The organism is Pseudomonas sp. (assembly GCF_048269965.1).
Taxonomy (GTDB): Bacteria; Pseudomonadota; Gammaproteobacteria; order Pseudomonadales; family Pseudomonadaceae; genus Aquipseudomonas.
The window spans coordinates 395,175-450,158 of record NZ_JBLWTV010000001.1; the positions used below are offsets into that span (position 1 = coordinate 395,175).

Consider the following 54,984-nt stretch of genomic DNA (forward strand, 5'->3'; position numbering starts at 1 on the left):
GTCCAGTATCGCCAAGCAGGACGCCGAGCGTCCCAGGTGCAGGTGCCCACGCAGAGCGTGGGTACCATCACCATTTCTGCCTGATCGCTCCCACGCTCCGCGTGGTAGCACAGTCCAGGACGCTCTGCGTCCGCTGCGGTTCGGGCAGCGTCCAGTATCGCCAAGCAGGACGCCGAGCGTCCCAGGTGCAGGTGCCCACGCAGAGCGTGGGTACCATCAATGAAGGTGATCAGGCGCGCTCGATACTGGCCGGCGTGCGGCGCATCAGTACCTTGCCGTGGCGCACCGACACCAGCGCATGGCCCTGGCTGCGCACCATCTCGTAATCGTCCGGCGCCGAGAGAATCAGCAGGTTAGCCGGACGCCCCACTTCCAGGCCATAACCTTCACCCAGGTTCAGCGCCCGCGCCGAGTTGTCGGTGATCAGGTCCAGGCTGCGCTTGAGGTCTTCGTAGCCGAGCATGTGGCAGATGTGCAGGCCGGCTTCGAGGATGCACAGGATGTTGCCATTGCCCAGCGGATACCAGGGGTCGACGATGGAGTCCTGGCCGAAGCAGACGTTCATCCCGGCGCGGTCGATCTCCGCCACGCGGGTCAGTCCACGGCGTTTCGGGTAGGTGTCGAAGCGGCCCTGCAGGTGGATGCTCTCGGTGGGGCAGGAGATGAAGCTGATGCCGCTCATCTTCAGCAGGCGGAACAGCTTGGAGCAGTAGGCATTGTCATAGGAGCCCATGGCCGTGGTGTGGCTGGCGGTGACCCGCGCGCCCATGCCGCGTACGCGGGCTTCCTCGGCCAGCACCTCGAGAAAGCGCGACTGCGGGTCGTCGGTCTCGTCGCAGTGCACGTCCACCAGGCAGCCGGTGCGTTCGGCCAGGTCCATCAGAAACTTGATCGACGATACGCCCTGGTCGCGGGTGTTCTCGAAGTGCGGGATGCCGCCGACCACGTCGGCGCCCAGCTCGATGGCCTGCTCCATCAGCGCGCGGCCACCCGCGTAGGACTCGATGCCCTCCTGCGGGAAGGCGACGATCTGCAGGTCGATCAGGTGGCGGGTTTCCTCGCGCACTTCGAGCATGGCCTTGAGCGCGGCCAGGGTCGGGTCGGTGACGTCGACGTGGGTGCGCACGTGCTGGATGCCGTGGTCGACCAGCATGTCGATGGTCTTCCTGGCGCGGGTCTTGGTGTCTTCATGAGTGACCAGCGCCTTGCGCTCGGCCCAGCGCTCGATGCCCTCGAACAGCGTGCCGCTCATGTTCCAGGCCGGCTCGCCGGCAGTGAGGGTGGCGTCGAGGTGGATGTGCGGCTCGACGAAGGGCGGCACGACGAGATTGCCGGCAGCGTCCAGATCGCCTTCGGCGATGGAGTGCAGCGTATGTTGGACGTCGATAGCGGCGATGCGCACGCCGTCCAGGGTGATGCGGTGCAGGCCGTCGCGGCCGCGCAGGCGGGCATTGTGGATGATCATCAGGTTTCCTCTCAGGCAGGCGACGACAGGCGCCGGATCAACAGCGCAACGCTGATGTTCAGGCGGTCGTGCGGGTCTTCGAACGAGCAGCCGGTCAGCGCCTCGATGCGCTGTAGACGGTAGCTCAGGGTATTGCGGTGAACGTTCAGGCGCTGTGCGGCCAGGGCCAGGTTGCCGTTCTCGGCGAACCAGGCTTCCAGCGTCGGCATCAGCACGGGTTGGTGGCGCGAATCGTCGCCGATCAGCGGGCCGACCACGCGCTCGACGAAGCGATCGAGCAGGCTGCGGTCGCGGATCGCGCCGAGCAGCTCCAGCACGCCCAGCTCATTGAAACTGCACAGGCCCAGGCGTTCGGGAAAGCGCTGCGCCACGGCCAGGGCCTGGCGCGCCTCCCCCAGGCCCTGGGCGAAACGCGGCGCAGCGCAGCCGGCGCTGCCCAGGCCGAGAAACAGCCGCAGCGGGCCGAGTTGCGGGCGCAGTTCGTCGAGCAGCGCGGTCATGGCCTGGCGGTTGCGGGCTTCGGCCTGGCTATCGGGGCAGGGCAGCAGGGCGATCCAGTGACGGCCCTGGCTGACCAGCGGCAGCGCGTCACCGAGTTCGCCGATGCTCTGTTCCAGGCGCCGTTGCAGCAGTTGCTGGCGGCTCTGCAGCTGGCGCTCGGCGTCTTCATCAGGCAGGTCGCCGAACAGTTGCTCGCTGCCGTCGAGACGCAGCAGCGCTACCTGACGCGGTACGTGCAGCGCCAGGCCGAGGCTGTCGCCGCGTTGCAGCAATACGTCGAGCGATTGGTAATCGCCGTCGAGCACCTGCTCCAACACGTGCTGGCGCGAGCGGCCGAGCTGCTGCGCCTGCACCAGGGCGGTGCCGATGGCCTGGGTGACCACCACCATCTTCAGCGCGTAGGGCTGCTCGATCAGCGGCAGGCCCAGGCGCTCGGCCTCTGCGATGACGTGGGGCGGGATGGCCTGGATGAACTCGGCGCCGGTGAGAATGACCAGGCCGGCGGCCACACGCTCATGACCCTCACGCACCAGGCGCAGCAGGTTGGCCTCGTCGCGCGGGTGGTTGATGCCGGTGACGAAGATCAGCTCGCCGCCCATCACCCAGTCGGCGATGCCTTCGTTCTCGGCCACGTAGGGCCAGCGCACGGCGTTGTCGCGCCCGGCCTGGCCAGCACGCAGATGCATGCTGCCCAAGCCGGGCAGGGCGAGCACATCGGCGACGGTCAGGCTCACGCGCCAGCGACCTGCTGGCGGCCAGCCAGGGCCTTGTTCGCCTCGAACAGCACGACGTAGGCCAGGGCAGCCACGGCGATGCCCACCAGCGGCGCGACCCAGGGCGAGAAATAGGCGCTCAGCGCACCGATCAGGTAGGCACCCAGGCCGACCCAGTTGAATGCGGGCAGGCGCGCATCGGCCAGTTTCGGGTAGCGCGCGCGGTGGCCGTAGAAGAAGTCGGCCATGATCACGCCGCCAATCGGCGGAATGATCGAGCCGAGCAGGATCAGGAAGGGAATCAGCATCTCGTACATGCCACCGATGGCCAGCAGCGTGCCGATGGCCGCGCCGGCCAGGGTGACGGTCTTGCGCTTGCCGGTGCGCAGCAGGTTGCAGCCGGCGGCGGCGAAGTTGTAGATGGTGTTGTCCTGGGTGGTCCACAGGTTGAGGAACAGCATGATCACGGCAGCCATGGACAGGCCCTGCAGCACCAGCACCTCGACCACGTCCGGTTGTTGATAGACGATGGCGCCATAGGCACCGGCGACGATCATCAGGCCATTGCCGATGAAGAAGCCGAACAGGCTGGCCAGCACCGCGACGCGCCCGCTCTTGGCGAAGCGCGTCCAGTTGGTGGCCTGGGTGGCGCCACTGACGAAGGTGCCGAACACCAGGGTAATGGCCACGCTCAGGCTCATGCTCTCGGATGGTTCCACCGCGAGCAGGCCGGCGAGGCCGCCGATATCACGGGTGGCGATCCACAGCGAAGCCACCAGCAGCACCAGCATGGCCGGCACGGCGACGCGCGAGAGCAGATCCAGGCCCTTGTAGCCGACGAAGGCGGTGAGGCAGAAACCGAAGCCGAACAGCACCATCAGTGGGATGGTCAGGCTTTCGGGCAGGCCGAGGATTTTCACCAGGACGATGGCGATGGTCGCCGTGCCCCAGGCGTACCAGCCGATCTGGGTGAAGCCGAGAAGCATGTCGGACAGCTTGCTGCCCACCTCGCCGAAGCAGAAACGGCCCATCAGCACCGAATTCAGCCCGCTGCGGCAGGCGATCAGGCCCAGCACGGCGGCATACAGGCCGAGCAGCAGGTTACCGATCACCGCAGCCCAGAGCAGGGTGGTGAAGTCGAAGGCCATACCGATCTTGCCGCCGGCGAACATGGTGGCGGTGAAGAAGGTGAAACCGAACAACAGGATGGCGGTGGAGAACAGCCCTTTGCGCGCGCCATTGGGCACCTCGCTCAGGGGGTAATCGCTATCGGGGGGGACGTTGCTCATGGACCTGGCTCCGGTATGGATGGTGAAGCCTTGGTGAAAGCAGGGGACGTGCCAGAAATCAGCGCAGCAGGCCGCTTGGCAAGGTGGTCAAAGGTTTTTGTGCGAAATGCACAAAGAAACGCACTAATAAAGCGAAGGATCGCTCAAGATTTGTGAGTGTAGAACAGAAGTGGTGCGCGACGCTGCTGTCGCGCACCAGCTTGCAGCGGTTTTTTTGCGGCTATAGGCGCTGGCCTGGCGTGAAGACTGTGCCGGTCTAGCCTTTTGGCTACCTATCAGCCACTCAATCCCCAGAGAAGCCTACTGCAGGCGATCCAATGTCACCTCCGATTCCGGTTCTTCCGGCGCATGCAGGTCGGCGTAGATGTTCTCTGCCAGCGCAATATCTTCATCCGTCAGGTGCTGGAACACGCTCGTCCGCTTACGCTTGGAGACACGCCCGCTGTTCTCGTAAATCACCGCGATAAGCAGCTCAAGGTCCCGGTTCGACAGGTCCAGCTCGCGATTCATCTGCTCTTTGAATCTATCGCGGCGGACGAGATGGTTGACCTCATCACGCATGAGTCCATCCAGAACTCGTGCAGCGCTTTTATTGACCTCGCCCTGCAGATCAGTGAAGTCCAGGTGGGCGAACAGATGGGCATGCGCCTCATCCAGTTCAGGGTCGCTGGCCAAGTCCTTCCGACGGTACTGCGTAGCGCTAAGTAGCCGCCGTGACAGTGCGTCGAGCGTGCCGATGTAACTGTCCAGGTTGACCAGAAGACCGGCAGAGATGGGCAGGATGATGCCCTGCAGCTTGAGGCCTTCATTGGCCAGGATGTCCTGCATGATGAAGCGGGACAACCGGCCGTTGCCGTCCATGAAAGGATGGATGTAGATAAAGCTGTGCGCGATCGCGTTTAGCTTCACTAGCGCTGGGGCATCACTGCGCATGACGCGCTCACGCATGACGAACCACTCTTCCATCATCTCAGGCACGGTTTCCGGCGCCGGCGGGATCAGGTGGATCAGATCGCCGCGGCCGAGCCAGTTCTGCAGATGCCTGTATGCGCCAATGGACGGATCGGGGCGCCCCGTGCCTAGGGCTATCCGGTGGATGTCGAAGAGAAACTCCTCATCCAGCGGGCGCTGGCCCGCCTGTTCCAGCACACGGACAAAGCGCAAGACTCGATCAGGTGTTGGACGCTCATGCTCGATTTCATATGAGCTGCGAGTCTCGGTGGTCAGTAGGTACTGCGCCGCTCTGGCAATCTCGGTGACCGAGAAATCAACCATCTGGTCATGCATGCGCTCGACTATTTGTGCATTCAAAAGGCTGTCGTCTGCCCAGCCCCGGCGGCTAATCAGCGCTGAAAGCCGAGGTGTTCCCAGGAGATTCATCCGTACGCGATGCCTGCGCGACATCTCCTCTGGGCCGGTGAAATATTTCTCCGGTGGCAGCAGGTGCTCATAGGGAATGTTCTGGGCGGCGTCGGGCAGAGGCAACGGGTGGCCTGCAATGTTCTCGCAGATATACCAGAGCCGGCGCAGATAGCCGCTGGCTGGCTTCCCAGCGATTGCAGCAACCAGGTCATCGCGGACAGCTGGAATCTGCAAGGCGCGCTCCAGGACGCCCAGATTTACCCCTTCGTACGAGAGTGCAAAGAGCATCTGGTCGATGGGGCGTTGCTCTCTGGCGTAACCCTTGGTGAAGACCTCTACGTTGACACCACCAGCGGACTGAGAGAGCGCCTGGCGCGAGCCTATGACGCACTCACGATCAAGCGGCACACAGCGAAGATCGAGGGCGTTGATCAGCCAGCTGTATCCGGCTCGCTCAATGGGATTTCGCATGGCGAATTTCCTATAGGAAACGCGAGAAAACTATAATTCATACGGTCTTCTTGTAAAAACTTATAGTCAACTGCCCAGGCCATGAGCACCAAAGAGCTTACGAGGGAGGCGAGACAGACTACCGGTACTGCCTAAAGGCTCTCCAATATCGCGCCGCAGGTTGGTCTGATCGACGCGGATGCTGTCAATCACCTCACATCTTTAACACTCCACCACTGAAACGGCTCGTACCTCACTTCGGCTTGAGGACAGTGCTGCTTCGTTTTCAGGTCGAAGGCGGCGTTCATGTTCATGGCAGCCGCTTCAATTTGTGGTGCCAGGGAGACCTGGCCCAGCCGTTCGTAGGCGTTACGTAACAACAGTCACCTGCGGCATCGGCGGCATGCTCACGGTCTGCTCGCTCGCCGGGGCGAGCACTTCGGCTTCGCCGTCCACTACCTGCTTGCCGTCCTGGTTGTACACGCGGGTGGCGATGCGTACGCGGTTCTTCGGCAGTTTTTCCAGCACTTCCAGCTTCACGGTCAGGGTGTCGCCGAGCTTCACCGGACGGGTGAACTTGAGCTGCTGGCCGAGGTAGATGGTGCCCGGGCCGGGCAGGCGGCAGGCGATGGCAGCGCTGATCAGCGCGCCGGTGAACATGCCATGGGCGATGCGCTCCTTGAACATCGTCTCGGCGGCGAAGGCGGCGTCCAGATGTACCGGGTTGTTGTCGCCGGAGACGGCGGCGAACAGTTGCACGTCGCGCTCTTCCACGGTTTTCTCGAAGGCCGCTTGCTGGCCGACGCTGAGGGCTTCGTAAGGGATATTGGTGACCTGAGTCATGGACACTCCTTGATTGGGCTTCGACCCTGGCTCAGCGCCTGCTGCAGCCAGTCGATCAGGTGGGCGGTGACCTCGTCGCGATTACTCTCGTTGAGCAGCTCATGACGGGCCTCGGGATAAATCTTCAGTTGCACGTCGCGCACGCCGGCCTCGCGCAGGGCGCCAGCCAGATCACCCAGGCGCTTGCCGTCGCTGACCGGGTCGCGCGAGCCGCCAATGACCAGCAGCGGCAGGTCGGCATCGATCTGCGCCAGGTTGCTGGTCGGGGTGATGCGCTGCAGGCCATCGAGCAGGTCGCACCACAACTGCGTGGTGCAGACGAAGCCGCACAGCGGATCGGTCACGTATTTGTCTACTTCCGCCGGGTCGCGGCTGAGCCAGTCGAAGGCCGTGCGGTTGGGCTTGAAAGCCTTGTTGAATGAGCCGAAGGAGAGAAAATCGATGACCTTGCTGCGCCCCTTGGGGCCCAGGCGCCAGCGCTCGAAGCCGGCGATCAGTCTGGCGGCCTTGTACAGCGCCACGGGTTGGTAATTGGAGCCGCAGAGCACGGCGCCCTGCAGGCTGCAGCTATGGCCCAGCAGATAGGCCATGCCGATGTAGCTGCCCATGCTGTGGCCGAAGAGGAAGATCGGCGCATGCGGGTGCTGCTGGCGAATGTGGTGGTTGAGGGTGGACAGGTCGCCGACCACCTTGCTCCAGCCGTCTTCATCAGCGAAGTGGCCAAGGGTGCCGCGTTCAGCGGTGGCTCCATGGCCGCGCTGGTCCAGCGCGTAGAGCGCGAAGCCTGCTGCGACCAGGGCTTCGGCCAGGCGTGCGTAGCGCAGGCTGTGCTCGGCCATGCCATGGGCCAGCATGACCGCCGCGCGTGGCGGCTCGTCGCCATACCAGTGATTGACCTGCAATGGCGTGCCATCGCTGGCGTTGATAACGAAGGCGTCGTGGCGCATGGCGAATCCTTGTGCCGGGAGTTGGCGGCATTGTGCACCCTGGCCGTCATCACGCAAAGCACCGTCGAATTTCCATCGAGCCGCAAAGATCGGTTACGAATCACTACATTTATTGCGAAATTCAGCCCATCAATGACGCCTTCGAGCTATTTGCGGCGCCGCTCTGAACTGCTACTTTCCGGGCAGTCCCGCACCGCGGGCCAGATCACTTCAGGGGAAGAGGACAAGAACAATGCAACCTGATTTCTGGAACGACAAGCGCGCGCCCGGCGTGCCCAACGATATCGACCTGTCCAGCTACAAGTCGGTGATCGAAGTATTCGAGCGCTCATGCAAACGTTTCGCCGACCGTCCGGCCTTCAGCAACCTGGGCGTCACGCTGACCTATGCCGAGCTGGATCGTCTCTCCGCGACCTTCGCCGCTTACCTGCAGAAGCACACCGACCTCAAGCCGGGCGATCGTATCGCGGTACAGATGCCCAACGTGTTGCAGTATCCGATTGCCGTGTTCGGCGCCATGCGCGCCGGGCTGATCGTGGTCAACACCAACCCGCTGTACACCGCGCGTGAGATGCGCCACCAGTTCAAGGATGCCGGGGTGCGTGCGCTGGTGTACCTGAACATGTTCGGCAAGTTGGTGCAGGAAGTGCTGCCCGATACCGAGGTCGAGTACCTGATCGAAGCCAGGATGGGCGACATGTTGCCGAGCCTCAAGGGCTGGCTGGTCAACACCGTGGTGAAGAAGGTCAAGAAGATGGTGCCCGACTACCATCTGCCCCAGGCCATTGCCTTCAAGCAGGTGCTCAAGCAGGGCCACGGTCAGACGCTGACACCGGTCAAGGCCGGTCACGACGACATCGCCGTGCTGCAGTACACCGGCGGCACCACCGGCGTGGCCAAGGGCGCCATGCTCACCCACGGCAACCTGGTGGCCAACATGCTGCAGGTGGATGCCTGCCTGGCGCAGCTCGGTGAAGATGGCACGCCGCTGATGAAGCAGGGCCAGGAGATCATGATCGCGCCGCTGCCGCTGTACCACATCTATGCCTTCACCGCGAATTGCATGTGCATGATGGTCAACGGCAACCAGAATGTGTTGATCACCAATCCGCGCGACATCCCCGGCTTCGTCAAGGAGCTGGGCAAGTGGAAGTTCTCCTCGCTGCTGGGGCTGAACACCCTGTTCGTCGCGCTGATGGATCACCCCGAGTTCAAGAACCTCGACTTCTCCAACCTCAAGGTCACCAACTCCGGTGGTACCGCGCTGGTCAAGGCGACTGCCGAGCGCTGGCAGCAGATGACCGGTTGCACCGTGGTCGAAGGCTACGGCCTGACCGAAACCTCGCCAGTGGCCAGTACCAACCCCTACGGCGACAAGGCGCGCCTGGGCACGGTCGGCATTCCGGTGCCGGGCACGGCGTTCAAGGTGATCGACGACGACGGCAACGAGATGCCACTGGGCGAGCGCGGCGAGCTGTGCATCAAGGGGCCGCAGGTGATGAAGGGCTACTGGCAGCGTGAGGAAGCGACCGCCGAAGTGCTCGACGCCGAAGGCTGGTTCAAGACCGGCGACATCGCCGTGATCGACGCCGACGGCTTCGTGCGTATCGTCGACCGCAAGAAGGACATGATCATCGTCTCGGGTTTCAACGTGTACCCCAACGAGATCGAGGATGTGGTCATGGCCCACCCGAAAGTCGCCAGCTGCGCGGCCATCGGCGTGCCGGACGACAAGTCCGGGGAGGTGGTCAAGCTGTTCGTGGTGCCGCGTGACGGCGGCGTTACCGTCGAGGAGCTCAAGGCCTACTGCAAGGAAAACTTCACCGGCTACAAGGTGCCCAAGCACATCGTGTTCAAGGACTCGCTGCCGATGACCCCGGTCGGCAAGATCCTGCGTCGCGAGCTGCGCGACATCGCCTGACCCAAAGCCCCTCCCCGGTGTTGGGGGAGGGGCTTTCCCGCCTCGGCTGCCATCGCGCCGTGCAATTGTTGTGATTTAGTAACGACCTTCGCGTGTTTCATGCAGCCCAGTGCTGCATCACCGGCAGAGACGAGCTAGGCTCTACGCGCTGCAAGATGCGAGCTAGAGGCTTTTCGCGGGTTCACGAAGATAAGGATCGTATGTGACTGCGAGGCCTCTTTCGGTCACTTTTGCGACTCTTGAGCCCATGTTTGGTGCTGGTCGGCCTCTGGCAAAGCTGCTACTCTCGGCGCGCTTCCGGGCCCCTGTGCCAGCGGGAAAGCGAGCTATACACACAACAAACAACCGCCCTCGCGCGGTGAAGATCAGCTGTTGCTTAGGAGTGGGCTTCCATGACCGAAAACTTCTGGAAGGACAAGTATCCCGTTGGGGTTGCTGCCGAAATCAATCCCGATCAGTACCCGAGCATCCTCGCGGTACTGAAAGAGTCCTGCCAACGCTTCGCCGACAAGCCTGCTTTCAGCAACCTGGGCAAGACGCTCACCTATGGCGAGATCTACACGCTGTCCGGTGACTTCGCGGCCTATCTGCAGAAACACACCGATCTCAAGCCCGGCGACCGCATCGCCGTGCAACTGCCCAACGTGCTGCAGTACCCGGTCGTGGTATTCGGTGCCATGCGCGCCGGCCTGGTGGTGGTCAACACCAACCCGCTGTACACCGCGCGGGAGCTGGAACACCAGTTCAACGACTCCGGCGCCAAGGCGCTGATCTGCCTCGCCAACATGGCCCACCTGGCCGAGCAGGTGGTGCCCAAGACCGGCGTCAAGACGGTGATCGTCACCGAAGTCGGCGACATGTTGCCGACCTTCAAGCGTCTGCTGGTCAATGCCGTGATCAAGCACGTGAAGAAGATGGTGCCGGCCTACAACCTGCCCAAGGCGGTCAAGCTCAACGATGCCCTGGCCAAGGGCCGTGGCCAGAGCTTCAGCGAAGCCAATCCGAACAATGGCGATGTCGCCGTGCTGCAGTACACCGGTGGCACCACCGGCGTGGCCAAGGGCGCGATGCTCACCCATCGCAACCTGGTGGCCAACATGCTGCAGGTCAAGGCGCTGATGGGCGCCAACCTCGATGAAGGCTGCGAGGTGCTGATCGCGCCGCTGCCGCTGTACCACATCTACGCCTTCACCTTTCACTGCATGGCGATGATGCTGATCGGTGGCCACAACATCCTGCTGACCAACCCGCGCGACCTGCCGGCGGTGGTCAAGGACCTGGCCAAGTACCGCTTCACCGGTTTCGTCGGCCTCAACACCCTGTTCGTGGCCCTGTGCAACAACGAGGATTTCCGCAAGCTGGACTTCTCCAGCCTGAAGCTCACCGTCTCCGGCGGTATGGCCCTGCAGCTGGCAACCGCGGAGCGTTGGAAGGACGTCACCGGCTGCGCCATCTGCGAGGGCTTCGGCATGACCGAGACCAGCCCGGTGGCCACGGTCAACCCGTTCAGCGCCATCCAGCTCGGCACCATTGGTATTCCGGTGCCCTCGACCCTGTGCAAGATCATCAACGACGATGGTCAGGAACTGGCCATCGGCGAGATCGGCGAGCTGTGCGTGAAGGGCCCGCAGGTGATGAAGGGCTACTGGCTGCGCCAGGACGCCACCGACGAAATCCTCGATGCCGAAGGCTGGTTGAAGACCGGCGACATCGGTCTGATCCAGGAAGATGGCTACCTGCGCATCGTCGACCGCAAGAAGGACATGATTCTGGTGTCCGGCTTCAACGTCTACCCGAACGAACTGGAAGACGTGCTGGCGACCCTGCCCGGTGTGCTGCAGTGCGCTGCCATCGGTATTCCGGACGAAAAATCCGGCGAAGCGATCAAGGTGTTCGTGGTGGTCAAGCCGGGCGAGAGCGTGACCAAGGAGCAGGTGATGGAGCACATGCGCGCCAACCTCACCGGCTACAAGGTGCCCAAGGCCGTGGAATTCCGCGACGTGCTGCCGACCACCAACGTCGGCAAGATCCTGCGCCGCGAGCTGCGCGACGAAGAGTTGAAGAAGCTGGGCAAGAAGTGATTCGAGCCCGCTGATGAAAACGCCACCTTCGGGTGGCGTTTTTCATTGCATCAGCTTCGTAGGGGGCGCCTCTGCCCCGCGCCAGGCCACCAGCAGTGCGCCACCAGGGTTTTGCGGGCTACAGGCTAAGGATAGGGCGGGTTTGGAACCGCCCACTGCCAGGGGCGAAGCGCGCCGCCATGGCCATCAACACGAGCGTGGCGACGGCCATGGTCAGCCAGCTCAGGCGCAGGTCGTCGGTGTACTGACGGAGCAGGCCGGCCAGGAATGGAGCCGTGGCGGCGATCAGGTAGCCGCCGCCCTGCACGAAGGCCAGCAGGTCGCCGGTCTGGCGCGGATCATCCAGATGATCCTGGGCCACCACCAACGACAGTGGGAACAGCGCGCCGATGCCGATGCCCAGCAACATGCAGATCGGCACCACCAGTTGCAGCGGTGCCAGCATCAGGCCGAGCAGCCCGGCCAGCAGCGCCAGCAAGACCACCGCCAGCAGAACGCGTCGATCCGGGTAGCGTGGCAGCAGGCTCGATGCCATCAGGCCGGCGACTACTTCGCAGAGCGTCAGCGCAGCCAGCAGCAGGCCGCTGGCCTGTGCGCTCCAGCCCAGCGAGGTGTAGTAGGGCGGCAGCCATGCCAGCACCAGCGTATAACCGGCGGTGCCGATGCCGAAGAAGCTCATCAACAGCCAGGCCCTCGGCGAGCGCCAGACATCCAGGCGTGGCAGCTCGCTCGAGGTTGCGACTGCCTGCGCAGGTGCCGCGCGGCGCCACAACGCAGCGGCGAGCAGAGCGGGCAGTGCCCAGCTCGCCAGCGCCCACGACCAGCCTATCGACTGCGCCAGCCAGGGCGTCAGCGCCGCACCGAAGGCCGCGCCGCCCATGATCGCGCAACTGTAGAAACCGATCAGGCGGCCGCTGTCGGCGGCGAAGCGCGACTTGATCAAGCCCGGCAGCAGTGCCTGGACGAAGGCGATCCCGGCGCCAGCCAGCAAGGCGGTGGCGATCAAGGTGCTGGAATCCGGCAGCACGCCGCGCAGCAGACAAGCGAGGGCGATCAGCAGTACGCCGAAGAGAATCCCGTTGCGCTCGCCGAGGCGCTGGCGCAGCAGGCCAGCGGCGAGGGCGCCGAGACCCATGATCACCACCGGGAGGCTGGTCAGCAGGCTGGCGCCGATGTGATCCAGGCCGCTATCGAGCTGGATGCGGTCGAGCAACGGGCCGATGGCCGCCAGCACCGGGCGCAGATTCAGGCCGAGCAGGACGATGGCGATGAGCAGCAAGGTCTGGCGCTTCATGCTTGTGCCTCCTTCGCCCCGCGCCAGGCCACCAGTAGCACACCGCCGACGATGCACAGCGCTGCCAGCAGCATCGATAAGCTGCCCTGTTCGCCGAGCAGACCGATGGCGATGGCCGCGCCAGTGATCGCTGCCACCGAGCCGATCTGGCTGAGAAACACCGTGCCGGCCAGGTTCTGCAGGACGAAGAACAGCGCATAGACCGCCGCGAACAACAGCATCTGCACGATCAGCAGGGCGACTGCCGCAGGGCTTTGCATTCGCGGTGCGAGGTCGACGCCGAACAGGCCCAGCGGCACCAGCAGCAGTGCGCCGCCGAGCAGCATGCCGGGGGCCAGGGACAGCGGGCTGGCACCCGCTGGCCAGTAGCGGGCGCGGTAGATGTTGCCGAGCGCCAGGAACAGCGGCACACAGAGCGCCGCCAGCACCCACAGCAGGGGACTGTCACCGGCGTTGAGCTTGCCCAGGGCCAGCAACAGGCTGCCGACCAGGCCGATGCAGATGCCCAGCAGGCGAATACGGCTCAGTCCTTCCATGCGCAAGGCCAGGGCGAGCAGGTAGGTGATCAGGGGCGGGAAGGCCAGGCACATCGAGGCGAAGCCGGCGCCGACATGGCCAATCGAGCTGAACAGCAAACCGTTAGGCACGGCGATGCTGAGCAGTCCCGAGGCCAGGTAATAGCCCAGCAGTCCGGGGCGGGTGCCGGGACGCTCGCCGCGTATCCAGGTGAACAGCAACAGCAGCAGACCGCCGCCCAGCAGGCTCCAGAGCAGGTAAGCCATGGCCGGCCAGCCGACGTTGCCGGCCAGTTTCACCAGGTTGCTGGTCAGCCCCATCAAGGCGCCTATGGCCAGCAACAAGGACAAGGCGAGAACAGGACGAAAATGGGAGCCGGACATGCAGCTGTCTCCTGAGAGTGAATGCGTTAGGATGCAAACATTCTTTTTGAAAAGTATCTTGATGGCAAGATAAATCGAGGGTGATATGCAAGACCGTGCACAATTGGCTGCCGAACAGTGGCTTCGACAGCGGCCGGATCTGGATGGTTTTTCCATGGCGGTGATCGGCCGCCTGGGCGAGCTCAGCCAGGTGATCACGCGCGATCACCTGCTGCCGTTCTTCACCGCGCACGGCCTGCAGGCCGGCGAGTTCGACCTGCTCGCGACCTTGCGCCGCTCGGGCGAGCCCTATGCGCTGATGCCCACGGCGTTGTACGAGAGCGCGATGATTTCCTCGGGCGGCATGACCAGTCGCATCGACCGTCTGGAAAAGGCCGGGCTCATCGAGCGACGCAAGCATCCCAGCGACCGCCGTGGCGTGCTGGTGGCGCTGACCCCGGCCGGCTTCGAGCTGATCGACGGCATCCTGGCGGCCCACGTGGCCAACCTGCAGCGCGTGCTTGCAGGGTTGACCGCCGAGGAGCAGCGCGCGTTGCATGAATTGAATGGCAAGGTGTTGGCAGGGTTGGCTGAGCGAGACGGGGAGTAGTTGTGTTGATGGCTCCCACGCTCCGGCGTGGTAGCAAGCTCGTGACGCTCTGCGTCACAACACAGCACGCAACCTCCCATGGTGGACGCTGGAGCGTCGAGGGCTGCATTCCCACGCAGAGCGTGGGAACGATCAACGCAAGCATCCCAGCGACCGTCGATGGCTCCCACGCTCCGGCGTGGTAGCAAGCCCGTGACGCTCTGCGTCACAGCACAGCGCGCAACTGCCCGTGGTGGACGCTGGAGCGTCGAGGGCTGCATTCCCACGCAGAGCGTGGGAACGATCAAAGGCAGGGGTGATGTCGATGGCTCCCACGCTCCGGCGTGGGAGCAAGCCAGTGACGCTCTGCGTCACAGCACAGCGCGCAACCGCCCGTGGTGGACGCTGGAGCGTCGAGGGCTGCATTCCCACGCAGAGCGTGGGAACGATCAAATACCGATGCCACTCATCGGCATGCTCGTCGCGTGGTTGACGTTGATCTACGCCAGCTTTGGCTATCGCGCGCCGAACAACCCGATGGTAATTGGCATGTTCACCTTGTCTGCACTGCTGATTGCCGCCTCCGTGTACCTGGTTCTGGACATGGATATTCCCTTCCATGGGCCGATACAGATATCAGACGCACCATTGCGCAGAGCCCTGGCGGAAATGCAGATGTAGCGCGGTTTTTTCCCTGGGTAGCGGTCTTCCGTGAGGGCGGGGCAGAGCGCAACCGTCCAGCGCCAGCCACTTGCTCGGCTCACATCCGATGATGTTCCAGCAGGAAATCCACGAACACCCGCACCCGCGCTGGCATCGCCGAACCGCCCACGAACACCGCATGAATCGGCTCCCGATCACCGGGGTTGAAGGTTTGCAGCAGCGGCACCAGATCACCACGCTGCAGGTCCTCGGTCACGCTGAACTCGCCGATGCGTGCGATGCCGGCGCCGACCCGGGCGAACTGCGCCAGCGCCTCGCCGCTGCTGCATTCGATGTTGCCGCAAACCTTCAGGGAGAACGCCTGGCCGTCGCGGGTAAAAGGCCAGTTGGGTTCGGCGCGGCGGAAGTTGAAGCGCAGGCAGTTGTGTTGCAGCAGGTCTTCCGGCTGCTGCGGCGTGCCATGGCGTTGCAGGTAGTCGGGGGAGGCCACCACCACCTGGCCGGTTTCGCCGACCTTGCGGGCGGTCAATGGGCTGTCCGGCAGGTGGCCGAAGCGCACGGCGACGTCAGCCTGGCCGCCGAGGATGTCGACCACTTCGTCGCCCAGGCTTAGGTCGACGGTGATGTTCGGGTAGCGCGCGCTGAAGGCGGCCACCAGCGGCACGATGGCCAGCCGGCCGTGACCGAGCGCGGCACTCACACGCAAGCGACCCCGTGGCACGCCCTGGTCGGCGATGGCTTCCTCGACTTCCGCCATGTCGGCGAGGATGCGCCGGGCGCCGCGCAGATACGCCTCGCCCTCGGCGGTGAAGGTGATCGAGCGGGTGGTGCGCAGCAGCAGGCGGGTGCCAAGGCGCTGCTCGGTGCGCGCGATGATCCGGCTGACGGCCGAGGGTGTCAGTCCTAACGCTCTCGCCGCAGCGGACAGGCTGCCTTCCTCCGCCACGGTGGCGAACACCACCATCTCACCTGACCTGCCGTTGAAGTCCATTTGTGCTCCGTAAGCAAAGGTGTTTGCCAGAAATACCATCTACCGCCGCCAAGGTTTGGATCCTAGCATTCGCGGCATAGATGAGGAGCCTTTCCATGCGTATCAATCCACCCCTAGTTGCACTCGCCATCGGTGCCTTCGGCATCGGCGTTACCGAGTTCGCCCCCATGGGCATGTTGCCGGGTATCGCCAGCGATCTCGGTGTCTCCATTCCGGCTGCCGGCCTGCTGGTCAGCGCCTACGCGCTGGGCGTACTGCTTGGCGCGCCACTGATGACCCTGACCACCGGCAAGATTCCCCGGCGCTACCTGCTGATCGGGCTGATGGCCATCTTCACCCTGGGCAACCTGATGTCCGCCCTGGCGACCGATTACACCAGTCTGCTGATCGCCCGCGTGGTGACTTCGCTGAACCACGGCGCCTTCTTCGGCGTCGGCTCCATCGTCGCCGCCAGCGTGGTCGCGCCAGACAAACGCGCAGGGGCGGTGGCAGCGATGTTCATGGGCCTGACCCTGGCGACCATCGGCGGTGTGCCACTGGCGGCCTGGTTCGGTGAAGTGCTCGGCTGGCGCACCGCGTTCTGGGGCATCACTGGCCTGGGCGTATTGGCCATGCTCGCGCTGTGGTTCGCGCTGCCCAACGTGCCGCTGCCGAAGAGCGACGGCGTGCTGGCGGAAATCCGCGTGCTCGGCCGTGGCCCGGTGCTGGCAGCCCTGGCCCTGACCGTGATCGGTTCCAGCGCGATGTTCACCGTGTTCACCTATATCGCGCCGATCCTCAGCAGCGAGACCCAGGCGTCCACCGCCTTCATCACCGCGATGCTGGTGCTGTACGGCATCGGCCTGACGCTGGGCAACGTATGGGGCGGCAAGGCGGCGGATCGCTCCGTCGACCGCACCCTGATCGTCTCGCTGAGCGCGCTGATCCTGGTCTTGCTGGCCTTCACCGTGCTGATGCGCTGGCCGCTGCCGGCGGCCGTGGCCATCCTGATCTGGGGCATCGCCAGCTTCGCCATCGTGCCGCCGCTGCAGATGCGTGTGATGGAAGCCGCTCAGGAAGCACCCAACCTGGCCTCGGCAGTGAATATCGGCGCTTTCAACCTGGGCAATGCGATTGGTGCGGCGCTGGGCGGCGCGGTGATCAAGGCGGGGTTGGGCTACCCGGCGATCTCCCTGGCCGGTGCGGCGATGGCGGGCTTGGGGCTGCTGATGGTGCTTGGATTTGCCTGGCGTTCCCGGGCGGCAACTGCTGCGGTGGCGTAAGGATTGGAGCGGTAATGAAAAGGGGGCGGATTAAATAAATCTGCCCCCCTTTTTCTGAGCGCGAAGGGCAGGGCGTACCGAATGTTTGTTGATGGCTCCCACGCTCCGGCGTGGTAGCAAGCCCGTGACGCTCCGCGTCACAGCACAGCGCGCAACCGCCCGTGGTGGACGCTGGAGCGTCGAGGGCTGCATTCCCACGCAGAGCGTGGGAACGATCAACGCAGAGGAACGATGGCTCCCACGCTCCGGCGTGGGAGCAAGCCCGTGACGCTCTGCGTCACAGCACGGCGCGCAACTACCCGTGGTGGACGCTGGAGCGTCGAGGGCTGCATTCCCACGCAGAGCGTGGGAACGATCAAGGCGAAGGCATGCACTCGCCTGTATCGTTGCAGCCGCAACTCCGTGCACAGAGCCTGATGCCCGCCGCCTTGCGGTGAGCGCAGGCGCTGGTGGATGGTGTCGTCCGATTATTGGCGCTGCCCAACGAGCACCAGCAACCTCACCCGGTAATATGCGGTCGTGCCGCCATTTCAATGCCCAGCGCCTTCATCACAGCTAGCATGGTTTTCAGTGTCGGGTTGCCGTGTTCGCTGAAGGAGCGATAAAGCTGCTCGCGGGACAGTCCGGTTTCTCTGGCCAGTTCGGTCATGCCTTTGGCGCGTGCCACCACGCCCAGGGCTTTGGCGATATAGCCGGCGTCGCCGGTTTCCAGGGCGTCGCTCATGAACTCGGCAATGGCTGCGGGGCTGGTGAGGTATTCGGCGGGGTCGAAGTCGCTAAAGGTTTCAGTCATTTCGTTTTTCTCCACATCTGCAGGATCTGCTGGGCGGCCTCTATGTCACGGCGTTGGCTGCCCTTGTCGCCTGCACAGAGCAGGACCACCAGCGTGTCGCCTTGCTGGTGGAAATACACTCGGTAGCCGGGGCCATAATGAATCCGCAGTTCGCTGACGCCGTGGCCGACCGGCGCCACGTCGCCCGGCAGGCCTTCCATCAGCCGGTTTATCCGGGCCACGATGCGCGCCTTGCCGGTTTCATCCTTGAGCTTCTTCAGCCAGTTTCTGAAGGTGGCGGATTCGATTTTCTGCATGAGCTGAATGTAGTTTATAAAGCACGAATTACGCAAGGTGGAGGCTCTACCTGCCGTAATCTGCGACAATCGCGCCTTTGCCCTGATTGCTCCGATCCAGATGACTGACCTCGCCACGCTGCAGCACAACCTCGACCACGTCATGATCGCCGAGCGCCATCGCTTGCGCCGGCAGTTGCATGAGCTGCAGAAGCAGCCCGATGAGGCCAAGCTGGCGCAGTGGCTGGCGCGTTTTCAGGCGTCCAGCGACAAGGTGGCGGCGCGCCGTGACAGCATCCCCGCGATGCGTTACGACGATGCGCTGCCGATTGCGGCCAAGCGCGAGGAGATCAAGGCCGCGCTGGAGAAGAGCCAGGTGGTGGTGATCGCCGGTGAGACGGGGTCGGGCAAGACCACGCAGTTGCCGAAGATCTGCCTGGAGATTGGCCGTGGCGTGCATGGGCTGATCGGTCATACCCAGCCGCGCCGCTTGGCGGCGCGCAGTGTGGCGACTCGGGTGGCGGAAGAGATCGGTACGCCGCTGGGCGAGCTGGTCGGTTATCAGGTGCGCTTCGAGGATCAGAGCAAGGACGGCACGCTGATCAAGCTGATGACCGACGGCATCCTGCTCGCCGAGACCCAGCACGACCGTTTTCTGGAAAAGTACGACACGATCATCGTCGACGAGGCGCACGAACGCAGCCTCAACATCGACTTCCTGCTCGGCTACCTGAAGACCCTGCTGCCGCGTCGCCCGGACCTGAAGCTGATCATCACCTCGGCGACCATCGATCTGGAGCGGTTCAGCAAACACTTCAGCGGGGCCGGCCTTCCGGATGCGCCGATCATCGAGGTATCTGGCCGCACCTACCCGGTGGAAACCTGGTACCGCCCGCTGGCGGCCGAGGTGGACGAGGAGGGCGAGCGCCTGCTCGATGACCTGTCCATCGACCAGGGCATTCTCGCCGCGCTGGACGAGATCACCGAGCACGAGCGCAGCGTGGGCCAGCGCCCCGGCGACGTGCTGGTGTTCCTGCCCGGCGAGCGCGAGATTCGCGAGGCGGCGGAGGTGCTGCGCAAGGCCAACCTGCGCTTTACCGAGGTGCTGCCGCTGTATGCACGGCTGACGCCGGCCGAGCAGCAGAAGATTTTTGCGCCCATGCCGGGGCGCAAGATCGTGCTGGCCACCAACGTCGCCGAAACCTCGCTGACGGTGCCGGGCATCCGCTATGTGATCGACTCTGGCACCGCGCGCATCAGCCGTTACAGCTACCGCGCCAAGGTGCAGCGCCTGCCCATCGAGCCGGTGTCGCAGGCCAGCGCCAACCAGCGCAAGGGCCGTTGCGGCCGGGTCGAGCCGGGCATCTGCATTCGCTTGTACAGCGAGGAAGATTTTCTCGGTCGGCCGACGTTCACCGACCCGGAGATTCTGCGCACCAATCTCGCGGCAGTGATCCTGCAGATGCTGCACCTGCGCCTGGGCAGTATCGAGGACTTCCCCTTCATCGAGCCGCCAGATGGCAAGGCCATCAGCGACGGCTTCAACCTGTTGCAGGAGCTGTCGGCGGTCAACCGCGAAAGCCAGCTCACGCCTCTTGGCCGCCAGCTGGCACGCCTGCCCATCGACCCGCGCCTGGGGCGCATGGTGCTCGAAGGTGCCAAGCAGGGCAGCCTGGAGGAGATCCTTATCGTTGCCGCCGCGCTGTCGGTGCAAGACCCGCGTGAGCGACCGATGGATCGCCAGCAGGCCGCCGACCAGGCGCACGCGCAGTGGAAGGATGTGGATTCGGACTTCGCGGCGCTGATCAACCTGTGGCGCGGCTTCGAGGAAAAGCGCCAGGAGCTGGGCAGCAATCCGCTGCGTACCTGGTGCAAGAAGAACTTCCTCAACTATATGCGCCTGCGCGAATGGCGCGATGCGCATCGGCAACTGGTGCTGATTGCCCGTGATCTGCAACTGATGGGTAAGGGCAGCCAGAACCGCTCAGACGCGCAGGGCGAGCAAACAGCGAACACGCCGCAGCCGACCAAGGACACTCGCGTCAACGCCATCGCCCGTCAGCAGGCCGAGGCCAGCGAGGCCGCGGTGCGGGCGAAGAATTACGCCGCCGTGCACAAGGCGATTCTCGCCGGCCTGCTCAGCCAGATCGGCCAGAAGACCGAGGAGGGCGACTACCTCGGCGCGCGCCAGCGGCGCTTCTGGATTCACCCCTCCAGCGTGATCGGACGCAAGAAGCCCAACTGGGTGATGGCCGCCGAGCTGGTGGAAACCACCAAGCTGTTCGCGCGCATGGTGGCGAAGATCGAGCCGGACTGGATCGAGCCGCTGGCGGCGCATCTGGTGAAGAAGAACCATCTGGAACCGCACTGGGAGAAGAAGCGCGGCCAGGTCGTGGCGTTCGAGCAGATCACCCTGTACGGCATGATCATCGTCGGTCGGCGCCCGGTGCATTACGGCCCCATCGACCCGCCGGTTTCGCGCGAGATGTTCATTCGCGAGGGCCTGGTGCGCGGCGAGATCAACAGCCGTGTGCGCTGCCTGACCGCCAACCGCCAGTTGCTCGAACGCCTCGATGAGCTGGAGGCCAAGTCGCGCCGCCGCGACATTCTCGCCGACGAGGAAACCCTGTTCGGCTACTACGAGGCGCGCATCCCGCAGGACATCTACCAGGCTGCGAGTTTCGAGAGCTGGTACAAGAAGGGCAGCGCCGCCGACGCGCAGCTTCTGATCATGCGCGAGGAAGACGCCCTGGCCCGCTCGGCCTCCGAAATCACCGCCGCGCAGTACCCGGACACCTTGCACATCGGTGAGCTGCAACTGCCGCTGTCCTACCACTTCGAGCCCAACCATCCGCGTGACGGCGTGACCCTGCGCGTGCCGGCGCCGCTGCTGCCGCAACTGCAGCCCGAGCGCCTCGAATGGCTTGTGCCGGGTCTGCTGGAAGCCAAGTGCATTGCCCTGGTGCGCGGCCTGCCCAAGGCGCTGCGCAAGAACTTCGTGCCGGTGCCGGATTTCGTCGGCGCAGCGCTGGACAAGCTGGTGTTCGGCCAGGGCTCGCTGCCGCAGGCGCTGGGGCATGAGCTACTGCGCATGACCGGCGCACGGGTGTCCGACGAGGCCTGGGCGGAGGCGGCTGAAAGCATCGAAAGCCACCTGAAGATGAACATCGAGGTGGTGGATGCGCGGGGCAAGTTCCTTGGCGAAGGCCGTAATCTGGCCGAGTTGACCGCGCGTTTCGCCGAAGCCAGCCAGGCTGCGTTGGCGATTCCGCAGCAGAGCGACAAGCCGAAAACGGTGGAGGCCAAGGCCTTCGCCGAGGTGGCGGAAAAGGCCCAGCAGAAGATCGCCGGCCTTTCCATGACGGTCTATCCGGCGCTGGTGGAGGAGGCTGGGGTGGTCAAGGAAGGGCGCTTCCCGACCCAGGCCGAAGCCGACTTCCAGCACCGCCGCGCCCTGCAACGCCTGCTGCTGCAGCAACTGGCCGAGCAGGCGAAATTCCTCCGTGGCAAGCTGCCGGGACTGACCGAGCTGGGCTTGCTGTATCGCGACATCGGCCGCGTCGAGGCGCTGGTCGAGGACATTTTGCTGGCCAGCCTGGATGCCTGCATCCTCGACGGCGAAGCCACGCTGCCGCGTGACGGTGCGGCCCTGGCGCAACTGGCCGAGCGCAAGCGCGGCGACTGGACGGCGCATGCCGAGCGCATCGCCCGCCTGGTGTTGGAGCTTCTCAAGCTCAACCACGGCCTGCAGAAGCGCTTCAAGGGCAAGATCGACCTGGCCCAGGCCATGGCGCTCAACGACATCAAGCAGCAGTTGGCCAATCTGGTCTATGCCGGCTTCGTGCGTGAAACGCCGGGCGAGTGGCTCAAGGAAATCCCGCGTTACCTCAAGGCCATCGAGCAGCGCCTGGACAAGGTGGGCGCGCAGGTGCAGCGCGACCGTGTATGGACGGGCGAACTGAGCGGCTATTGGGAGCAGTACCAGGCGCGCACCGGCAAGCATGCCCAGGAGGGCAAGCGCGACCCGCAGCTCACGCTGTATCGCTGGATGCTGGAGGAGTACCGCGTGTCGCTGTTCGCCCAGCAACTGGGCACGAAGATGGCGGTTTCGGACAAGCGCCTGAGCAAGCAGTGGACGCTGGTTGATGCGTGATCGGCGTGGCCTGGGCTGCACTGCCCGGGCCGGCGCGGCAGGGTAGGGCGCCTGGCGCCCGATTCGAAGTGGGTTCCACTGTAAGGTTGACGTGATACATGAGTGCAAAAGATGAAAACGCCGGGCTGAGCCGCAGTGGCTGTCTGGGGTTGTTTGTGGTGGGGCTGCTGTTTGTCATTTCGTTGGTTGCCGGTTTTATCTACTTTGTCACCTGTCCGCAGGGTGGCGAGATTGAAGCGGGTGAGCGCGCGGCCATCGCCGCCTGCTGGGAGCGTGCCAAGGGCGCAGACAGTGAGCGCGCCTTCACCGTGGAAAGTTGCCAGGAAATGGAAAAGCAGTTCCTGCGTAAGTTCGGCGAAAAACCATGAGTGTGTTCAGCCGCCTGACGCTCAAGCACGTTGTGCTGGGCTTCTTTGCCGTGGTGTTGGCGGCAATCGTGCTGATCTGGTGGCTTAGTGGCGCGGCCTATCTGCGGCCCTATGCCGAGCAGACGGTGATCTTCGGTCAGGGTGAGTTGCAGCTGCCGGCTGAACTGGCCGGCCCCGGCCCGATCCGGGTGGTGCACTTCTGGGACCCGGACTGCCCCTGCAATGCGGAAACCGATGCGCACCTGCGCTACCTGATCGGCCTGCACCGCAATGCCGATGTCGCGTTCTACAGCGTGCAGAAGCCGGGCAGCACGGGCGAGATCGCGCCGTTCCTGCGTGGGCGGATGACGCCCTTGCCGGGCATCGAGGGCATGGAGTCGCTACCGGCCAGCCCGGCCCTGGCGATCTGGGATCGCGACGGCAAGCTGGCCTATGCCGGCCCATACAGCGAGGGGCTGGTGTGCAACTCCAGCAACAGCTTCGTCGAGCCGGTGCTCGATGCACTGACCCAGGGGCGCCATGTGGCGTTGGCCAGTGGTCTGGCGGTGGGCTGTTATTGCGCGTGGAAGTAGCGTGGTAGGCCGGTTGTGGCGCTGGATAGAGCCATCGCGGCTGAAGCCGTTCCTACGGACGGGTACACCTGTAGGAGCGGCTTCAGCCGCGATGCTTTTGGGGCGGCGCCGATGTGCAGAGGCTGCCCGTAGGCGCTGCGATGTATGTCGCGGCTAAAGCGCAATGCCGCCCAGCCCATCTCACAAAAGCCGTTGTCGGCTGCAATTGCGTAGCCCGGATGCAATCCGGGGCACATCGAATCGTTCCGGGTTGTATGTGGGTTAGGTGAAGCTATCGCGGCTGAAGCCGCTCCTACGAGATAGGTGAATGCCTGTAGGAGCGGCGGGGAGGCTTCCGCTTCAGCCGCGATGCTTGTCGCGGCTAAAGCCCCTCCCACAAAAGCCCCCCTGTCGGCTGCAGTTGCGTAGCTCGGATGTAATTCGGGGCCGGTATGGGATCGTCCTAGTTTGCACGTGGGCGAAGCAGGCAGAGCTATCGCGGCTGAAGCATGGCGTCTGCAGGCGTTCAGCAGTCCCGTGGGAGCGGCTTCAGCCGCGATGTTTTTGGCCGCTCTCAATCGCCCCGGATTGCATCCGGGCTACAACACCAGCCGTCCTCTGCTTCTACTTGACCCCGCTCTGCGCTCAGCCTTTCGCTGGGCCCAGGCGCCTCTCGCTCGCATTCTAGAATATTGAAATGTCCTCAATGTCAAGCCCGATTACGCTGTCAGCGGGTGGCATCTTTCATGTCATTGATTCCTGTCAATTCGCTGACAAATAGCTCTAAAACGGGCCTGTGATCATTTGTCGCACCCCTTCGATTCTTTGCCGACTTCTTGCTGCAAAGTGTTTCAAATCTTTGCGTAAATGTTGCGAAATATGTCGCAGAGAGGCCGTCAGTTTGCTCATAAGTAGGCTGCTAATGAATTGTGCGAGGCCTCGATAGCCTGCAACATCGGCGCTTCCCACGGTTTTACCGCTTCGCTTGCACGGATGCTCAAGCTCTGAGTTTTCGCTGCCGGCCTTTTGCTCGATGGGCCGCACGGCAACCGAAGCCGACTGTGGGCATCACTCAGTTGAAGGTCGTGACATGAAAGAAGAGAAATACCATCGTTGTGCGCGCTGGTTGCTGATGGCGATTGCCTTCTCAGCGCTCGGTGGATGTGACTGGGCACTGTTCAACTCGAAAGGGCAGATCGGTGTCGAGCAGGGCAATCTGATCCTGATCTCCATCGGACTCATGCTGATCGTGGTCATCCCCGTGATCATCATGACCTTCTGGTTTGGCTGGCGTTACCGTGAGTCGAACGAGAAGGCCACCTACATGCCCGACTGGGCACATTCGCACAAGATCGAACTGGTCGTCTGGGGTGTCCCGCTGATCATCGTCGCGGTGCTGGCGGTCATCATCTGGGAAACCTCGCATTCGCTCGACCCCTATCGCCCGATCGAATCGGACAAGCCGGCGCTGAACATCGAAGTCGTCTCGCTCGACTGGAAGTGGCTGTTCATCTACCCGGATCAGGGCGTGGCCGTGGTCAATGAACTGGTGATTCCAGAGAAGACTCCGGTGACCTTCCACATCACCTCCGACACGGTGATGAACGCGCTGTCGATCCCGCAACTCGGCGGGATGATCTACGCCATGGGCGGCCAGCGCACCCAGCTCAACCTGATCGCCAACGAGCAGGGCGAGTTCTTCGGCCAGTCCGGCAACTTCAGCGGCGAAGGCTTCTCGGCCATGCGCTTCAGCACTCACTCGGTCAGCGACGACGCGTTCGCGCAGTGGCTCGACAAGGTCAAGCAGTCGCCCGAGGTCATGGACTTCGCCACCTTCAAAGAGGTGGGCGAGCCTGGCGAGATGGTCAACCACCGCTATCCGATCTACCCGGTCCGCTACTTCGGCCAGGTCGAACCGAACCTGTTCAACACGGTGATCGGGCAGTACGTGACCCTGAAAGATTCCCACAGCACGGCCATGCACGAAGCAGCGCAGGTGCAGGAGTGAATATGTTTGGAAAACTGACTCTGGACGCGATTCCGTACCACGAGCCCATCATCATGATCACCCTCGCCATGGTGGCGCTGGGTGGTCTGGGGCTGTTCGCGGCGGTGACCTACTTCAAGAAGTGGGGCTACCTGTGGAGCGAGTGGCTCACCTCGGTGGACCACAAGAAAATCGGCGTGATGTACATCCTCGTCGCGCTGGTCATGCTGGTGCGTGGCTTCGCCGACGCCATCATGATGCGCACCCACCTGGCGATGGCCCACGGTGACGGGCAGGGCTACCTGCCGCCGGAACACTACGACCAGATCTTCACCGCGCACGGCATCATCATGCTGATCTTCGTGGCCATGCCACTGGTCACCGGCCTGATGAACATCGTCGTGCCGCTGCAGATCGGCGCACGTGACGTGGCCTTCCCCTACCTGAACTCGCTGAGCTTCTGGCTGTTCGTCGGCGGCGCGCTGCTGATCAACCTGTCGCTGGGCCTGGGCGAGTTCGCCAAGACCGGCTGGGTGGCTTATCCGCCGTTGTCAGGCATCCAGTACAGTCCGGGCGTGGGGATGGACTACTACATCTGGAGCATGCAGCTGTCGGGCTTGGGCACGACGCTGACGGGGGTCAACTTCATCGCCACCATCCTCAAGATGCGTGCCCCGGGCATGAGTCTGATGAAGATGCCGATCTTTACCTGGACCATCCTGGTGACCTGCGTGCTGATCTGCGGCGCCTTCCCTCCGCTGACCGCGACCCTGGCGATGCTGTCGCTGGACCGCTACCTGGATTTCCACTTCTTCACCAATGAACTGGGCGGCAACCCGATGATGTACGCCAACCTGTTCTGGATCTGGGGGCACCCGGAGGTGTACATCCTGATCCTGCCGGCGTTCGGCGTGTTTTCCGAAGTGGTGGCGACCTTCTCGCGCAAGACCCTGTTCGGTTATGCCTCGATGGTCTGGGCGACCGCGGCCATCGGCGTGCTGTCGTTCGTGGTGTGGCTGCACCACTTCTTCACCATGGGCTCGGGGGCCAGCGTCAACGCCTTCTTCGGCATCATGACCTCGATCATCGCCATCCCCACCGGGGTGAAGATCTTCACCTGGCTGTTCACCATCTTCCGTGGCCGTCTGCAACTCAACGCCATGACCTGGATGACCCTGGGCTTTCTGGTGACCTTCTCCATCGGCGGCATGACCGGCGTGCTGATGGCGGTACCTGCGGCGGACTTCGTGCTGCACAACAGCCTGTTTTTGATCGCCCACTTCCACAACGTGATCATCGGCGGTGCGGTGTTCGGCTACCTGGCCGGCATCATCTACTGGTTCCCGAAAGCCTTCGGCTTCAAGTTGCTCGACCGCTTCGGCCGTTACTCGTTCTGGTGCTGGCTGATCGGCTTCTACTTCGCCTTCATGCCGCTGTACGTGCTGGGCTTCATGGGCATGACTCGTCGCCTCAACCACTTCGACAACCCGGCCTGGGTACCGTGGGTGCAGGTGGCCGTGGTCGGCGCCGTGCTGATCGGTATCGGCATCGTCTTTACCGTGGTGCAGTTCGTCACCAGCTACATCAAGCGCAAGGACAACCTCGACGTCACCGGCGACCCCTGGGATGGCCGCACCCTGGAGTGGGCGACGTCCTCGCCGCCACCGTTCTACAACTTCGCGGTCATCCCGACGGCGGACAAGATCGACGCCTTCCATGAGGCGAAGAAGAACGGTGTCGAGCTGATGCCCGCGCCGGAGCACTACGAGCCGATCCACATGCCGAAGAACACCGGTAACGGCCTGATCGTGTCGGCGTTCGTCATCGCCTTTGGCTTCGCCATGATCTGGCACATCTGGTGGCTCGCCATCGTGGGGCTGGTCGGCGCCGTGGTCAGCTTCATCGTGCGTTCCTACGACGAGGACATCGACTACTACGTGCAGCCCGAAGAGATCGCGCGGATCGAGCAGGCGCACCACCAAACCAAAGCCAACGCAGTCGTACAGGCCTGATCATGACCGCTTACGAACCCCACTATCCAAACGACGCTCATGGCCACGGCCATGAGCACCACCACGACAGCAGTGGCATCAAGCTGTTCGGCTTCTGGGTTTACCTGATGACCGACCTGCTGATCTTCGCCACGGTGTTCGCCACCTTCGCGGTACTGAGCAATTCCTTCGCCGGTGGCCCCACCGCCAAGGAAATGCTCAGGCCGGGCCTGCACCTGGTGCTGGTGGAAACCTTCGCCCTGCTGTTCTCCAGTATCACTTACGGCATGGCCATGCTCGCCACCTACCGTGGCGACAAGGGCGCGGTGCTGCGCTGGCTGGGTATCACCTTCCTGTTCGGTGTGGCCTTCATCAGCATCGAGCTGTACGAGTTCCGTCATCTGATCCATGAAGGTGCCGGGCCACAGGTCAGCGCCTACTGGTCGGCGTTCTTCACCCTGGTCGGCACCCACGGCCTGCACGTCAGTGCCGGTTTGCTGTGGATGCTGGTGCTGATGTTCCAGGTTGGCAGCCGTGGCCTGACCGACACCAACAAGACCCGCGTGGGGCTGCTCAGCCTGTTCTGGCACTTCCTCGACGTGGTGTGGATCTGCGTGTTTACCGTCGTCTACCTGATGGGGGTGCTGTAAATGGCTCACCAAGACAATCACGCCGCCCACGCCGTGGGCTTCAAGGATTACCTGAGCGGTTTCATCCTGTCGGTGATCCTCACCGTGATCCCCTTCATGCTGGTCATGCACCCTGACGTGCTGGGCCTGAGCCGTGGCGCGACGCTGATCACCGTGGTGCTCTTCGGCCTGGCGCAGGTGCTCGTCCACCTCGTGTACTTCCTGCACATGAAGACCGATGAGGAGGGGCGCTGGAACGTCGTTTCGATGATCTTCACCGTGCTGATCATCGCGTTCGTGGTCGGCCTGTCGGTCTGGATCATGTGGAGCATGCACTATCACATGATGATCAACTGATGCTGGCGCTCCTGAAGCAGTACCTCAACCTCGCCAAGCCGGGCATCGTCTTCGGGAATCTGATTTCCGTCACGGGCGGTTTCTTCCTGGCTTCGCGCGGCGATGCCGACCTGGCGCTGTTTTTTGCGACAGCGCTGGGGGTTGCGCTGGTGATCGCCTCAGGCTGCGTGTTCAACAACTACATCGATCGGGACATCGACCAGAAGATGGAGCGCACCCGTAACCGGGTGCTGGCGCAGGGGCTGGTATCGCCTGCGCACGCCATCGTCTATGCCTGCGTGCTCGGAGTGGCGGGGGTGGCCTTGCTGTACGCCGCCACCAACACCCTGGCCGTGATGCTGGTGCTGATGGGCTTCGTGGTCTACGTCGGCCTCTACAGCCTGTGGCTCAAGCGCGGCTCGGTGTACGGCACCCTGGTCGGCAGCCTGTCCGGGGCGGCACCGCCCGTGGTCGGCTACTGCGCGGTGAGCAACGAGTTCGATGCTGGCGCCGCCATCTTGTTGTTGATCTTCAGCCTGTGGCAGATGCCGCATTCCTATGCCATCGCCATCTTCCGTTTCAATGACTACCAGGCCGCGAACATCCCGGTGCTGCCGGTCATCAAGGGGATCTCGGCGGCCAAGCGGCAGATCGTGCTGTACATCGCCGCCTTCGTGGTCGCGACCCTGATGCTGACGCTCAGCGGCTACGCCGGCTACAGCTACTTCGTGGTCGCCGCGCTGAGCGGTGCCTACTGGCTGTGGATGGGCGTGTCGGGCTACAAGGCGGTCGATGATCGGGTGTGGGCGCGCAAGCTGTTCACTTTCTCCATCGTCACCATCACCATGCTCAGCCTGATGATGTCGGTGGATTTCATCTCCTCGCCCGAGCAGGTGCTGGTGACCTCCATCAATCACCTGTGCAGCCAGTTCGCGGGCAGCGCGCCGGGCTTCTGCGCGGTGGTCGCCGGCATCTGACCGGTGTTGTGGGAGGGGCGGGTGGATGTCGCTCTTTGCATCCACCACATGGTGGATCGATGAAGCGTGATCCACCCTACGGCAGCGCCTTCGACTTCGGCCAGTGCGTAGGGTGGATGTCGCTCTTTGCATCCACCACATGGTGGATCGATGAAGCGCGATCCACCCTGCGGCAGCGCCTTCGACTTCGGCCAGTGCGTAGGGTGGATGTCGCTCTTTACATCCACCACATGGTGGATCGATGAAGCGTGATCCACCCTACGGCAGCCACCAGACGGTGATCTGGCGCATCTGGGCGGCTTCCAGATAACGCGGCGTGTCGATCGCACGGCACCAATACCGACTCGGATGGTCTTAAGCGCTTGGCGACTCGGGAGCGCTCGTTTGTGGCCTGTTTCATGGCAAAGCAGGCCGCTTTGATTCATGCTTTGCAGCTGATCCACCTATACATAGGGAACATGTAATGGAAATGAAGATCCTGGCCAGCGGCGTCGGCGCGGCCATCCCCAAGACCAGCATTGGTTTCAATCTGTTCAGTGGCGTCTACATACAACTCAGACGCTCGAGTGCCGAGAAGCCGCAGGTGTTCGGTATCGCTACCGGGCCTGAGATCGGCGGTAACAGCGGCACGCTGATCGCCGGTCATATCGAAACTGCCTGGATGAAAATCGACGTCAGCAAGCATGCCTGGTTGTGCAGTCGTTCATCGCTGGTCGGCAAGTTGGGGGAAATCGAGCTCAAGGGTACGTTGCTGTTCAGTGGCAGCGTGGACGTCGCCTTCACCATTTACGACGCCAATAACGAGGCCCATTTTTCCCTCAGCCGGGTGCAGGTCGAGTCGAACGGCGGACAGTTGGCCGATACCAAGGTACGCGGCGTGATCAAGGACATGATGGGGCAGACCCGGAGCGGGAGCATGCTCTGTGGCTAATCGCGATCCGGGTCGTTTCCCGCGTTTGAAGACCCTGGGCAATCTGCTTCTACTGCTGTTGCAACTGATCACCCTGGCTGCGTACTGGGGCATGGTCAGCGCCAGGCCAAGCTATATGGCGATCAGCCAGGAGCTCTACCCGGGCAGCGAGCGACTGATGAACAGCTGGCTTGCCCACACCTTGGTTTCCATGCCGGCAATGCTGGTGGTCGGGGCCGTCTTCGTGTTGAGTGTTGCCAAGGAGTTTGCCGGCCTTGGCAAGGTCCGGCGGATTCAACTCAACGCACTGACGCTGGTCGTTCTGCTGGCCATGCTGTACTTGGCCGCCTCGCCGCTCTACGTTACGGCGGGCTGATCAGGCTGCCGCTCCACTGCGTGGGAGCGGCTTTCGCTCGCTCTACCTCCTGCATCCAGGCAGTCGCGGCCGCGATTTTCGCCGCGCAAGCGCCTACATCGCTTCAGATGTCGTGCTGGTTGGCTCGCTGCACAAAAGCAATCCCAGTGGTGGCCAGCAGCAGCTTTGCACTAAAGTCCCTGAGCCGGTCGCCGGGACGGATTTTCTCGGCCAGATATTTCGAGGGAGGCGCTTGATGCGTTTACCGCGCATGCGCAACGTGATGGCCTGGACGCTGGTGGTGCTGTTGTTGATCGTGGTGGTCTTGCTCGGCATTCGTATCGCCGGGCTGTCGGCTTTGCCCGAGCTGGAACCCTGGCATCGCCTGGTGCCACAGGAGCTTGAGGTCGACGAGCTGGATGCGGGCGACTGGCAGGCCTACCTGGCTGCCGAGGCGGCCCTGTTCGAGCACCTGCAGCGTGAACTGATCGAGCCGGTCACGGCCGCCGGCAGCGCCGCATACAGCCGCTATTCCAGCGATAGTCCGGTCTACCCTGGCAATCTGCCGCGCGACTGGAACCGCTCCTTCATCCTGCAGCCGTCAGGCCCGGCGCGTGGCGTGGTGGTGTTGCTGCATGGTCTGACCGACTCGCCCTACAGCCTGCGCCATATCGCCCGGCACCTCAGTGAGCAGGGCCTGCTCGCCGTGGTGCCGCGCATGCCTGGCCACGGCACGGTGCCGGCGGCGCTCACCGCTGCGCACTGGGAGCAATGGCTGGCTGCCACGCGCTTGGCCGTTCGCGAAGCGCGGCGCCAGGTGCCTGATGGGCCGCTGTATCTGCTCGGCTATTCCAATGGCGGGGCGCTGGCGTTGCGCTACAGCCTGGCTGCGCTGGAGGACCAGAGCCTGGCCATGCCACAGCGCCTGGTGCTGATCTCGCCGATGATCGGCGTCACCAGCTACGCCCGTTACGCCGGGCTGGCGGCCCTGCCGGCGTTGCTGCCCGCGTTCGCCAAGTCGGCCTGGATGAACGTGCTGCCGGAGTTCAACCCGTTCAAGTACAACTCCTTTCCGGTGCATGCGGCGCGGCAGACCTATGAGCTGACCAGCGAGGTGCAAGACGCCTTCGAGGCTGCCGAGGCCGATGGCCGCCTGTCACGATTGCCGCCGGTGCTGGCCTTCCAGTCGTTGGCCGACAGCACGGTGAGCACGCCGGCCGTGGTGCATGACCTGTTCGAGCGTCTGCCGGCCAACGGCAGCGAGCTGGTGATCTTCGACATCAACCGCGCGCAGGCCATCGGCTCGTTGCTGCGACCGGACATGAGTGGCCTGCTGGAGCAACTGCTGCCGCCGGCCGAGCGTGATTACGACCTGACCGTGGTCGGCGTTGCGCAGAGCAGCGGTCGTCAGGTCGAGGCGCGGCGAATCGCAGCCGGCGAGCGTGAGGCGGTGGTGACGCCATTGAACGTCGAATACCCGAGCCAGCTGTTCTCGCTGTCGCACGTCGCATTGCCGTTCCCGCCTGACGATCCGCTGTATGGCAGCGCACCGACCGCCGAGGAGTTCTACGGCGTGGCCCTTGGCACGCTGGCACCGCGCGGTGAGCACGGCGTGTTGGTGGTGGGGCTCGATAGTTTGCAGCGTATGACGTCCAACCCCTTCTACGCCTATTTGCGCGAGCGCATCGACGAAGACTTGTAGGTGGCCCGGTGCGCACGGCGTCCGACCGTAGGGTGCGCACCGTGCGCTCCGAGTGGATTGAGGGGTTACAACCGGAAACGTCCGACCAGGCCATCGAGCTGGGTCGACAGCGCCTGCAAATCGCTGCTGGCCTGGTTGAGCTGATCGGCGATATGGGTGGTGCCCACGGTCAGCTCGTTGATGTCGACGATATTGCGGTTGATCTCTTCCACCACGCTGGACTGTTCCTCGGTAGCGGTGGCGACCTGGATGTTCTGGTCGCTGATCTGGCCGATATGGCTGTTGATCTGTTCCAGCGCCACCGACGCCTTGCTCGCGTACTCCACCACCAGCGCGCTCTGCCGTTGCCCCTTGGCCATGGCCTCGACGGCCGAGCGTGATTCGTTCTGCAGGCGGTCGATGACTTGCTGGATTTCCTCGGTGGAGGCGCCGGAACGGCTGGCCAGGGTGCGTACCTCGTCGGCCACCACGGCAAAGCCACGACCCTGTTCGCCGGCGCGCGCCGCTTCGATGGCGGCGTTGAGGGCGAGCAGGTTGGTCTGCTCGGAAATGCTGCGAATGGTGTTGAGCGTGGTGCTGATGGCGTTGGTCTGCGCGGCCAGTGCCTCGATCACCTTGGCGGCCTGCTCCAGTTCGCCGTTGAGAGCGTCGACCTGACGATGCGCCTGACTGACCACCGCGCTGCCGTCGCTGGCATGCTGGGTGGCTTCGCGGGCGACCTCTGCGGCGTTCTCGGCGTTGCGCGCGATCTCGTTGACGGTCGAGCCCAGCTCGTTGATGGCGGTGGCCACCTGCACCGTGCGATCGCTTTGTGCGGTGCAGTTGCCTTGCGTCAGGCGTGCGCGTTCGGCCACATCGCGGGCCATGCCCGAGAGCTGACGCGAGTTGTCGGCGAGCTGGCGCATGGCGCCGTGCACCTTGTCGATGAACTGGTTGAAGCTACGGGCGATCTCGCTCAGCTCGTCCTGGCCGTGCAATTCGATGCGGGTGTCCAGGGCCAGGTTGTCGGCGGCCTGGCCCAGGCTGCTCTGCAACACCGCCACACGGCGACGTAGCTGCACCACGATCAGCCAGGACATGATGATCGACACCAGCAGGCCGGTGGCGATGATGGCGATCTGGCGGGTCAGGCCATCGTCATAGCTCTGCGCACTGTGCAGGTTCTGCTGCTCGGCCTGCTCGAGCAGGGCGTCGAGCAGGTCGTTGGCGCCCTGGCGCATCACCCCGTAGGTCTTGGCGTACTGATCGCGGTAAATCTGCTGCGCCTTGGCCATGTCGCCAGCGTCGAAGGCGGCAAGCATCGGGTTCAGTTCGTTGCTGACCATGGCTTCGAACTGATCGAGCAATTGCTGCGCCTGGGCCTTGCGCTCCGGGTTGACCTGGGCGGCCACGGCCTGACGCATCGCCTCGCGCATGCCGGGCACGTCCTCGTTGCGGGCGTCCTGTACGCGGGATTTCACACCGCGCTCGTCGCGCAGCGGGGTTTCCTGCAGCAGCATCATGTCGAGCCCAACGCGCATGCGCGGGATGCGTGAGGCGACCTCGGCCATGGCGCGCATGGGCGCAGCCGTATTGAGATAGAGCACCTCCGTGTCCCGATGCATGCTCGACATGCTGCTCAGGCTGGTCAGCGCCACCAGCAGCAGGGCGATGCAGGGAATCGCCACCGCGATGATCAGGCGGGTTTTCAAAGAGAGGGCGTCGAGACGCATGGGAATACTCCATTTCGAGATAGGGCGCAGGGCGACGCTCAGCCTATCGGGCCGATGTTGCCGCTCCTGTATCGGCAGCGATGGCCAGGTGCATGAGGGCAAAGACGAGCGCTTTGACGAAAAGGAGTAGGCCGGCACAGCTGCCGGCGCAGAAGGGGTGATGGCCGCCGGCGAGGTCGGCCATCAGGGTCAGGCCTGCAGCAACGCATCCAGTTCGCCGCCACGTTCCAGTGCGGCGAGGTCATCGAAGCCACCGACATGATGCTCGCCAATGAATATCTGCGGCACGCTGCGGCGGTTGCTGCGTTGCAGCATTTCCGCCAGCCGCTGCGGCGAACTGCCCACGTCGATTTCCTCGTAGGTCACGCCCTTGCGCCTCAGCAGGGTCTTGGCATTGACGCAGTAGGGGCAGTGTCCGGTGGTGTAAAGAGTGACGGCTTGCATGGCGCACCTCCTGTCTTGTCAGACGGCTGCGGGTGGAAAGTCGACAGCGGTTTCGGCCAGGTTGTTGAGGTAGTTGGTCAGCGTCATCAGGGCGACGTTGGCCACTACTTCGACGATGGAGGCGTCACTCAGCCCGGCATCGCGCGCGGCTTGCAGTTGCGCATCGCTGAGGCGGCCGCGGCTGTCGATGATCTGCCGGGTCAGGCGCGCCACGGCATCGAACTCGCCATCACGGGCGCTGCGGATATCCGCTGCGCTCAGGCCGGCCTTGCCGGCGAACAGGCTGTGCGCAGCCAGGCAGTATTCGCAGCCGTTGACCTGCGAGCTGGCCAGTGCCACCACTTCGCGCGCCTTGGCGTTCAGCGTGCCCTTGCCCAGCGCCTGAGACAGTGCCAGGTAGCCGCTCAGCGCGGCCGGGGCGTGGGCCAGGGTGGCGAAGGTGTTGGGGATGAAACCGAGTCCCTTGCGGATGCCTTCCAGTTGCGCCTGGGCGCTGGCAGCGGTGTGTTCGAAGGGCAGTGCGGTGATACGCGTCATGGTGATTCTCCAGTCTTGGGTGAGGGCCTGTTGTTCAAGCCTGGAGCCATGCTAGTGAGTAGAACTGGCTTTTCGGATTCAGATCGTCGATGTTATGCGACAGATCGTCCAGAGTGCGAGATGACCATGGATCGCCTGTCCAACCTGCTGCATCACTTCAACCTGCACGCCAGCACCTTTCACCGGGGCGGCTTCTGCGGCACCAGCAGCCATGGCGAGCAGGAGCCACATGGCTACATTCACCTGCTGCGCGCCGGGCGCATCAACTTTCGCGAGGGCAATGGCCGCGAGCTGCGCCTGGAAGAGCCGAGCCTGATGCTGGTGGCCAGGCCGCGTCTGCACCAGATGAGCGCCAGCGAGGCCGATGGTGCCGAACTGGTCTGCGCCACCCTGGCCTTCGATGGCGGCATCGACAATCCGCTGTCGCGGTCGCTGCCGGGCGCCATCGTCAAACCGCTGCGCGAGTTGCCGAGTCTGAGCGGCTGCCTGGACTGGCTGTTCGCCGAGGCGGCGGGGGAGGATTGTGGGCGTGAGCTGGTGCTCAACCGCCTGTTCGAGTTGATGGTGATCCAGCTGCTTCGGCACTTGATGAACAGCCGCGAGCTGGCCTCGGGGATGATGGCGGGCCTGGCCGAGCCACGTCTGGCGCGAGCGCTCAATCAACTGCACGAGAGGCCGCAGCATGGCTGGTCGGTGGCCGAGCTGGCGGCGCTGGCCGGCATGTCGCGCGCCAGTTTCGCTGCGCATTTCCACGACGTGGTCGGTGCTACGCCGGCCGATTACCTGGTGGGCTGGCGCGTCAGCCTGGCGCAGAAGCGCCTGCGCGAGGGCCGGCCCATGGCGCTGATCGCCGACGAGGTCGGCTATGAAAGCCCCTCGGCCCTGGCCCGCGCATTTCGCCGCAAGGTGGGGGCGAGTCCCAGCGAGTGGCTGAAGCAGGCGGGTTGAGGGTTGAATCCTGTCGCCACCGGGCTCGACCGACGTGTCGCGATGGTGCATGGTGGCGCCCCATGTCGTCAGCTCCGAGAGTGCGCTCCATGTTCGAAATCCAAACCATCGACCCGGCCTATTACCGTCAGCAGACTCGCCGCAGCACCGTGGTGATCGCGCTCATCTTCTTGGCGCTGGCCATGCTCTGCGCCACGCTGAGCACGCAGGCGTTCGGCACGCCCGGTGGCGACAACTTCAAGTGGAACATGCTCGGTGTGCTGGCGGGGCTCGGCCTGACCCTTGCCCTGGTGCGTCAGCGACTCTGGTCGCGGCCGTTCATGGCGCCGGCCGTCTACGGCTGGCGACTCAAGCGCAGCCTGATGCGTGTCACCAACGTCATGCATCACGTCAAGGCGGGCGTGGCGCAGGGCGATGACAGCGCGATGAAGCTGCTGCGCTTCTACCACCTGGGGGTGAGTCAGATGCATCAACTCGATGGCAACTCCAGCGAGCTGAGCCAGATGGTGGGCGAGATCGACAGCCATCGCGAGGCGATGGAGCAGCAGGGGCTGGACATCGAGCAGACGCGGCTCGACGTGGCGTGGCTGGAGCGGGTCAAAACGTTTAGCTGAACACTTCCTGTCGATCCTGGGTTGGGGTCACAATGACTTTAAAGCTGTCATTGTGACTCGATTTCCTTGTTGTCATTAGTACCTGTTTTTTCTTATCTATCTGTTTTTGATAGAGAAAATACATGGCACAGAATCTGACTCTCTCCGGGTGCAATGCCCATTACAGGAGAAATCAGATGAAATCCATTGCCTTGCTTGCCCTTTCCCTCGGCCTTGCGGCTGCCAATGTTCTGCAGGCTGCCGAAGTGGTGGCCGAACGTGAAGAAAACTCGGTGGGTGCCGGTTTCGGAGGTTTTTCCGGCCTGATGCTGGGCGCCGCCGCGGGTGGCCCTGTCGGTGCGCTGGTCGGTGGTGCAGCCGGGCTCTGGACCGGTGCGCAGGTTCAGGCTGCCACTGGCAATAGTGGAACCGCCTATGTGGTGCGCCACGAAGGCGGTCGTGAGCAGTGGGTGCGCTCGCCCAGGGAGCGCTTCGCGCTGGGTCAGCAGGTGGAGATGAATGGCATCCGCCTGCAGGCGCAGTAAGCCGATTTCAGCGCGGCTCGAGCGAGTCGCGGCACTCACTCTCTTTTCACTTCGAGGAACGTCATGAGTACGAATGTTCAGGGTCGTCTGGCCGTCGTCACCGGGGCCAGTTCGGGTATCGGCCTGGCGGTGTGTGATCTGTTGCTGCAGCGCGGCGCGCGCGTGCTGGCTTTCTCACGGCGTCTGGGTGCGCTGGAAGCGCTGCAGGCGTTGTACCCCGATCAGCTGCATTGGTGCGCGGGCGATGTCACCGATATCGATGCGCTGCATGTGCTGGCCGAGCGGGCGGGGCGGCTCGGTGCCGTCGACTATCTGGTGCCCAATGCCGGGATCGCACGCTTGGCATCGGGCTGCGACATGCAGGCGTTCGAGCAGCAGTGGCGGGTCAACGGCGCCGGTGCAATCAATACCTTTCAGGTGCTCAAACCGCATCTGGCACGGCCTGCATCGGTGGTGTTCATCAGTACCTTCCTGCGTCAACTCGGTTTCGCCGGGCTTGGCGGTTACATCGCCAGCAAGGCAGCACTCTCGGCGCTGGTGCGCAGTCTGGCGCTCGAGCATGCCGCTGAAGGCTTGCGGCTCAATCTGGTTTCGCCAGGGCCGACGGCGACACCGATCTGGAACAGCCTGGGCCTGGCCGACGATGCCTTGGCGGGCGTTGCCAGTGAGGTCAGCAGGCGCCTGGTCGACGGCGAGTTTCTCGATCCGCAGGCGATTGCCGAGGTGGTGCTGTTTCAGCTGAGCAATGGTGCGCGCGGCGTCCATGGCCAGGATTGGTTGGTGGACAAGGGCTACACCCTGCAATGAGCCAAGCCGGGGCGGCAGGGCCGCCGCCCCGACTCGACATATCCGCTGACATTCCGCGTGGCACATCTCCAGCGCTGAAAGGCTCTTGAAAGGTTCGCCTCTTAGCCTCCGTACACGCTTTTCGCGTGCCTATAAGAAAAAGAGGGGATAGCGCTGTGTTGACCTTGATTGGTCTGCTGACCATCTTCAGCCTGGTTGTGCTGCTGCTCATCGGGCGCATGTCGCCTGTTCTGCCATTGATCGTGGTGCCCTTGCTGGGTGCTCTGGCCGCGGGCTTTGGCCCGGAGGCGATTTCCGGCTTCTTCACCGCTGGCATCGGCCGCGTGACGGCGATTGCCACCATGTTCGTGTTTGCCATCACCTTTTTCGGCGTGCTGCAGGACACAGGTCTGTTCAGGCCCCTGATCAATGGCATGGTGCGCCTGACCCGCGGCAACGTGATCGCGGTGACCGTCGCCACGGCGGTGATCGGCATGCTGGCGCACCTCGACGGCGCTGGTGCCACCACCTTCCTGCTCACCGTTCCCGCCTTGCTGCCGCTGTACAAGCAGTTGCGCATGAGCCCGTACCTGATGCTCCTGCTGTTGGCCATTGGTGCCGGCATCTTCAACATGCTGCCCTGGGCCGGGCCGCTGGGGCGCGCCTCGGCAGTGACCGGCATCGAAGTCACCGAGCTGTGGCGTCCGTTGATCGCGGTGCAGGGTATTGGCGTCGTGCTGTTGGTTGCCCTGGCGGCGCTGCTGGGCTGGCGTGAGCAGCGACGTATCGCGGCCGGCACGACCGGGGACGAAGGCGTACTGGTGGAAACCAGCACCGACCTGCATGAGCCGAGCGCCGAGGAGCGCGACTTGGAGCGCCCGCGTCTGCTCTGGGCCAACTCTGTGCTGTTCCTGGTGGTGCTGGTCTCGCTGTTCTCTGGCGTGCTGCCGTCCGGCTATATCTTCATGATCGGCCTGTGCCTGGCGCTGCTGATCAACTATCCGGGCGGCAAGGCGCAGATGCAGCGCATTTCCGCCCATGCCCCGGCAGCCTTGAGCATGGGCATGATCATCCTGGCGGCGGGCTCGATGCTGGGCATCTTCACCGGTACCGGCATGCTCACCTCCATCGCCCAGGACCTGGCGCAGGTATTGCCGGCGCCGCTGGTGGGGCAGATGCACATCGTGCTCGGTCTGTTCGGCCTGCCGATGGAGCTGATGCTGAGCACCGACGCCTATTACTTCGGCCTGCTGCCCGTGACGCTGGAAGTGGTCGGCGCCCAGGGCGTCGAGCCGGCCAGCGTGGTCTACGCGCTGACCATCGGCAACATCATCGGCACCTTCATCAGCCCGTTCTCGCCGGCGCTGTGGCTGGCACTGGGTCTGGCCGGGCTGGATCTGGGCCGGCACATTCGCTACTCGCTGTGGTGGATGTGGGGTTTCTCGCTGCTGCTGTTCGGTGCGGCCTGGGCGCTCGGGTTGTTCTAGACCGGGGACGCTCTGCAGTGCCTCTCACGCCCGGGCTTGCCCCGGGCGTTTTGCATCTGGAGGTCGGCGTTAGCTGATTTCCACCTGGTAACGGAAGTTCTCCGCTGCAGCGCGTGACAGGCGATATTCCAGCGGCGTGCGGTCGTAGCCCAGTGCGGTGCGTTCGATCACCACGCTCGGGCTGGCCTCGGCTACATCCAGGGCGGCAGCGAGCTCGGCATCGGCTGCAGAGACGGTGAGGGTCTCCTGGGCCGAGGCAATGCGCTGGCCGCAGTGCTGCTCGTAGAAGGGATAGAGCAGTTGCGGGAACTCGTCGGCGGCGATGTCCAGCAAAGCGCCGAAGCGCGACGCCGGCAGCCAGATACGTTCGTGGAACAGCGGCCGGCCGTCGATCAGGCGCAGGCGCTGGAGGAATATGCAGGGGTCGCCTTCGCTCAGTTTCAGCGCCTGGCTGGCGGCCGCGTCGGCAGGCACCTGGCGGCAGTCGAGAATACGGCTCTGTGGCACCTGAGACTGGCCGCTGGCGTTGACCTGACGGAAGAAGCGGAACAGCGAACCGTCGAAATTCGGCCGCCGCACGAAGGTGCCACGACCCTGGGCGCGCAGCAGCAGGCCTTCTGCGACCAGTGTCTCCACCGCCTTGCGTACCGTACCCACGGCCACGCCGTAGTGGCGTGTCAATTCCGCCTCGGTCGGGATGGCCTCGCCGGGCAGCCATTCGCCAGCGGCGATCTTGCCCAGCATCTCGTCGCGTAACCGCTGATACAGCGGCAGGCGTTCGTCCTGTCCCAGAGCCGTGGTGCTCATAAACCTCCAATCCAAAAGTCGACCGGCCGTCACTCTACCACTGCCTCGGCGATTGACAGCATCCGATCTCTGTAGATACAGTCATCTAATCATATATATGTTTAGATGTTTCATAAGAAGGAGTCGCTCGTACCGGCCGGCTCGAACAAGAATCGACAGAGGTATCGCTTCGTGACGCCCATGCCTTATGCCGCAATCACCGGCATCGACACCCATGCGCACATCTTTCGCCAGGACCTGCCCATGGTTCCCGGCCGCCGCTACAGCCCCAGTTATGACGCCACCGTGGAACAGTACCTGGCGCAACTGGACGCTTGCGGGCTGTCCCACGGTGTACTGATCCAGCCCAGCTTTCTCGGCACCGACAACCATTACATGCTCGCGGCGTTGCAGCGTTTCCCGGAGCGTTTGCGTGGCGTTGCGGTGGTCGACGCGCAGGTCAGCGATGCCGAGCTGGACGAATTGGCCGCCGCGGGTGTGGTGGGCATACGCCTGAACCTGATCGGCAAGGTGCTGGAGGACTACACGGGGCCGGCCTGGAACGGCCTGTTCCGCCGCCTGGCGCGACGCGGCTGGCAGGTGGAGATCCAGCGTGGTTTCGACGATCTGGCGCTGATCGTGCCGGCGATTCTCGAGTCCGGCGTCACCCTGGTGATCGATCATTTCGGCCTGCCGGCACCGAGCGTGCAACTGGACGCTGCGCAGCATCACGCCTTCTTCGATCTGCTCGGCCAGGCGCCAGTGTGGATCAAGCTGTCGGCGGCCTATCGCAGCCAGTCCGATCTGGCCCGCGCCCAGGCCATCGAAGCGCGCCTGCGTGAGGCCTGCGGTGGAGCAGGGCGCTTCCTCTGGGGCAGCGATTGGCCTAACACCCAGTTCGAGTCGCAGACCCGCTACGATCAGCAATTCGCGCTGCTCGAGGCCCTGCTGCCCAACCCCGAGGAGCGCCGACGCGTTCTGGTGGATAACCCCGCAACCCTGTTCGGTTTCGCCTCGGCGTAACCGTCGCTCACATCAGAACAACAAAAGGAGTCAAACCATGATGAGCCTGCTCGTCGTTGCCGCGATCGTCCTCGCCGTCGCGCTGGGGTACACCACCAAGATCAATATCGGCCTGTTCGCCATTGCCTTCGCCTACCTGCTGGGCTGCTTCGGCATGGGCATGAGCCCGGGCGACATCATCAACATGTGGCCGCTGAAGATCTTCTTCGTGATCTTTTCGGTCTGCCTGTTCTATAGCTTCGCCACCGTCAACGGCACCCTGGAAAAACTCGCCGGGCATCTGCTGTATCGCTGCCGTGGCGTGCCGCACTTGTTGCCGTACGCGATCTTCGTGACCGGTAGCGTGATTTCCGGCATGGGCGCCGGTTATTACACGGTGCTGGCCTTCATGGCGCCGCTGACCCTGCTGCTGTGCCAGCGCACCGGCATGAGCCTGATTCTCGGCGGTATGGCGGTGAACTACGGCGCGCTGGCCGGGGCCAATTTCGTTTCCAGCCAGAGCGGCATCATCTTCCGCGGGCTGATGACCAGCGCCGGGATGCCCGAGAGCGAGGCCTTCGTCAATGCCCTGGCAATCTTCGCCAGCACGGCGATCATCCCGGTGCTGGTGATTTCCGCCTTCGTCTTCCTCGGCGGCCATGGACGCAACCTGAAGAATGCCGTGATCAATGCCGACCTGCCGCAAGCCTTCAATCGCGAACAGAAACTGACCCTGCTGCTGACCGTGCTGATGATGGTAGTGGTGCTTGCCGCGCCCCTGGCGCTGCTGGCCTTCCCGGACAACGCCACGGTCAGGTTCATCAACAGCAAGGTGGACATCGGCCTGATCGCCAGCGTGTTCTCGGTGATCGCCTTGCTGCTCAAGCTGGGGGACGAGCGCAAGGCCATCGCTTCCGTGCCCTGGGCCACGCTGATCATGATCTGCGGCGTCGGCATGCTGATTACCGTAGCGATCAAGGCCGGCACCATCGACGCCCTGGCGTCCTGGATCAGCGGCAACATCCCGCCGCTGATGATTCCGCTGGCATTCGGTGTGGTGGCGGCGCTGATGTCGATCTTCGCCAGCACGCTCGGTGTGGTGACGCCGGCACTGTTCCCCATGGTGCTGCCGTTGGCAGCGTCGATGTCGATCGATCCGATGATCATCTTCATCGCCATCGTCGTAGGCGCCCAGGCCACCTCGATTTCGCCGTTCTCCTCCGGCGGCAGCCTGTTGCTCGGCTCCTGCACGGACGACAAGGTACGCTCGGGCTTGTTCTCGCAACTGCTGCTGCGCGCCGCGCCCATCGGTTTCGTCGCGGCGATGCTGTTCAACCTGGCGCTGACCTTCCTGTTCTGATGAAAAAAGCCCCGGCATCGAGAGGTGCCGGGGCTTGATGTTGCGTGTCGCCTTATTTGGAGCAGTTGCCTTTTCGGGCCAGTTCCAGTTCCGCGATGTCCTCTTTGCCTTCCTTCTCGTCGACCAGTTCCAGGTTGGCGCCGCCCACGAATACGCCCATCTTGATGTACTGCTTGATGAAGTAGTTCTTGCCGCTTTCGGTCTTGACCAGCAGGTCGTTGGGCGAGAACTCGGATTCGGTGGAGATCTTGTGCTCCATGTCGCCCTTGACCTGCTCGTAGAAGAAGACATTCGGTGCGGATTCACCGATGCATGTGTCGTCGACCCAGATGTCTTTCTTCAGTGCAGTGCCTGCGCCCGAGTTGCGGTAAATGTACAGACCGGCATTGCCGGGAGCAGGGGCCGCAAAGCGCTTGGCTTCTGCAGAGGCGTTCTTGTCTTCCATTGGGACTGAGGCACAGCCGACGAGCAGCGATGAGGCAAAGGCGGCCAGGACCAGTTTCTTCAGCATGATGACTCCAAATAACGATGGATGATGTGCACGGCAAAGTGGCAGCACGGATCTGGATGTTCAGCCGTGGCGAGCTATCGGGAAGGGAGTAGGAGTTGCACGAGGGAGTGGGCTTTGCCTGTACGCATCATGCGCATGCTCGAATTCCATTTCCTTGATGGCCTGTTGCCATGCCGGTGGCAAAGATATCCCGCTGTCCGGGTGCGAGCAAGCGCCTTTCGCTATTTCAGTCGATAGCGTCGCAAATCATCCTGGCTCAGCAGGCGCAAGCGCCCCAATGGGGCCTGGTAGATCGCTTCGGCCAGGCTGATGTCGACGCCCATGTCGCGAAAGTACCTGGCCGGGCTGAACGGCTGGCTGCTATGGGCGGCCTGTGCCAGCGCCGAGTCACCAGCGGGGAAGGGTGGTCGGCGCAGGGCAACGTGGCCGTTGACGGTGCGCTTGCTGCCGGCAGCGAGCAGATAGATGCAACTGCCCTGGCACAGTCCGCCGGAAGGCACCAGCGCCTCGAAGCCGGTTTCGCGCAGCAGGCGACCCATGCGGATGGCCTCCGGCGCGCTGCCGCCGATGCTGTCGAGCAGCACGATCTTGCGCGTGTGCTTGCCCGGATTGGCGCGCAAACCCTGCAGCAGTTTCTCGTAGTCGCCGGGCACGATCTCTTCGGAAATCTTCGCCGCCAGCAGGCCGGCATTGGCCTCTACCTCCACCTGAGCGTGGGCGGTCAGGGCGGTGAACAGAGCTGTGCCGATCAGGGCGAATCGTAAACGCTGGGCAATCATCGGGCGGGTTACGCGATAGTGGCTCGGGACGTAGACGATACCTGCCGGCGCACGCTCTCGCACCTCTCAGATTGCTGCGTTCTGGCGCTGCACCTGCCACGCCCAGGCGAACAGCAGCAGGCCGCCGATGGCGGTGGCTGCGCCGATGTAGCCGGTCACCGTCCAGCCCATGCCGGCGCTGATGGCCAGGCCGCCGAGCCAGGGGCCGAGCGCGTTGGCGACGTTGAACGCGGCATGGTTGGACGCGGCAGCGAGTGTCTGTGCGCCGGTAGCGACGTCCATCAGGTGGGTCTGCAGGGCCGGGCCGAGGGCGATCATGGTGCCCAGGGCGAAGATCGCCGGCAGGAGGGTCCACAGGCTGTGCGCGGCGAACGGGAAGGCCAGCAGCACCAGCGTGCTCCAGGCCAGAATCCAGGCCACGGCGCGCAGGCGCAGACGGTCGAACAGCCAGCCGCCGGCACTGTTGCCGACGATGCAGCCGGCGCCGAACACGCCCATGGCCAGGGGAATCCAGCCGGGCCCGACCTGAGTGACGTGAAGCAGGGTCGGCGCCATGTAGCTGAACACGCAGAACATCCCGGCAAAACCGATGGAGCCGATGCCCAGGGCCAGCCAGATCGGCGCGCGGTTGAAGGCGCGCAGTTCGCCCGACGGGCTGCTGCGCTGCTCGTGCGGGTCGGCCGGGAGAAAGATCGCCACCATGGCGATGGTGGTGATGGCGATGATGCCGACCAGGGCAAAGGCGTAGCGCCAGCTCATGAACTGGCCGAGCCAGGTAGCCAGCGGGTTGCCGATCAGGATGGCCACGGTGAGGCCGGCCAGCACCCGGCTCACGGCCTTGGCGCGCTTATGTGGCGGCGCCATCGAGGCGGCCACCAGCATGGCGATGCCGAAGTAGGCACCGTGCGGCAGGCCGGCGATGAAGCGGAACATCAGCAGCGGCTCGTAGCTCGGTGCCAGGGCGCTGGCGAAGTTGCCGAGGGCGAAGCAGCCCATCAGCAGCAGAAGCAGGATGCGCCGTGGCAGGCGCGCGCCGAGCAAGGCCAGCACCGGTGCGCCGACCACCACGCCCAGGGCATAGGCACTGATCACGTGGCCGACCTGCGGCTCGCTGACGCCGAGATCGGCCGCGACGTTGGGCATCAGGCCCATGATGGCGAACTCGCCGGTGCCGATGGCGAAGCCGCCGAGCGCGAGGGCAAGTTGAATGAGAAGGATCGCGCCCGGCGACAGACTCGTCGCGGCGTCGGATGCAGAACTGTTCATGAGTGACCTGGAAGGGGGGAGAAGCAAGCGCGCGATTATAATCTCCCAGCGCCTTGCTTGGGTATTGGCGGCCGCTCTATTTCGGGCCTGGAGACGAGTGGTCGGAGGCGTTGAGGGTCTTCACGTAGTCAACGAAGGCGCGCAGAGGCGCCGGTACGTGACGCCTGCTGTGGTAGTACAGGTAGGGGCCGTCGAAATGCTGCCACCAGTCATGCAGGAAGGGTTGCAACTGGCCGCTGGCGAGGTGCGCCGCGATGTATTCCTCGAAGGTGTAGAGGATGCCGTGGCCGGCGCAGGCCGCTGCGATCAGCAGGTCCTGCGACGAGCTCACCAGCCGGCCTTCGGGAGCGATGCGCAGGGTGCGTCCATCCTGCTCGAACTCCCATACGCCGAGCTTGCCGCTGGCGAATCGGTAGCCGAGCAGGCGATGTTCGCTCAGTTCGCTGGGGTGTTGCGGCGTGCCATGGCGCTGCAGGTAGCCGGGCGCAGCGACCGCCATGAAACACTGGCGACGCGGCCCGATGGGGATGGCGATCATGTCCTTGGCCAGGCTTTCCTCGTAGCGAATGCCAGCGTCGTAACCAGCGCCGATCACGTCGATGAAGGTGTTGTCCATGTTCACCTCCAGCGCGATGCCGGGGTAGCGCGCGAGAAAGCCGTCCAGCAGTTGCGGCAGGATGTGCCGCGCGATCACGCCGGGCACATGCAGGCGCAGCGAACCGACCGGATGTTGCGGATCTTCCTGCAGATCGTTGAGTGCCGCGTTGATCTCGTCCAGCGCAGGGCGCAGACGTTCAAGCAGGCGTGCGCCGATTTCCGTCGGCGTCAGGCCGCGTGTGGTGCGGTTGAGCAGGCGCACGCCCAACTCCTTTTCCAGGCGGCGCACGCAATCGCTCAGCGACGAGGCCGACATGCCACGGCGCTGCGCCGCGACGCGAAAACCACCGGCCTCAACCACGGCAGCGAACAGGGCGATATCGGACAAGTTGGGTTGGCGCATGGGCGTCGGCTGTGTGATGACGAAGGGATTGATAATGCGGCGCAGCGGCCGCTTTGCCAATCCTGAGGAGCGTCTGCAGGGATGTAGCCCGGATGAAATCCGGGAATGCACACCAGCGGCCCCGGATTGCATCCGGGCTACGCTTCGCGCCCGCGAAACATCGGGTAACTGTCCGCCTGACCGTATGCGCTGTTCGGCTTTGGACGGCTTATCGTACGCGCCGTCTGCCCGCACCCTATGTCCTGTAACTGCGCCTGCTCTGGCGCATCGAGTCAACGGACACGAGGAATCAGTCGATGGACAAGAAGCATGCTGTGGGGCGAGGCCATTCGCGTCGTGATGCCCTGAAACTGTTCGGCATGGTAGGCGGCAGCCTGGCCTTGCACGGGGTGTTGGGCGGTGTACCGACATTCGCCTGGGCCAATACCTCACCGGGATGGCAGGCAAGCGACATGCCGGCGCTGACTGGCAAGCGCATGCTGGTCACCGGCGGCACCAGCGGCATGGGCTTCGAGGATGCCCTGGCCCTGAGCGGGGCCGGCGCGCAGGTGATCATCGCCGCGCGCAATGGACAGCGCGGCGCCGAAAGCATCGCGCGTATTCGTGCCCAGGTGCCGGATGCACGCGTGCGTTTCGAGCAGTTGGATCTGGCCGACCTGGCTTCGGTGCGCAGCCTGGCCCAGCGTCTGAATGCCGAGGGCGAGGGGCTGGACGTGCTGATCAACAACGCCGCGATCATGGCGCCGCCTCAGCGCGGCGTATCACGCGATGGCTTCGAGATGCAGCTGGCGACCAACTTCCTTGGCCATTTCGCGCTCACCGGCCTGCTCCTGCCATCGCTGCGCCAGTCGCCCGATCCGCGCGTGGTGATGCTGGCGAGCATTGCCGTGAATCGCGGCCGCATCAATTTCGATGACTTGCAGTCCGAGCGCGACTACAACCCTTACGCCGCCTACGCCCAGTCGAAGCTGGCCTGCCTGATGATGGCCTTCGAGCTGCAGCGGCGCAGCCTGGCCAATGACTGGGGTATTCGCAGCGTCGCCGCGCACCCTGGCGTGGCTGTGACCGAGCTGGTCGAGCGGGGGCCAGGGCTTGAAAGCGAGTTCGCTCAGCAGTGGGCCAAGGATCGCGATGTCTATCACTCGGCGGCGCAGGGCGCGCTGTCGTCGCTGTTCGCGGCGACGGCTGCCGAGGCCGAGGGCGGTCGCTACTACGGACCGACCGGCGCAGAGGAAAAACGCGGCCCACTGGGCCTGGCCAAGGTGCCGGAGGCTGCGGCGGACGCCGATGATGCGGCTCGCCTGTGGTCGGTAGCCGAGCGTCTGACGGGCGTCAGGTACGGCTGAGTCATGCCGGCGCGCTGTACCGGCGCGCCCTTTCGAGGAATTTCGCATGTCATCGTCAACGATGGCGCAGCGTGTGGCCGTGGCCATCAACGCGCAGCGCAACGAGCTGTGGCCGGCGCTGGCCGGTTTCACGCTGTTTTTCTGCCTGTTCTCGGGCTACTTCATGCTGCGGCCGATCCGCGAGGCGATGGGCATCGTCTCGGGGGTGGAGAACCTGCAATGGCTGTTCACCGCCACCTTCGTGGTGATGCTGATCGCGGTGCCGTTGTTCGCCTGGCTGAGTTCGCGGGTGCCGCGCATTCACTTCATCGACTGGGTGTATGGCTTCTTCACCCTGAACCTGGCGTTGTTCGCCCTGTTGTTCTTCAGTGCCGAGGAGAGCGTGTGGTTGGCGCGCAGCTTCTACGTGTGGATTTCGGTCTATAACCTGTTCGTCGTATCGGTGGCCTGGAGCCTGATGGCTGACGTGTTCGACAGCGAACAGGCCAAGCGACTGTTCGCCTTCATCGCCGCCGGTGCCAGTGTTGGCGGCCTGGTCGGCCCGGCACTGAGTGCCTTGCTGGTGAGCACGCTGGGGCAGAGTGGGTTGATTCTGCTGGCCGCTGTGCTGCTGGCCGTGGCGCTGTCGCTCAAGCAGGTGCTGATGCGCTGGCGCGAGCTGGGTGGCGCAGGGCGTGCCGGTGCCGTGCGGGCGGAAAGCCCGCGGCGCCCGGTGCCGGGCAACCCGTTCAGCGGCCTGATGCGCGTGCTGTCTTCGCCCTACCTGTTCGGCATCGCCGGTTTCGTGATCCTGCTCGCCACGGCCAGTACCTTTCTCTACTTCGAGCAGGCCCGCCTGGTGGCCGAGCTGTTCCCGCAGCGCGCCGATCAGGTGCGGGTGTTCGGGGCCATCGATTTCGTGGTGCAGGCCGGGGCGCTGTTTGCCCAGCTGTTCATCACCGGGCGCATCGCGCGGCGCCTGGGCGTGCGGGTGTTGCTGGCCTGCGTGCCGCTGCTGGTGTGCGTCGGCTTCATCGGCCTGGCCTTGATGCCGACCTTCGCCATGCTGGCGGCGCTGATGATCGTCCGGCGTATCGGTGAATACGCCTTCGTGCGGCCAGGGCGGGAAATGCTCTTCGCGCCGCTGGATGCCGAGAGCAAGTACAAGGCGAAGAACTTCATCGACACCGTGGTCTATCGCGCGGGCGATGCCATGAGTGGCTGGCTCAAGAGCCTGCTCGACATGCTGGCCCAGGGCGCCTGGCTGGTGGCGTTGGTGGGCGCTGCCTGTGCGGCGCTGTGGGGATTGCTCGGCTGGTACCTGGGCGGCCAGGCCGATCAGCGCAGTGTCGAGCAGCAATTGGTGGCGACCCGTTAGCTCAGCGCAACGCTGCCGTTGCAGCGATGCGGGAGTCGATGGCCGACTCCCGCAACCGCATCAGCCGCGTGCGGGAATGTTCAGGCCGCGCTGAACGGCCGGGCGGGCGAGGAAGGCATCGAGCACGCGGCGCACGTTGGCGAAGCGTTCGAACTGCACCAGATCGCCGGCCTTGTAGAAGTCCACCAGGCAGCGCACCCAGGGCAGCACGGCGATATCGGCAATGCTGTACTCGCCCATGATCCAGTCGCGGCCTTGCAGGCGCTGATCGAGAACGCCGAGCAGGCGCGCGGATTCTGCGACGTAGCGATCACGCGGGCGTTTGTCCTCGTACTCGGCACCCGCGAATTTGTGGAAGAAACCGAGCTGGCCGAACATCGGGCCCAGGCCGCCCATCTGCCACATCAGCCATTGAATCGTCTCGTAGCGGGCAGCGGCGTCCTGCGGCAGCAGCTTGCCGGTCTTCTCCGCGAGGTAGATCAGAATCGCCCCGGACTCGAACAGCGGCAGCGGATGGCCATTGGGGCCGTTGGGGTCGAGGATGGCGGGAATCTTGTTGTTCGGCGCCAGCGAGAGAAACTCGGGGCTGAACTGGTCGTTGCTATCGAAGCTGACCAGGTGCGGCTCGTAGGGCAGGCCGATCTCTTCCAGCATGATCGAGGCCTTGACCCCGTTGGGCGTGGGCAGCGAGTACAGCTGCAGGCGCTCGGGATGCTGGGCGGGCCATTTACGGGTGATGTGGAAGGGGCTGAGGTCGGTCATGTGGGGTTCCATGTCGAATGGGCCTAAGAGCCTGTTCATGGTCTGCTGCGCGTCGGCGCTACTGCGTTAAAAACAAGCTCGGAATGCTCATTTACCATTCGTAAACTGCGCTTCCTCGCTTGTTTTTGCCTTGTATCGCTCTAGCTCGCGAGATCCTGAACAGCCTCTACGAAAGAGGCGATCAGAACACGAGTGGCCAGAGCGAAGGAAATCGATCCAGCTGCTAGTAGTCATCGACTCGAGCAATCCTGCCTGGTTCCCTGCACGCGAGCGAGGCGGTATGGTGGGTTTTTCATCCACCCGGCACGGAGCCCATCGGCATGAGCCTGCACGGTACTTACGACTCCCAGAACATCTTCGCCTTGATCATTCGTGGCGACTTGCCCTGCTACAAACTCTACGAGGACGACGATGTACTGGCCTTCCTCGATCTGTTTCCGCAATCCAGGGGCCACAGCCTGGTGATCCCCAAGCGCGCTGAGGCGCGCAATATCCTGGAAATCGACGACGCCAGCCTGGCCAAGGTCATGGCCGTGGTGAAGAAGGTCACCCAGGCGGTCGTCGACGAACTGCAACCGGCTGGTGTGCAGGTCGCGCAGTTCAACGGCGCGCCTGCCGGGCAGACGGTGTTCCATATCCACATGCACGTGATCCCGCGCTTCGAGGGCGAGGGGCTGGGTATTCACGCGGCCACCAAGGCCGACCCGGCCGAGCTGGAAGCGTTGCAGGCTCGTCTGGTCAAACGCCTGCAGGGCTGAAGCGGTATTGCCCCGGACGCGTGAATCGGCCGGGGCATCAGGCAACCTGTGGGTTAGCCGTTCTGGTTGCTCAGCCCGCCCCACTCCACGAACCGCACGGCGTGCACGTCGCCCTGGCTGTCGCGGTAGACCAGGACGCTGGGCACTACACCGCTCTTGCGGCTGTTGTCGGTGCGCTGCAGAACCTGGTCGATGTCCAGCTGCATGCCGTACTGGTATTCCTGTACCTCCACTTTGGTGCTGGCAGGTGCTTTCTCGCTGGCGAAGGCGATAGGGGTGAAAGCGGCGAGGAGGGTGGCATTGAGGGCTGCGAATTTCATCCGGGTAATCTCCGATCAGTTGCGCCGAAGTAGGTGGCGCTGGGTTCGGGAGCAATGAAAACACCGCGGCCTTCATTGCAGAAATCGATGCTTGTGCTAGCGAAAATCGCTGCCATCGATACCTTGCCCGCAGGCTTGCCAAGCCCAATACTCAGGCGGCATTCATCTGCCCATGGAGGGCTTCATGCGTTCGATCCTCATCGCTCTACCGCTGTTGCTGTTGGCCGGTTGTTCGTCGTTTCGGGGCGACCCCGAGCATGTCGAACCGGTGCCGGAAGATCGCCTGCTGGCCTTTCAGGAAGCGCAGGCGAACAGTGCGCAGATCGTGGTCAATCGCGACTTCGGGATGATGGGAGGCGGCTGCTTCGTGGCCATCGAGGTGGATCGCAAGGTCGCAGCCCGCATCGGCGTCGGCGAAGTCGCGACCTTCCAGGTGCCGCCAGGCACGCGCGTGGTCGGCATCACACCGGATCGCATGGACGACACCCTGTGCGGCATGGGCCGCCTGCTGCGTGAGGTGGCGGTGCCGGTGAAAACCGGAGAAACCCAGCACCTGCGCATCGTCAGCCAGAACAAGGGTGGCTTCGATATTCGTGCGGACAAGCCTTGAGCATCTGGCTGGGCACGGATAGTTACTCGATCAGTGCACCTTGCCTGTTCGCTGTGGATCCTGTGCCCACCAGATGCGCTCGACGCGACCGATCAGGTTGGCTCGCGGCACGCTGCCCCAGAGGCGACTGTCAGCGGAGTTCCGACGGTTGTCACCGAGCATGAATAACTCGCCATCGGCGATGTGCGTTTCCGCCAGGTTGCCGTAGTCCTGAACCTGAATACCCATTGGTGGTGCCGGGAGCAGGTAAGGCTCGTCCAGCAACTTGCCGTTGATGTAGACGCGATGATCGTGCATCGCCAGACGGTCGCCAGGAAGACCGATGATGCGCTTGACGTAACTGATGTCATTCACCGGGCTTACGAAGACCACCACGTCACCGCGCGCGGGCTGGTTGCCGACATAGGCCCAGGCGCTACCGAGGATGTGGTCGCCCGCCTGCAGGGTGGGAGCCATCGAGTTTGCTGGCACCTTGTAGGGCACATAACCCGTGATGCGCGCTCGCGGATCGAGGGTGGCCGTGCCCAGCGGATTAAGCAGGTAGAAGCCGAGCATCAGCAGGGCGAGCGTAATGAGGCCTGTCCAGAAATTCCAGCGCATGGTCGATCCTTGTACCAATGGGTGCGCCACCATAGTGGAGTAAGCGACGCGTCTGCAAGCCGCTCAGGATCGAGCGAAGCGGGCGGCATAACGGTTAGAATCGTTTGATCGAACAGGGAGAGCAGCTGTGAACGGATTGCCAATCGCGATAGTCGGTGCGGGTACCGCTGGCCTGGCCAGTGCCATATTCCTTGCCCGCCAGGGCTATGCAGTGCGCCTGTTGGAGCGGGTCGAACGTCTGCAGCCGGTGGGCGCCGGCATCCTGTTGCAGCCTTCCGGTCTGGCAATTCTGCAGCGTCTTGGTCTGCTGGCTGAATGCACCGCGCTGGGCGCGCCGGTCAGTCGCCTGTATGGCACCAGCTGCCAGGGGCGGGTGATCCTCGATACCCGTTATCACGACTGGCAGCCAGGCAGCTTCGGCCTTGGTATTCATCGCGGCGTGCTGATGACGGCATTGCTCAATGCTGCGCAGCGTGCGGGCGTGCAGGTGGAAACCGGCGTTGCGGTCAGCCGCTTCGAGCAGGCGAGCGGCCATGTGCGCTTGCTGCGTCAGAGCGAAGCGGGCGATGAGCAACCCCTGGGAGACTTCGCCGCACTGATCCTGGCCGATGGCACGCGTTCGACCCTGCGCACGCAGATGCAGGTACGGCAGTGGTCGCGGCCTTATCCCTGGGGCGCCCTGTGGAGCATGTTGCCGACTTCGCCTGCGACCGAGTCTGGCGAGTTGCGCCAGTGGTATCGCGGCTGCCGCGAGATGTTCGGGCTGATGCCGACCGGCTGCACCCACCAAGCCCGTGAGAAGTCGCTGACCAGCCTGTTCTGGAGCCTGCCACTGAACGAGCATGAGAGCTGGCGCAGCAGCGGGCTGGAGGCCTGGAAAACCCGCGTGCGCAGCCTCGCTGGCGAGGCTTCAGAGGCCTATCTGCAGCAGATCGATGATCCCGCGCAACTGACCCTGGCGGCCTATGCGGACGTGCGCATGCAACGCTGGAACGATGGCCGCGTCCTGGCCATCGGTGATTGTGCCCACGCCATGAGCCCGCAATTGGGGCAGGGCGCCAATATGGCGCTGGTCGATGCCGCTGCGCTGGCCGATGCGCTTGGCAATGCCGGTGACGAGCACCAGCACGGGCTCGACTGGAACGCCATCTTCACCCGCTACGGCGATGCCCGTCGTGATCATCTGCGTTACTACCGCCAGGCCAGCCGCCTGCTCACGCCGCTGTTCCAGTCCAACAGCAACACCCTGGCCGTGCTGCGCGATATCGCTCTGCTGCTCGCTCGGCACAATCGCTTCGGCCGCCAGCATGCGGTCAGCACCCTGGTTGGTGCACGTGGCGGCTGGCTGTGGTCGGGGGCGCAGAAGCGCGAGTTGCATGCCTGGAAGGGTGAGCGCGAGGCCTGGGAGTAGCCTGGCAGCCGGCCGTTCAGTCGCGCTGCAGGTCGAGCAGCGCCTTCTGACTCAGGTCCAGCCACTCCTTGTGCAGCGTGCGGTAGTGCCGGGCGGAGCGGCGGGCGTGGGTCTGGATCTGCTGCAGCAGTTCGGTGGCCTCGTGCTGGCGCCCCAGTCGGCGCAGCAGCAGGGCATGGCGGTAGTTGGCTTCCGGGCTGGCGCTGTAGCTGCCGAGGGCGCGGTATTCCTCTTCGGCCTTGAGGTCGTTGCCCTGGCCTTCCAGCGCGCGGGCATACAGCAGGTGGCCGTCGCTGGAGCGGAAGTCGGGATTGTGGGCGATCAGTTGATCGAGGCTCGCCTGGCAGCCGGCGAAATCAGCCAGGGCGAAACGTGCCCTGGCCAGGCCGAGGAGAATGTCCGGAGCATCGCTGTGGATGCCGCGCAGAGCCGCCTGATAGTGCTGGGCCGCTTCCTCGGCCTGGCCCATGCGCAGCAGCTCATCGGCCAGGTTGACGCGGGTATCGCGGGTGTCACGAATATCCAGTTCATCGCGCAGGGCGCGCAGATGGCGCTGCGGGTCGATGCTGTCGTGCAGGCGGTTGAGCGTTTGCCGGCCGCGTCGGCTGCCGAGCAGGTCCGGCAGCATGATGCCGAGGAAGTAGATCAGGCAGCCAAGCCCGGGCAGGGCGATGATCAGGTACAGCCAGTAGCGTTCCTGGCCACTGCGAACCACGTGAAGGCCGCAGGTGACTTGGCAGGCGATGACCAGCAGGGCGAGCAGAGGCATGGGCGATCCAGTCCTTTGGAGTGCGAGGGGAGGCTTATCAGAGCATGGATCGGCCCTGTTGTCTGGTGACGCATGCACGGCTGTGGCCTACGTCACGTGCTAGGCTGCGCGGCTGATTCCATGTCCATAAGGATGCGTGCATGCCGTCGTCGCTGGAGATTTTCGCCAACCTCTTCTATCTGGTTTCGGTCGTGCTGGCGGCGCGCAACTCGGTGCACACCTGGGCCGTCGGCCTGGTCGGTTGTGTGCTGTTCGGTTGGCTGTTCTTCAGCGTGCAGCTGTATGCCGATGTCACCTTGCAGGCGTTCTTCATCGCCACCAGCCTGCTGGGTTGGTGGAGCTGGTTGCACGGTCGCCAGGGCGAGGCGCTGCCGATCAGTCGTTCGCGCGGAGCCGGGCTGGGCCTGGCGCTGCTGCTCGCGGTGGCCGTGGCCGGCGCATATGGCGCCTTGCTGCATCATTTCACCGATGCCTACGCGCCCTTCATCGATTCGCTGGTGCTGACGTTGAGCGTGTTGGCGCAATTGCTGCTGATGCGTCGCAAGCTGGAAACCTGGTACGGCTGGCTGCTGGTGAACACCCTCGCGGTGCCGCTGTTCGCGTCGCGCGAGTTGTATCTGACGGCGTTCATCTACCTGCTGTTCTGGTGCAACGCCTGGTACGGCCTGTATCGCTGGCGCCGTGAACTGAACGCGCAGACGGTCTGAGATGAGCAAGCGATTTTCCATTGGGTTGGTGGTCGGCAAGTTCGCACCGCTGCACCTCGGGCATGAGTGGTTGATCCGTCAGGCGCAAGAACAGTGCGAGCAGTTGGTGTTGCTCAGCTGGGCATGCCCTGAGCTTGCCGGCTACGAGCCTGAACGGCGGGCGAACTGGTTGCAGGTACGTTTTCCCGAACTGCGTAGCTGGGTGGTGACGCCCGAGTGGGTTGCCCGGCAGCGAGCACGAGGCCTGGTGCTGCCGGACCTTCCCCACGAATCCGCAGCCGATGCCGCGCAGCGCCAGTTCGTTGCCGATTT

The 54,984-nt window shown here is 63.9% G+C and carries 54 protein-coding genes and 1 pseudogene (1 of these 55 cut by a window edge); 31 read left to right on the forward strand and 24 right to left on the reverse strand.

Annotated elements, in window-relative coordinates; all coding sequences use genetic code 11:
* Positions 1 to 229 precede the first annotated feature (229 nt).
* From codA to ACN0X6_RS01950, 6 genes are all read right to left on the reverse strand, one after another.
* On the reverse strand, positions 230 to 1,465 hold the full coding sequence (gene codA, locus ACN0X6_RS01925; protein WP_417701615.1) for a cytosine deaminase: 1,236 nt from the start codon (positions 1,463 to 1,465) through the stop codon (positions 230 to 232).
* 11 nt (positions 1,466 to 1,476) lie between these two features.
* Entirely contained in the window at positions 1,477 to 2,700 is a 1,224-nt protein-coding gene (locus ACN0X6_RS01930; protein WP_417701617.1) for a PucR family transcriptional regulator, read from the reverse strand.
* The gene (codB, locus tag ACN0X6_RS01935) at positions 2,697 to 3,968 is read right to left on the reverse strand and encodes a cytosine permease (protein ID WP_417701618.1); all 1,272 of its coding nucleotides are present in this window, start codon (positions 3,966 to 3,968) and stop codon (positions 2,697 to 2,699) included. The genes ACN0X6_RS01930 and codB overlap by 4 nt, the downstream gene beginning before the upstream one ends.
* Before the next feature lie 300 nt (positions 3,969 to 4,268).
* Positions 4,269 to 5,801: a Fic family protein gene (locus ACN0X6_RS01940; RefSeq protein WP_417701620.1), complete on the reverse strand. Its 1,533-nt coding sequence runs from the start codon at positions 5,799 to 5,801 to the stop codon at positions 4,269 to 4,271.
* Between the two features lie 348 nt (positions 5,802 to 6,149).
* Positions 6,150 to 6,623 (reverse strand): MaoC family dehydratase, encoded by a 474-nt coding sequence (locus tag ACN0X6_RS01945; protein WP_417701622.1) that lies wholly within the window; start codon positions 6,621 to 6,623, stop codon positions 6,150 to 6,152.
* A complete protein-coding gene (locus ACN0X6_RS01950) occupies positions 6,620 to 7,570 on the reverse strand; it encodes a lysophospholipase (RefSeq protein ID WP_417701624.1) in 951 nt (316 codons plus the stop codon). The genes ACN0X6_RS01945 and ACN0X6_RS01950 overlap by 4 nt, the downstream gene beginning before the upstream one ends.
* On the opposite strand from ACN0X6_RS01950, the gene ACN0X6_RS01955 reads away from it, so the two are divergent.
* The 3 genes from ACN0X6_RS01955 to fadD1 all read left to right on the forward strand — a co-directional run bounded on the left by ACN0X6_RS01955 (position 7,562) and on the right by fadD1 (position 11,572).
* Positions 7,562 to 7,813 carry a hypothetical protein gene (locus ACN0X6_RS01955; RefSeq protein WP_417701626.1) on the forward strand — a complete coding sequence of 84 codons (252 nt, stop codon included), beginning with the start codon at positions 7,562 to 7,564 and terminating at the stop codon, positions 7,811 to 7,813. The two genes, ACN0X6_RS01950 and ACN0X6_RS01955, sit on opposite strands and share 9 nt — an antisense overlap.
* The gene (gene fadD2, locus ACN0X6_RS01960; protein WP_417701628.1) at positions 7,803 to 9,491 is read left to right on the forward strand and encodes a long-chain-fatty-acid--CoA ligase FadD2; all 1,689 of its coding nucleotides are present in this window, start codon (positions 7,803 to 7,805) and stop codon (positions 9,489 to 9,491) included. The genes ACN0X6_RS01955 and fadD2 overlap by 11 nt, the downstream gene beginning before the upstream one ends.
* A 392-nt stretch (positions 9,492 to 9,883) precedes the next feature.
* On the forward strand, positions 9,884 to 11,572 hold the full coding sequence (fadD1, locus tag ACN0X6_RS01965) for a long-chain-fatty-acid--CoA ligase FadD1 (protein ID WP_417701629.1): 1,689 nt from the start codon (positions 9,884 to 9,886) through the stop codon (positions 11,570 to 11,572).
* A 118-nt stretch (positions 11,573 to 11,690) separates the two neighbouring features.
* On the opposite strand, the gene ACN0X6_RS01970 is transcribed toward fadD1, so the two are convergent.
* The gene (locus ACN0X6_RS01970) at positions 11,691 to 12,866 is read right to left on the reverse strand and encodes a cyanate transporter (RefSeq protein ID WP_417701631.1); all 1,176 of its coding nucleotides are present in this window, start codon (positions 12,864 to 12,866) and stop codon (positions 11,691 to 11,693) included.
* Positions 12,863 to 13,765, reverse strand: a complete 903-nt coding sequence (locus tag ACN0X6_RS01975; RefSeq protein ID WP_417701632.1) for a DMT family transporter — start codon at positions 13,763 to 13,765, stop codon at positions 12,863 to 12,865. Before ACN0X6_RS01975 ends, ACN0X6_RS01970 begins: the two co-directional genes overlap by 4 nt.
* A gap of 85 nt (positions 13,766 to 13,850) precedes the next feature.
* Between ACN0X6_RS01975 and ACN0X6_RS01980 the strand changes: the two genes are divergently transcribed.
* Complete coding sequence (locus ACN0X6_RS01980; RefSeq protein ID WP_417701634.1) at positions 13,851 to 14,354, forward strand: MarR family winged helix-turn-helix transcriptional regulator; 504 nt, start codon at positions 13,851 to 13,853, stop codon at positions 14,352 to 14,354.
* A 438-nt stretch (positions 14,355 to 14,792) separates the two neighbouring features.
* Entirely contained in the window at positions 14,793 to 15,014 is a 222-nt protein-coding gene (locus ACN0X6_RS01985; RefSeq protein ID WP_417701636.1) for a hypothetical protein, read from the forward strand.
* Between the two features lie 79 nt (positions 15,015 to 15,093).
* On the opposite strand, the gene ACN0X6_RS01990 is transcribed toward ACN0X6_RS01985, so the two are convergent.
* A complete protein-coding gene (locus ACN0X6_RS01990; RefSeq protein ID WP_417701637.1) occupies positions 15,094 to 15,987 on the reverse strand; it encodes a LysR family transcriptional regulator in 894 nt (297 codons plus the stop codon).
* 95 nt (positions 15,988 to 16,082) lie between these two features.
* On the opposite strand from ACN0X6_RS01990, the gene ACN0X6_RS01995 reads away from it, so the two are divergent.
* A complete protein-coding gene (locus ACN0X6_RS01995) occupies positions 16,083 to 17,249 on the forward strand; it encodes an MFS transporter (protein WP_417701639.1) in 1,167 nt (388 codons plus the stop codon).
* Positions 17,250 to 17,748: 499 nt separating this feature from the next.
* On the opposite strand, the gene ACN0X6_RS02000 is transcribed toward ACN0X6_RS01995, so the two are convergent.
* Positions 17,749 to 18,042: an addiction module antidote protein gene (locus ACN0X6_RS02000; protein WP_417701641.1), complete on the reverse strand. Its 294-nt coding sequence runs from the start codon at positions 18,040 to 18,042 to the stop codon at positions 17,749 to 17,751.
* Positions 18,039 to 18,338, reverse strand: coding sequence for a type II toxin-antitoxin system RelE/ParE family toxin (locus tag ACN0X6_RS02005; protein WP_417701643.1), 300 nt, complete (start codon positions 18,336 to 18,338; stop codon positions 18,039 to 18,041). The genes ACN0X6_RS02000 and ACN0X6_RS02005 overlap by 4 nt, the downstream gene beginning before the upstream one ends.
* 100 nt (positions 18,339 to 18,438) lie before the next feature.
* Between ACN0X6_RS02005 and hrpA the strand changes: the two genes are divergently transcribed.
* The 11 genes from hrpA (at position 18,439) to ACN0X6_RS02060 (ending at position 32,276) form a co-directional block, all read left to right on the forward strand.
* Entirely contained in the window at positions 18,439 to 22,470 is a 4,032-nt protein-coding gene (gene hrpA / locus ACN0X6_RS02010; RefSeq protein WP_417701644.1) for an ATP-dependent RNA helicase HrpA, read from the forward strand.
* 98 nt (positions 22,471 to 22,568) lie between these two features.
* Complete coding sequence (locus ACN0X6_RS02015) at positions 22,569 to 22,838, forward strand: hypothetical protein (RefSeq protein ID WP_417701646.1); 270 nt, start codon at positions 22,569 to 22,571, stop codon at positions 22,836 to 22,838.
* Positions 22,835 to 23,410: a DUF6436 domain-containing protein gene (locus ACN0X6_RS02020; protein ID WP_417701647.1), complete on the forward strand. Its 576-nt coding sequence runs from the start codon at positions 22,835 to 22,837 to the stop codon at positions 23,408 to 23,410. The genes ACN0X6_RS02015 and ACN0X6_RS02020 overlap by 4 nt, the downstream gene beginning before the upstream one ends.
* Positions 23,411 to 24,479: 1,069 nt before the next feature.
* Positions 24,480 to 25,397 (forward strand): ubiquinol oxidase subunit II, encoded by a 918-nt coding sequence (cyoA, locus tag ACN0X6_RS02025; protein WP_417701649.1) that lies wholly within the window; start codon positions 24,480 to 24,482, stop codon positions 25,395 to 25,397.
* A 2-nt stretch (positions 25,398 to 25,399) separates the two neighbouring features.
* Entirely contained in the window at positions 25,400 to 27,388 is a 1,989-nt protein-coding gene (gene cyoB, locus ACN0X6_RS02030; protein WP_160020442.1) for a cytochrome o ubiquinol oxidase subunit I, read from the forward strand.
* Positions 27,388 to 28,017: a cytochrome o ubiquinol oxidase subunit III gene (gene cyoC / locus ACN0X6_RS02035; RefSeq protein WP_417701737.1), complete on the forward strand. Its 630-nt coding sequence runs from the start codon at positions 27,388 to 27,390 to the stop codon at positions 28,015 to 28,017. The genes cyoB and cyoC overlap by 1 nt, the downstream gene beginning before the upstream one ends.
* Entirely contained in the window at positions 28,018 to 28,353 is a 336-nt protein-coding gene (gene cyoD, locus ACN0X6_RS02040; protein ID WP_160020439.1) for a cytochrome o ubiquinol oxidase subunit IV, read from the forward strand.
* Positions 28,353 to 29,309, forward strand: a complete 957-nt coding sequence (gene cyoE / locus ACN0X6_RS02045) for a heme o synthase (RefSeq protein WP_417701652.1) — start codon at positions 28,353 to 28,355, stop codon at positions 29,307 to 29,309. Before cyoD ends, cyoE begins: the two co-directional genes overlap by 1 nt.
* Positions 29,310 to 29,772: 463 nt before the next feature.
* A complete protein-coding gene (locus ACN0X6_RS02050) occupies positions 29,773 to 30,240 on the forward strand; it encodes a hypothetical protein (RefSeq protein WP_160020436.1) in 468 nt (155 codons plus the stop codon).
* Positions 30,233 to 30,595 (forward strand): hypothetical protein, encoded by a 363-nt coding sequence (locus tag ACN0X6_RS02055; RefSeq protein WP_417701654.1) that lies wholly within the window; start codon positions 30,233 to 30,235, stop codon positions 30,593 to 30,595. The genes ACN0X6_RS02050 and ACN0X6_RS02055 overlap by 8 nt, the downstream gene beginning before the upstream one ends.
* Before the next feature lie 235 nt (positions 30,596 to 30,830).
* Positions 30,831 to 32,276 carry an alpha/beta hydrolase gene (locus ACN0X6_RS02060; RefSeq protein WP_417701656.1) on the forward strand — a complete coding sequence of 482 codons (1,446 nt, stop codon included), beginning with the start codon at positions 30,831 to 30,833 and terminating at the stop codon, positions 32,274 to 32,276.
* 65 nt (positions 32,277 to 32,341) lie between these two features.
* On the opposite strand, the gene ACN0X6_RS02065 is transcribed toward ACN0X6_RS02060, so the two are convergent.
* The 4 genes and pseudogenes from ACN0X6_RS02065 to ACN0X6_RS02080 all read right to left on the reverse strand — a co-directional run bounded on the left by ACN0X6_RS02065 (position 32,342) and on the right by ACN0X6_RS02080 (position 34,969).
* Entirely contained in the window at positions 32,342 to 33,181 is an 840-nt protein-coding gene (locus ACN0X6_RS02065) for a methyl-accepting chemotaxis protein (protein ID WP_417701739.1), read from the reverse strand.
* A gap of 18 nt (positions 33,182 to 33,199) precedes the next feature.
* Positions 33,200 to 33,988: pseudogene (locus ACN0X6_RS02070) on the reverse strand (MCP four helix bundle domain-containing protein); the annotation flags it as partial.
* Positions 33,989 to 34,177: 189 nt separating this feature from the next.
* Entirely contained in the window at positions 34,178 to 34,432 is a 255-nt protein-coding gene (gene grxC / locus ACN0X6_RS02075) for a glutaredoxin 3 (protein WP_417701657.1), read from the reverse strand.
* An 18-nt stretch (positions 34,433 to 34,450) separates the two neighbouring features.
* On the reverse strand, positions 34,451 to 34,969 hold the full coding sequence (locus ACN0X6_RS02080; RefSeq protein WP_417701659.1) for a carboxymuconolactone decarboxylase family protein: 519 nt from the start codon (positions 34,967 to 34,969) through the stop codon (positions 34,451 to 34,453).
* 120 nt (positions 34,970 to 35,089) lie between these two features.
* On the opposite strand from ACN0X6_RS02080, the gene ACN0X6_RS02085 reads away from it, so the two are divergent.
* The 5 genes from ACN0X6_RS02085 to ACN0X6_RS02105 all read left to right on the forward strand — a co-directional run bounded on the left by ACN0X6_RS02085 (position 35,090) and on the right by ACN0X6_RS02105 (position 39,328).
* Positions 35,090 to 35,917: a cupin domain-containing protein gene (locus ACN0X6_RS02085; RefSeq protein ID WP_417701661.1), complete on the forward strand. Its 828-nt coding sequence runs from the start codon at positions 35,090 to 35,092 to the stop codon at positions 35,915 to 35,917.
* 89 nt (positions 35,918 to 36,006) lie between these two features.
* Complete coding sequence (locus tag ACN0X6_RS02090; RefSeq protein ID WP_417701663.1) at positions 36,007 to 36,531, forward strand: DUF3087 domain-containing protein; 525 nt, start codon at positions 36,007 to 36,009, stop codon at positions 36,529 to 36,531.
* Between the two features lie 176 nt (positions 36,532 to 36,707).
* Entirely contained in the window at positions 36,708 to 37,055 is a 348-nt protein-coding gene (locus ACN0X6_RS02095; RefSeq protein WP_417701665.1) for a hypothetical protein, read from the forward strand.
* A 63-nt stretch (positions 37,056 to 37,118) separates the two neighbouring features.
* Complete coding sequence (locus tag ACN0X6_RS02100; protein WP_417701667.1) at positions 37,119 to 37,862, forward strand: SDR family NAD(P)-dependent oxidoreductase; 744 nt, start codon at positions 37,119 to 37,121, stop codon at positions 37,860 to 37,862.
* A 155-nt stretch (positions 37,863 to 38,017) separates the two neighbouring features.
* Complete coding sequence (locus ACN0X6_RS02105) at positions 38,018 to 39,328, forward strand: CitMHS family transporter (RefSeq protein WP_417701668.1); 1,311 nt, start codon at positions 38,018 to 38,020, stop codon at positions 39,326 to 39,328.
* A gap of 69 nt (positions 39,329 to 39,397) precedes the next feature.
* Here ACN0X6_RS02105 and ACN0X6_RS02110 read toward each other — a convergent pair whose 3' ends face one another.
* Entirely contained in the window at positions 39,398 to 40,135 is a 738-nt protein-coding gene (locus ACN0X6_RS02110; protein WP_417701669.1) for a GntR family transcriptional regulator, read from the reverse strand.
* Positions 40,136 to 40,315: 180 nt separating this feature from the next.
* Between ACN0X6_RS02110 and ACN0X6_RS02115 the strand changes: the two genes are divergently transcribed.
* Together ACN0X6_RS02115 and ACN0X6_RS02120 are read left to right on the forward strand one after the other, a co-directional pair.
* The gene (locus ACN0X6_RS02115; protein ID WP_417701671.1) at positions 40,316 to 41,137 is read left to right on the forward strand and encodes an amidohydrolase family protein; all 822 of its coding nucleotides are present in this window, start codon (positions 40,316 to 40,318) and stop codon (positions 41,135 to 41,137) included.
* Positions 41,138 to 41,174: 37 nt separating this feature from the next.
* The gene (locus tag ACN0X6_RS02120; protein ID WP_417701672.1) at positions 41,175 to 42,476 is read left to right on the forward strand and encodes an SLC13 family permease; all 1,302 of its coding nucleotides are present in this window, start codon (positions 41,175 to 41,177) and stop codon (positions 42,474 to 42,476) included.
* A gap of 52 nt (positions 42,477 to 42,528) precedes the next feature.
* On the opposite strand, the gene ACN0X6_RS02125 is transcribed toward ACN0X6_RS02120, so the two are convergent.
* The 4 genes from ACN0X6_RS02125 to ACN0X6_RS02140 form a co-directional block, all read right to left on the reverse strand.
* Positions 42,529 to 42,987 carry a DUF2846 domain-containing protein gene (locus ACN0X6_RS02125; protein ID WP_417701674.1) on the reverse strand — a complete coding sequence of 153 codons (459 nt, stop codon included), beginning with the start codon at positions 42,985 to 42,987 and terminating at the stop codon, positions 42,529 to 42,531.
* A 221-nt stretch (positions 42,988 to 43,208) separates the two neighbouring features.
* On the reverse strand, positions 43,209 to 43,766 hold the full coding sequence (locus tag ACN0X6_RS02130) for a hypothetical protein (RefSeq protein WP_417701741.1): 558 nt from the start codon (positions 43,764 to 43,766) through the stop codon (positions 43,209 to 43,211).
* Positions 43,767 to 43,832: 66 nt separating this feature from the next.
* Positions 43,833 to 45,032: an MFS transporter gene (locus ACN0X6_RS02135; RefSeq protein ID WP_417701676.1), complete on the reverse strand. Its 1,200-nt coding sequence runs from the start codon at positions 45,030 to 45,032 to the stop codon at positions 43,833 to 43,835.
* 76 nt (positions 45,033 to 45,108) lie between these two features.
* Positions 45,109 to 46,032 (reverse strand): LysR substrate-binding domain-containing protein, encoded by a 924-nt coding sequence (locus ACN0X6_RS02140; RefSeq protein WP_417701678.1) that lies wholly within the window; start codon positions 46,030 to 46,032, stop codon positions 45,109 to 45,111.
* A 296-nt stretch (positions 46,033 to 46,328) separates the two neighbouring features.
* Between ACN0X6_RS02140 and ACN0X6_RS02145 the strand changes: the two genes are divergently transcribed.
* Together ACN0X6_RS02145 and ACN0X6_RS02150 are read left to right on the forward strand one after the other, a co-directional pair.
* A complete protein-coding gene (locus ACN0X6_RS02145) occupies positions 46,329 to 47,378 on the forward strand; it encodes an SDR family oxidoreductase (RefSeq protein ID WP_417701680.1) in 1,050 nt (349 codons plus the stop codon).
* A gap of 46 nt (positions 47,379 to 47,424) precedes the next feature.
* On the forward strand, positions 47,425 to 48,735 hold the full coding sequence (locus ACN0X6_RS02150; protein WP_417701682.1) for an NTP/NDP exchange transporter: 1,311 nt from the start codon (positions 47,425 to 47,427) through the stop codon (positions 48,733 to 48,735).
* 60 nt (positions 48,736 to 48,795) lie between these two features.
* Here the strand turns inward: ACN0X6_RS02150 and ACN0X6_RS02155 are convergent, their stop codons facing one another.
* Positions 48,796 to 49,497 carry a glutathione S-transferase N-terminal domain-containing protein gene (locus tag ACN0X6_RS02155; RefSeq protein WP_417701684.1) on the reverse strand — a complete coding sequence of 234 codons (702 nt, stop codon included), beginning with the start codon at positions 49,495 to 49,497 and terminating at the stop codon, positions 48,796 to 48,798.
* 320 nt (positions 49,498 to 49,817) lie between these two features.
* Here ACN0X6_RS02155 and ACN0X6_RS02160 point away from each other — a divergent pair, with 320 nt between their 5' ends.
* The gene (locus ACN0X6_RS02160) at positions 49,818 to 50,255 is read left to right on the forward strand and encodes an HIT family protein (protein WP_417701685.1); all 438 of its coding nucleotides are present in this window, start codon (positions 49,818 to 49,820) and stop codon (positions 50,253 to 50,255) included.
* A 53-nt stretch (positions 50,256 to 50,308) separates the two neighbouring features.
* Here ACN0X6_RS02160 and ACN0X6_RS02165 read toward each other — a convergent pair whose 3' ends face one another.
* On the reverse strand, positions 50,309 to 50,575 hold the full coding sequence (locus tag ACN0X6_RS02165) for a DUF2790 domain-containing protein (RefSeq protein WP_417701687.1): 267 nt from the start codon (positions 50,573 to 50,575) through the stop codon (positions 50,309 to 50,311).
* 184 nt (positions 50,576 to 50,759) lie between these two features.
* On the opposite strand from ACN0X6_RS02165, the gene ACN0X6_RS02170 reads away from it, so the two are divergent.
* The gene (locus tag ACN0X6_RS02170) at positions 50,760 to 51,185 is read left to right on the forward strand and encodes a 3-isopropylmalate dehydratase (RefSeq protein WP_417701689.1); all 426 of its coding nucleotides are present in this window, start codon (positions 50,760 to 50,762) and stop codon (positions 51,183 to 51,185) included.
* A gap of 30 nt (positions 51,186 to 51,215) precedes the next feature.
* On the opposite strand, the gene lepB is transcribed toward ACN0X6_RS02170, so the two are convergent.
* Positions 51,216 to 51,785, reverse strand: a complete 570-nt coding sequence (gene lepB / locus ACN0X6_RS02175) for a signal peptidase I (protein ID WP_417701691.1) — start codon at positions 51,783 to 51,785, stop codon at positions 51,216 to 51,218.
* Between the two features lie 127 nt (positions 51,786 to 51,912).
* Between lepB and ACN0X6_RS02180 the strand changes: the two genes are divergently transcribed.
* Entirely contained in the window at positions 51,913 to 53,196 is a 1,284-nt protein-coding gene (locus ACN0X6_RS02180) for an FAD-dependent oxidoreductase (RefSeq protein ID WP_417701692.1), read from the forward strand.
* 16 nt (positions 53,197 to 53,212) lie between these two features.
* Here ACN0X6_RS02180 and ACN0X6_RS02185 read toward each other — a convergent pair whose 3' ends face one another.
* On the reverse strand, positions 53,213 to 53,965 hold the full coding sequence (locus tag ACN0X6_RS02185) for a tetratricopeptide repeat protein (protein ID WP_417701694.1): 753 nt from the start codon (positions 53,963 to 53,965) through the stop codon (positions 53,213 to 53,215).
* A gap of 140 nt (positions 53,966 to 54,105) precedes the next feature.
* Between ACN0X6_RS02185 and pnuC the strand changes: the two genes are divergently transcribed.
* Together pnuC and ACN0X6_RS02195 are read left to right on the forward strand one after the other, a co-directional pair.
* Positions 54,106 to 54,672, forward strand: a complete 567-nt coding sequence (gene pnuC / locus ACN0X6_RS02190) for a nicotinamide riboside transporter PnuC (RefSeq protein WP_417701696.1) — start codon at positions 54,106 to 54,108, stop codon at positions 54,670 to 54,672.
* A 1-nt stretch (position 54,673) separates the two neighbouring features.
* A protein-coding gene (locus ACN0X6_RS02195) for an AAA family ATPase (RefSeq protein ID WP_417701698.1) crosses the window boundary here: on the forward strand, positions 54,674 to 54,984 show its 5' portion. 718 nt of this gene lie beyond the right edge of the window; only the first 311 of its 1,029 coding nucleotides appear in the window; it begins with the start codon at positions 54,674 to 54,676; its stop codon lies beyond the right edge, outside the window.

Excerpts from the sequence above, each read along its gene's own strand:
- ACN0X6_RS02095 (WP_417701665.1), top strand. The coding sequence starts at position 36,708 with ATGAAATCCATTGCCTTGCTTGCCCTTTCCCTCGGCCTTGCGGCTGCC.
- ACN0X6_RS01985 (WP_417701636.1), top strand. The coding sequence starts at position 14,793 with ATGCCACTCATCGGCATGCTCGTCGCGTGGTTGACGTTGATCTACGCC.
- ACN0X6_RS01995 (WP_417701639.1), top strand. The coding sequence starts at position 16,083 with ATGCGTATCAATCCACCCCTAGTTGCACTCGCCATCGGTGCCTTCGGC.
- cyoD (WP_160020439.1), top strand. The coding sequence starts at position 28,018 with ATGGCTCACCAAGACAATCACGCCGCCCACGCCGTGGGCTTCAAGGAT.
- lepB (WP_417701691.1), bottom strand. The coding sequence starts at position 51,785 with ATGCGCTGGAATTTCTGGACAGGCCTCATTACGCTCGCCCTGCTGATG.
- cyoA (WP_417701649.1), top strand. The coding sequence starts at position 24,480 with ATGAAAGAAGAGAAATACCATCGTTGTGCGCGCTGGTTGCTGATGGCG.
- ACN0X6_RS02005 (WP_417701643.1), bottom strand. The coding sequence starts at position 18,338 with ATGCAGAAAATCGAATCCGCCACCTTCAGAAACTGGCTGAAGAAGCTC.
- ACN0X6_RS02000 (WP_417701641.1), bottom strand. The coding sequence starts at position 18,042 with ATGACTGAAACCTTTAGCGACTTCGACCCCGCCGAATACCTCACCAGC.
- pnuC (WP_417701696.1), top strand. The coding sequence starts at position 54,106 with ATGCCGTCGTCGCTGGAGATTTTCGCCAACCTCTTCTATCTGGTTTCG.
- ACN0X6_RS02125 (WP_417701674.1), bottom strand. The coding sequence starts at position 42,987 with ATGCTGAAGAAACTGGTCCTGGCCGCCTTTGCCTCATCGCTGCTCGTC.
- ACN0X6_RS02090 (WP_417701663.1), top strand. The coding sequence starts at position 36,007 with ATGTTCGAAATCCAAACCATCGACCCGGCCTATTACCGTCAGCAGACT.
- hrpA (WP_417701644.1), top strand. The coding sequence starts at position 18,439 with ATGACTGACCTCGCCACGCTGCAGCACAACCTCGACCACGTCATGATC.
- ACN0X6_RS02130 (WP_417701741.1), bottom strand. The coding sequence starts at position 43,766 with ATGATTGCCCAGCGTTTACGATTCGCCCTGATCGGCACAGCTCTGTTC.
- ACN0X6_RS02160 (WP_417701685.1), top strand. The coding sequence starts at position 49,818 with ATGAGCCTGCACGGTACTTACGACTCCCAGAACATCTTCGCCTTGATC.
- ACN0X6_RS02065 (WP_417701739.1), bottom strand. The coding sequence starts at position 33,181 with ATGCGCCAGCTCGCCGACAACTCGCGTCAGCTCTCGGGCATGGCCCGC.
- fadD1 (WP_417701629.1), top strand. The coding sequence starts at position 9,884 with ATGACCGAAAACTTCTGGAAGGACAAGTATCCCGTTGGGGTTGCTGCC.
- ACN0X6_RS02085 (WP_417701661.1), top strand. The coding sequence starts at position 35,090 with ATGACCATGGATCGCCTGTCCAACCTGCTGCATCACTTCAACCTGCAC.
- ACN0X6_RS02120 (WP_417701672.1), top strand. The coding sequence starts at position 41,175 with ATGATGAGCCTGCTCGTCGTTGCCGCGATCGTCCTCGCCGTCGCGCTG.
- ACN0X6_RS02150 (WP_417701682.1), top strand. The coding sequence starts at position 47,425 with ATGTCATCGTCAACGATGGCGCAGCGTGTGGCCGTGGCCATCAACGCG.
- ACN0X6_RS02185 (WP_417701694.1), bottom strand. The coding sequence starts at position 53,965 with ATGCCTCTGCTCGCCCTGCTGGTCATCGCCTGCCAAGTCACCTGCGGC.
- ACN0X6_RS01975 (WP_417701632.1), bottom strand. The coding sequence starts at position 13,765 with ATGTCCGGCTCCCATTTTCGTCCTGTTCTCGCCTTGTCCTTGTTGCTG.
- codB (WP_417701618.1), bottom strand. The coding sequence starts at position 3,968 with ATGAGCAACGTCCCCCCCGATAGCGATTACCCCCTGAGCGAGGTGCCC.
- ACN0X6_RS02100 (WP_417701667.1), top strand. The coding sequence starts at position 37,119 with ATGAGTACGAATGTTCAGGGTCGTCTGGCCGTCGTCACCGGGGCCAGT.
- cyoE (WP_417701652.1), top strand. The coding sequence starts at position 28,353 with ATGCTGGCGCTCCTGAAGCAGTACCTCAACCTCGCCAAGCCGGGCATC.
- ACN0X6_RS02115 (WP_417701671.1), top strand. The coding sequence starts at position 40,316 with ATGCCTTATGCCGCAATCACCGGCATCGACACCCATGCGCACATCTTT.
- ACN0X6_RS02020 (WP_417701647.1), top strand. The coding sequence starts at position 22,835 with ATGAGTGTGTTCAGCCGCCTGACGCTCAAGCACGTTGTGCTGGGCTTC.
- ACN0X6_RS02155 (WP_417701684.1), bottom strand. The coding sequence starts at position 49,497 with ATGACCGACCTCAGCCCCTTCCACATCACCCGTAAATGGCCCGCCCAG.
- ACN0X6_RS02170 (WP_417701689.1), top strand. The coding sequence starts at position 50,760 with ATGCGTTCGATCCTCATCGCTCTACCGCTGTTGCTGTTGGCCGGTTGT.
- ACN0X6_RS02165 (WP_417701687.1), bottom strand. The coding sequence starts at position 50,575 with ATGAAATTCGCAGCCCTCAATGCCACCCTCCTCGCCGCTTTCACCCCT.
- ACN0X6_RS02080 (WP_417701659.1), bottom strand. The coding sequence starts at position 34,969 with ATGACGCGTATCACCGCACTGCCCTTCGAACACACCGCTGCCAGCGCC.
- ACN0X6_RS02140 (WP_417701678.1), bottom strand. The coding sequence starts at position 46,032 with ATGCGCCAACCCAACTTGTCCGATATCGCCCTGTTCGCTGCCGTGGTT.
- fadD2 (WP_417701628.1), top strand. The coding sequence starts at position 7,803 with ATGCAACCTGATTTCTGGAACGACAAGCGCGCGCCCGGCGTGCCCAAC.
- ACN0X6_RS02135 (WP_417701676.1), bottom strand. The coding sequence starts at position 45,032 with ATGAACAGTTCTGCATCCGACGCCGCGACGAGTCTGTCGCCGGGCGCG.
- ACN0X6_RS02145 (WP_417701680.1), top strand. The coding sequence starts at position 46,329 with ATGGACAAGAAGCATGCTGTGGGGCGAGGCCATTCGCGTCGTGATGCC.
- grxC (WP_417701657.1), bottom strand. The coding sequence starts at position 34,432 with ATGCAAGCCGTCACTCTTTACACCACCGGACACTGCCCCTACTGCGTC.
- ACN0X6_RS01945 (WP_417701622.1), bottom strand. The coding sequence starts at position 6,623 with ATGACTCAGGTCACCAATATCCCTTACGAAGCCCTCAGCGTCGGCCAG.
- ACN0X6_RS01990 (WP_417701637.1), bottom strand. The coding sequence starts at position 15,987 with ATGGACTTCAACGGCAGGTCAGGTGAGATGGTGGTGTTCGCCACCGTG.
- ACN0X6_RS01970 (WP_417701631.1), bottom strand. The coding sequence starts at position 12,866 with ATGAAGCGCCAGACCTTGCTGCTCATCGCCATCGTCCTGCTCGGCCTG.
- ACN0X6_RS02110 (WP_417701669.1), bottom strand. The coding sequence starts at position 40,135 with ATGAGCACCACGGCTCTGGGACAGGACGAACGCCTGCCGCTGTATCAG.
- ACN0X6_RS01950 (WP_417701624.1), bottom strand. The coding sequence starts at position 7,570 with ATGCGCCACGACGCCTTCGTTATCAACGCCAGCGATGGCACGCCATTG.
- ACN0X6_RS02015 (WP_417701646.1), top strand. The coding sequence starts at position 22,569 with ATGAGTGCAAAAGATGAAAACGCCGGGCTGAGCCGCAGTGGCTGTCTG.
- ACN0X6_RS01980 (WP_417701634.1), top strand. The coding sequence starts at position 13,851 with ATGCAAGACCGTGCACAATTGGCTGCCGAACAGTGGCTTCGACAGCGG.
- ACN0X6_RS02060 (WP_417701656.1), top strand. The coding sequence starts at position 30,831 with ATGCGTTTACCGCGCATGCGCAACGTGATGGCCTGGACGCTGGTGGTG.
- codA (WP_417701615.1), bottom strand. The coding sequence starts at position 1,465 with ATGATCATCCACAATGCCCGCCTGCGCGGCCGCGACGGCCTGCACCGC.
- cyoB (WP_160020442.1), top strand. The coding sequence starts at position 25,400 with ATGTTTGGAAAACTGACTCTGGACGCGATTCCGTACCACGAGCCCATC.
- ACN0X6_RS02050 (WP_160020436.1), top strand. The coding sequence starts at position 29,773 with ATGGAAATGAAGATCCTGGCCAGCGGCGTCGGCGCGGCCATCCCCAAG.
- ACN0X6_RS01940 (WP_417701620.1), bottom strand. The coding sequence starts at position 5,801 with ATGCGAAATCCCATTGAGCGAGCCGGATACAGCTGGCTGATCAACGCC.